This window comes from Billgrantia bachuensis, assembly GCF_011742165.1.
Taxonomy (GTDB): Bacteria; Pseudomonadota; Gammaproteobacteria; order Pseudomonadales; family Halomonadaceae; genus Halomonas; species Halomonas bachuensis.
Map to the genome: position 1 here is coordinate 1 of NZ_JAAQTO010000008.1, position 49,523 is coordinate 49,523.

Here is a 49,523-nt window from a genome sequence, read left to right on the forward strand (position 1 = left end):
GAGAACCTGTCGGTCAAGGACAGCCCGGTGTCGGCTCGCCAGCTCGGCGACTTGATCGCCCGCGTGATCGACGACACCATCAACGGCAAGGCCGCCAAGCAGGTGTTCCAGGCACTGTGGAACGGCCAGGGTACGAATGCGGACGACATCATCGAGGCCCAGGGCCTCAAACAGGTCACCGATAGCGGCGCCATCGAGGCGATGATCGACCAGGTGATCGGCGACAGCCCGGCCCAGGTAGCGCAGTACCGCGACGCCGAGCCGGACAAGCGCAGCAAGATGATCGGCTACTTCGTTGGCCAGGTGATGAAGGCCTCTCGGGGCACCGCCAACCCTCAGCAGGTCAATGCGCTACTCAAGCAGAAGCTCGACGCTCTCTGCTAGGTAACGAGGCGCTGTCGCTGCGGCGACAGCGCCAGCTCCCCATGACGAGGAAACCGGCATGTCGGACGACGTAGGCACACGTCTGCGCGCCCTGCGCACCCTGCGTGGCATTTCCCAGCGCGAGCTGGCCAAGCGCTGCGGCGTCACCCACTCCAGCCTGTCGCTGATCGAGCAGGGCAAGGTCAGCCCCTCGGTCAGCTCATTGAAGAAGATCCTCGACGCCATTCCCATCAGCGTCGGCGACTTCTTCACCATGGACCTGGAGAGCCGCAACCAGGTTTTCTACTCCGCCGAAGAGCTGGCCGACATGGGCAGCGGCGAAGTCGTCTACAAGCTGGTCGGTGCGAACCGGGCCAGCCGTGCACTGGCCTTCATGATCGAGACCTACCCCCCCGGGGCCGACACCGGTCGCGAGATGATCGCCCACCAGGGCGAAGAAGCCGGCGTGATACTCGAAGGCGAGATCGAGATCACCATCGGCGCCGAGTCCCGCCTGCTCGGCCCCGGCGAGGCCTACTACTTCGATACCAACGTACCCCACCGCTTCCGCAACCCCGGCAAAGAATCCTGCCGCCTGGTGAGCTGCTGCACGCCGGCACGAACGTTCTAGCCAAGCTTCCGAACCGGATCGACAACCGCGGCAGAGCCGCTAGTCACTTCCCGGCATCGGTCGCTCGGCCTCGAGCTCCAGCCCGGCCCGCTCGACCAGCTCGGCAGGCAGCTCCTTTTTCACCGCCACGCCCAGCTCCTGGAACTCGGCAGCCTGCTTGATCAGGTTGCCGCGGCCGTTGACCAACTGCCCCATGGCACGGTCGTAGCTGTCGCGCGCGCCGTCGAGGCGGGCCTGCACCTCCTGCATGCTCTCGAGAAATAGACGCAACTTGTTGTAGAACTTCTCGGCGCGGCTGGCCAGCTCGGCGCTGTGGCGGCTCTGGTCCTCGAAGCGCCACAGCTGGCGCACCACGTTGAGGCTGGTCAGCAGCGTGGTGGGAGTGGCCACCAGCACATTGTTTTCGATGGCACGCTGATAGAGCGTCTCGTCGTACTTCAGTGCCTCGACGTAGGCCGACTCCACCGGCACGAACATGATCACCACGTCCGGCGAGTTGAGTCCCGGCAGGTCGTAGTAGTGCTTGCCGGCAAGCTCGTCGATGCGCTCGCTCACCGCCGTGGCATGGGCCGCCAGGGCCAGCTCACGCTCACGCTCGTCCTCGGCATTGACGTAGCGCACGTAGGCGGCAAGCGAGGTCTTGGCATCGATCACCAGGTGGCGGCCCTGGGGCAGGTAGACCACCGCATCGGGCCGGCGCCGTCCGTCGGCCGTGGTGAAGCTGACCTCGCGCTGATAATCCTTGCCGGGGCGCAGCCCTGAGCCCTCCAGCACGTTCTCGAGCATCAGCTCGCCCCAGTTGCCCTGGACCTTCTTCTGCCCTTGCAGCGCTTGAGTCAGGCGCTCGGCCTGGTCGGTGATCTCGCGGTTGAGAGACTGCAGATTTCTGAGTTCGGCACGTAGACCGGCACGCTGCTCGGTATCGTGGCGATGAATCGTCTCGACCTTCTCGCGAAAACCCTTCATCTCCGCCTGGATCGGCTGCAACAGGCCGCTGATGCGCTGCTGAGAGAGTTCGCTGAAGGCGCGCCCCTTGCGCTCGAGTATCTCGTTGGCCAGGTTCTCGAACTCCTGGCGCAGCTGCTCGCGACTGTCGCGCAGCAGGGCCAACTGCGCGTCGAAGTGTTGCTGCTTCTGTTCCAGCGTAGTGGCCAGCCGCGCCTCGCCCACCTGTACCTCGCCGAGCGTGCGCTGCTGCTCGTCGAGGCGTCGCTCACGCTCGGCGAGACGCTCACGGAGATCCGCCAACACCGCCTCGTGACGCTGCGCATCGGCGCGCTGGCGGCGGGCGGCGAGCAGGCCGGCCAAGCCGAAGGCGAGCAGGAACGCCACGGACGCCGAGAGTCCCATGGCGTATCCCATGGGAAGAGAAGCCAGCAGCATCAAAAGATCGGTCAAGGGGCGGACTCCAACGACGGCATGAGAAGTTCGAGCCAGAGTCTCCTCAAAATGGGCCGGCTTGTCACGGCCTACCGATAAACGCCCTGCTTCCGGCTCGCCATGCCGGCGTCCAACGCATCCCGATGCAACGGCACACGGGCGCCAACGCTGGGACATGATAAGGTGAGGTCAACGTCTCCCGACCCGATGTCACCATGCTCGATTTCCTAGCACGCCCTGAAAGCCTCGCCTGGCACCAACAGTTGGCGCGCCTGCTGCGTGGCGCCGGTGCGGCCGATTTCCCCGGCCGGCTCGACCACTGCCTGCGCGAACTCGTGGGTCACGAAACCGTACTGATCAATGCCTACCGTGGGCGCCGTCGGCCGCTATTGATCCATGACGACTACCCCCCGCATCGCCGCGAGCAGGGCATCGAGCGCTACCTGAGTGAGGCGTATCTGCTCGACCCTTTCTTTGCCGCCGTGAGCGACGGCCTCGACCAAGGCGCCCATCGCCTGCGTGAGCTGGCCCCGGATCGCTTCGAGGCAAGCGATTATTATGCTCATTACTACCGTGCCTTGGGCCTGGAGGACGAGGTGGGCCTCTTCTGCCGAGTCGAAGAGGACGTCGTGATTGCCGTATCGCTCGGCTTCGGCGTCAAGTCGCCGCCGCTGACCCGTCGTGCCATTCAGGCCCTTCGCCACCTCTCGCCGATGGTAGAAACCCTACTCGTCGAGTACTGGAAATGGCAGGGGAGCCAGTTCCAGCAGCGCCTGGCCGAGCAGGAGCCGGTGGAAGCGGCTTTTGCCAGCTTCGGCACCGGCGTGCTGACCGCGCGCGAGCAGGAGATCGTGCGCCTGCTGCTGGCCGGCCACTCGACGAAATCGGCAGCCCGGGAGCTCGACATCAGCGACGGCACGGTCAAGGTGCATCGCAAGCACATCTACCAACGACTCGAGGTTTCCAGCCAATCACAGCTGTTCCGGCAGTTCCTCGATCACGTGGCGCTGGTGTCGCGGCAACGGGCAGGCTGAGCCTGACCATTGATTCGTCGTCAGGGCGCTAGCGCCATCCATACGGTCTTGAGTTCGGTGTACTCCGTCAGGGCATGCAGGGACTTGTCGCGACCGTTGCCGGACTGCTTGACGCCGCCAAAGGGCACCGTCATGTCGGGGCCCGCCCAGTTGTTGACGAATACCTGGCCGGAATGGAGCCTGCGGGAGAGGCGCATGATGCGGTCGATGTCCTGGCTCCATAGCCCCGCGGCCAGACCGTAATCGCTGTCGTTGGCCATGGCGATGGCTTCCTCTTCCGTGTCGAAGCCGAACACCGAGAGCACCGGGCCGAAGATTTCCTCGCGGCCGATGGTCATGGCCGGTGTCACGCCGTCGAATATCGTCGGCGGTATGAACAGACCCGGGCTTTCCAGCGCCTGGCCACCGGCGCGTAGCCGCGCGCCCTCCTCGCGCCCCTTGGCGATATAGTCGAGCACCCGGCGATACTGGGTCTTGTCCACCATGGCGCCCATGAAGCTCCCGGGATCGAGGGGGTCACCAGGCTGCATGGCCTTGGCGGCCTCCACCACCTTGTCGACGAACACCTCGCGAATCGCGTTCTCCACCAGCAGGCGGGAGCCGGCGATGCATACCTCGCCCTGGTTGTGGAAGATCGCCGCGGCGGCATGGCTCGCCACCCGGTCGAGATCCTTGCAGTCGGCGAAGACCAGGTTGGGGCTCTTGCCGCCGCACTCCAGGTAGACCCGCTTGAGGTTGGACTGGCCGGCGTACTGCATCAGCTGTTTGCCCACCTGGGTGGAGCCGGTGAAGGCCAGGCAGTCGACCTGCATGGAGAGCGCCAAGGCCTTGCCCACGGTATGGCCGAAGCCCGGCAGCACCTGGAACACGCCGCGGGGAAGGCCCGCCTCACGAGCCAGGCTTGCCAGGCGCAGCGCCGAGAGCGGCGACTTCTCCGAGGGCTTGAGGATCACGCTGTTGCCGGCGGCCAGCGCCGGGGCGATCTTCCAGGCGGTCATCATCAGCGGGAAGTTCCACGGCACGATGGCTGCCACCACGCCGATGGGCTCGCGTAGCACCAGCGCCAGGGAGTCCTCGCCGGTGGGCGCCACCTCGCCGTAGAGCTTGTCGATGCCCTCGGCGGTGTAGCGCAGGCAGCCGATGGCCCCATTGATATCGCCCAGCGAACTGGAGATCGGCTTGCCCATGTCGAGAGTGTCGAGCAGTGCCAGTTCGTGCTGATGCGCCTCCATCAGCTCGGCCAGCTTGAGCAGCACCTGCTTGCGCCGCCCCGGTGCCAGCCGGGACCACTCGCCCCGGACATGGGCGGCCCGGGCACAAGAAACGGCGAGTTCGGCATCGGCGGCGTCACAGCTGGCGACACGGGCCAGGGTCTCGCCGGTGGCCGGGTTGACGGTGGCGAACGTCTCGCCGCTGGCGGCAGCGACGAAGGCGTCGTCGATGAAGGCACGGCTCTCCAGGTGCGGGATCAACGTCTCGGCCATGGCCTGCCAGTCGGCTTTGGTGGCGGGGATCGTGACGTTCATTGGCTCGTCTCTAGGATATTGGCCCGTTCCAGCATGGCATCGCAGAGCACCTGAGCCCCCAGGGCGCAGTGTTCCGGGGAGGCGTACTCCGCCTCGTTGTGGCTGATCCCGTCGCGGCAGGGAATGAAGATCATCGCGGTCGGCGCGACCCGGGCCACATAGACGGCGTCGTGGCCGGCGCCGCTCATCATGCGCCGGTAAGGTACGCCGCGGGCCTTGGCGGTTCTCTCCACGGCGTCGATGCAGCCGCTATCGAAGCTCACCACCGACGAGGCCCAGATGCGTTCGCTGTGCGCCGTGACGCCAAAGGCCTCGCCGGCGGCGGCCAGTTCGCGCTCGAAGCGCGCTTCCAGAGCGTCCAGCTCGCCCTCATCGACATGGCGCAGGTCAATGGAGAGCCTCACTTCGCCGGGTACCACGTTGCGCGATGCCGCATCGATTTCCAGGGTACCGCAGGTAACCTTGGTGTCGCCGCTGGGGTCCGCCAGGGCATGGCCCTGCAGGCGATCGATCAGGCGCGCCGCGGCGGCCAACGCGTCGCGGCGATAGCGCATTGGGGTAGGGCCGGCATGCGAGGACTGCCCGCGCAGGGTGACGTCGAACCAGCGCATGCCCTGCACGCCGGTCACCACGCCGACCGCTTCGTGGTTCTCTTCCAGTATCGGCCCTTGCTCGATATGCAACTCGAGGAAGCCCGCCAAGCGCGGCTCACCTACCGCCATGTCACCAGCAAAACCGGTGGCCGCAAGCGCCTCGCCCAGCGTCACGCCATCACGGTCGCTGCGTGCCAGGGTCGACTCGACGCTGAATTCGCCGGCATAGGTGCCGGAAGCGACCATGGCCGGAGCAAAGCGGCTGCCCTCCTCGTTGGTCCACACCACCAGTTCCAGAGGACGCTCAGTGACGATGCCATGATCCTCGAGGGTGCGGAACGCCTCGAGACCGGCCAGCACACCAAGTACGCCGTCGAAACGTCCTCCCTTGGGCTGAGTATCCAGGTGGCTGCCAATACCAATCGGATCGAGATCGTCACGCTTGCCGGCGCGACGCAGGAACAGGTTGCCGACCCGATCGATGCGCAGCGTACAGCCCAGCGCCTGGCACCATTCGATCAGCAGACGACGCCCGGCGGCGTCCTCCTCGGTCAACGCCAAGCGGTGACTACCGCCGTTGGGGCTGGGGCCGATCTCGGCCATGGCCATCAGGCTCGACCAGAGCCGCTGGCCATCGATGGAAACCGTCATGGGAGCCTCCCTTGTGATTGTTCCCTGCCACCCTAGGCGGGAAGGTCGCAGCGGCGATATACCCCAATCAGGATATACCGGAGGCTCTCTCTCCCTGATTAGGCTGGTCCTGTCGGTCACCCCGAGACACCGAGAGAGGAGCCACCTGATGACAACGACAACGACCTCCGCGCACCCCGTCGAATCGATGCGGCGCTATGATGCCCAGGCACTGTGGCAGAAGGACAAGGACCACTTCATCCATCCCTTCACCGATTTCAGCCTGTTCCATGACAAGGGCTGCGACCTGATCACCGACAGCGACGGTATCTACGTGCAGGACGCCCACGGCAACCGCTTCATCGATGGCATCGCCGGCCTATGGTGCGTCAACGTGGGCCACGGCCGCGCCGAGATCGGCCAGGCCATGGCCAAGCAGGCCACCCGCATGGCCTACTTCTCCACCTTCAATAACCTCTCAAACGCCCCGGCGGCGGAGCTGGCCGCCAAGCTCGCCGAGCTGGCCCCGGCCCACCTCAATCATGTCTTCTACAGCTGCGGCGGCTCGGCGGCCAACGACGCCACCATCCGCCTGGTGCACTACTACTTCAACCGTCTGGGCAAGCCGAGCAAGAAGCGTATCCTGTCGCGTAACAACGCCTACCACGGCACCACCTACCTGGCCGCCACCCTGACCGGCATCGAGAGCAACAACTGGGATTTCGATACCTTGGATCACCTGGTCACGCACCTGAGCGAAGCCAACCTCTATCGCCGGCCCAAGGGCATGAGCGAGGCGGAGTACTGCGATCACCTGGTAGCAGAACTCGAGGAGACGATCGAGCGCCTCGGTGCGAATAACATCGCCGCCTTCATTGCCGAGCCGATCATGGGCGCGGGTGGCGTACTGATGGCACCGCACGGCTACCATGCCCGCATGCAGGCCGTGTGCCGCGCCAACGAGATCCTCTACATTGCCGACGAGGTGGTCACCGGCTTCGGCCGCCTGGGGCATTTCTTTGCCTCCGAGGCGGTGTTCGAGACGCAGCCGGATATCATCAACTGTGCCAAGGGACTCTCCTCCGGCTACGCCCCACTCGGCGCCACCCTGATCTCCGACGCCATCTACGAGGTGCTGGGCACGCCCCAGCGCAAGGGTGGCGTACTGAGCACCGGCTTCACTTACTCCGGCCATCCGGTCAGCTGTGCCGCGGCACTCAAGAATATCGAGATCATCGAGCGCGAAAGCCTGTGCGAGAACGTGCGTGAAGTTGGGCCCTACCTGGAGCGGCAGCTCAAGACGCTCTCGCATCATGAAACCGTCGGCGACGTGAGGGGCAGCCACTTCATGCTGGCCATCGAGAACGTCGCCGACAAGGCCACCAAGGAGCTGCTGCCGGTAGAGGCGCGGGTCGGCGACCGGGTCGCCGCCGAGGGCCAGAAGCGCGGCCTGATCATCCGCCCGGTGGGCCATCTCAATATCATCTCGCCGCCGCTGATCTGGGATCGTGGCGTGGTGGGTCGGGTAGTGGCGATTCTCGACGAGGCCTTCGCCGCGGCCACGACATCGCTACGCAAGGACGGTTATCTGTAACCCGCCGGCAGCCGCCGTATGTATGACCCGGCTTTCCCAACGGGACCAGCCATCGTGCAATGTACAACAACAAAGGTGAACGACCATGTCACACTCTCCTTCGGGCCCGACGGCCCACCTCCAACACTTCGGCAGCGCCACCAAGGGTGGCCTGCTGTTTCTCGGTGTCGTGCTGATTGCCAGCCTCGGCGGCTTCGCACTGTTCGACGGCGACGATTATGGCATCTACAGTCTGCTGCCCACCGCCGTGGTGCTGGGCATGGCCATCCTCACGCGACGCACCATCGAATCGCTGCTCGCGGGCGCCCTGGTCGGCCTGCTGATGGTCGACCCCACCAGGGTGGTCTCCCAGGGCTCCGACATCCTGCTCGGGGTACTGGGCAACGATACCGTCACCTGGATCATCCTGGTCTGCGGCCTGTTCGGCAGCCTGATCGCCCTGCTGGTCAAGACCGGCGGCGTGCTGACCTTCGGCGATGCCGTCACCAAGCATATCCATAGCCGCCGCCAGAGCCTGCTGGCCACCTGGCTGCTGGGCCTGGTGATCTTCGTCGACGACTATCTCAACGCTCTGGCGATCAGCGCCTCGATGAAGAAGATCACCGATCGTTTCAACATTTCGCGCGAGAAGCTCGCCTACGTGGTGGATTCCACCGCCGCGCCGATCTGCATCCTGGTGCCCTTCTCCACCTGGGCGGTGTTCTTCGCCGGCCTGCTGGAGGAGAACGACATCGCCGGCAACGGCATGAGCCTCTACATCGAGGCGATTCCCTTCATGTTCTACGCCTGGGTGGCTGCCGCCCTGGTCCCCCTGGTGGCCCTCGGCTGGATCCCCAATCTCGGCCCCATGAAGGCCGCCGAAGCCCGCGCCGCCGCCGGCCAGCCGATTCCGACCGGGATCGACGAAAGCGCCCTGGAAGTGGCGGACGACGGACGCAGGCGGCCGCACCTGCTCAACTTCCTGCTGCCTATCGTCACGCTGATCTTCTTTACCTGGTATTACGATATCGACATCCTGCGCGGCGTGATCGTGGCGCTCGCCGTGACCCTGGTACTGATCGCCAGCCAACGGCTGCTGAGCTTCCACGACACCTTCGACACCGCGCTCGACGGCTTCAAAGCGATGATCATGCCGCTGGGCACCCTGGTGGCCGGCTTCGCCCTCAAGGAGGTCAACGACGCCCTGGGGCTCACCGACTATGTGATCAGCACCGTGCAGCCGCTGATGACGCCGGGAATGCTGCCGGCCGTGGTCTTCGTCACCATGGCCTTCCTGGCTTTCGCCACCGCCTCCTTCTGGGGACTGTTCGCCGTGGCCATGCCCATCGTGCTGCCACTGGCGGCCAGCCTCGACGCTCATATGCCGCTGGTGGTCGGCGCCCTGATCTCGGCCAGCGCCTTCGGCAGTCACGCCTGCTTCTACGGCGACTCCACGGTGCTCTCCGCACAAGGGGCCGGCTGCACGCCCATGGCTCATGCCCTGACCCAGCTGCCCTATGTGCTGATCGCCGCTGCCATCGCCGCCGCCATCTTCCTGGTGACAGGCCACCTGTGAGAAATCATCATGAACCAACCACTCATTGATTCTCCTCCTGCTGGATCCTCCCCGCGGGCCCAGGGATTCGCCATGCCGGCGGAGTTCGCCCCCCACGACGCCTGCTGGATGCTGTGGCCCCAGCGGCCCGACACCTGGCGCTATGGCGCCAAGCCGGCCCAGCAGGCCTTTGTCGAGGTGGCCACCGCCATCGCCGAGAGCGAGCCGGTCTACGTCGGCGTCAACGACGATCAGTACGAGAATGCCCGCCACCAGCTGCCGCCGCAGGTGAGGGTGGTGGAGATTTCGAGTAATGACGCCTGGATGCGTGACGTGGGGCCCACCTTCCTGACTCACCCGGACGGACGCCTGGCCGTGGTGGACTGGCAGTTCAATGCCTGGGGCGGCTTGGACGGTGGGCTCTACTTTCCCTGGGACAAGGATCGGCGTATCCGCACCAAGATCGCCGAGATGCTCGGTATTCCGCGCTTCACCGTCCCGGTGGTACTCGAGGGAGGCGCCATTCACGTGGATGGCGAGGGCACGCTGCTGACCACCGAAGAGTGCCTGCTCAACCCCAACCGCAATCCCGGCATGAGCCGTGAGGCAATGGAGCGGGTGCTACGCGATACCCTGGGTATCGAGAGAGTGATCTGGCTGCCGCGGGGCTGCTACCTGGACGAGACCGATGGTCATGTGGACAACCTGTGCTGCTTCGTCGCGCCCGGCGAGGTCGTGCTGACCTGGTGCGATGACGAGGACGATCCCCAGCACGCCATCAGCCGGGAGGCACTGGCCGTGCTGGAATCCACAACCGACGCGAGGGGGCGCAAGCTGCGCGTGCACAAGCTGCCCCAACCCGGCCCACTGTTCATCGAGGAGGACGAAGCCAGCGGCCTGGATCGCCTCAACAGCTCCCATCCGCGTCGTCCCGGGGATCGCATGGCCGGTTCCTACGTCAATTTCTATGTCGGCAACTCGGTGGTGGTCATGCCGCTACTGGATCCGGCCCATGACGAGCAGGCCCACCACATTCTTCAGGGGCTGTTTCCAGGCAGGCGAGTGATGGGCGTGCCGGCCCGGGAGATCCTGCTCGGCGGCGGCAACATCCACTGCATCACTCAGCAGCAGCCCAAGCGCCAGCTGCCGTAAGCGACAGGCAAGCTGCAGCAACGACACGGGCCGACCGCACAGCGCGCGGTCGGCCCGTCGTTCGGATCGGCGCTGTTCATAGCGTCAGCGACATCCACACGCTCTTGAGTTCGGAGTACTCCTCCAGGCTGTGGTGCGACTTGTCGCGACCGTTGCCCGACTGCTTGACGCCGCCGAAGGGCATGGTCTGGTCGCCCCCGGCCCAGTTGTTGACGAACACCTGGCCCGACTGCAGCCGCCGAGTAACGCGCATGATGCGGTCGATGTCCTGGCTCCACAACCCCGCGGCGAGGCCATAGGGTGTGTCGTTGGCCATGGCGATGGCCTCCTCTTCCGTGTCGAAGCCGAACACCGAGAGCACCGGGCCGAAGATCTCCTCGCGGCCGATGGCCATGGCCGGTGTCACGCCGTCGAATATCGTCGGCGGTATGAACAGACCCGGGCTTTCCAGCGCCTGGCCACCGGCGCGTAGCCGCGCGCCCTCCTCGCGCCCTTTGGCGATATAGTCGAGCACCCGGCGATACTGGGTCTCGTCCACCATGGCGCCCATGAAGCTCCCGGGATCGAGGGGGTCACCAGGCTGCATGGCCTTGGCGGCCTCCACCACCTTGTCGACGAACTCCGCGCGAATCGCGTTCTCTACCAGCAACCGGGAGCCGGCGATGCATACCTCGCCCTGGTTGTGGAAGATCGCCGCGGCGGCATGGCTCGCCACCCGGTCGAGATCCTTGCAGTCGGCGAAGACCAGGTTGGGGCTCTTGCCGCCGCACTCCAGGTAGACCCGCTTGAGGTTGGACTGGCCGGCGTACTGCATCAGCTGTTTGCCCACCTGGGTGGAGCCGGTGAAGGCCAGGCAGTCGACCTGCATGGAGAGCGCCAAGGCCTTGCCCACGGTATGGCCGAAGCCCGGCAGCACCTGGAACACGCCGCGGGGAAGGCCCGCCTCACGAGCCAGGCTTGCCAGGCGCAGCGCCGAGAGCGGCGACTTCTCCGAGGGCTTGAGGATCACGCTGTTGCCGGCGGCCAGCGCCGGGGCGATCTTCCAGGCGGTCATCATCAGCGGGAAGTTCCACGGCACGATGGCTGCCACCACGCCGATGGGCTCGCGTAGCACCAGCGCCAGGGTCTCCTCGCCGGTGGGCGCCACCTCGCCGTAGAGCTTGTCGATGCACTCGGCCTGGTAGCGAATACAGCCAATGGCGCCGGCCATGTCGCCCAGCGAACTGGAAACCGGCTTGCCCATGTCGAGGGTGTCGATCAGCGCCAGTTCGTGCTTGTTGGCTTCCATCAGGTCGGCCAGGCGCAGCAGCACCTTCTTGCGCTTGCCTGGCGCCAGGCGAGACCACTCGCCGCCGGCAAAGGCTTCACGAGCCGCAGCCACGGCGCGTTCGGCGTCCGGCTCGTCGCAGCTCGCTACCCGAGCCAGGATCTCACCCGTGGCCGGGTTGCGCGATTCGAAGGTGTCACCGCTGGCGGCGTCGACGAAGACGTCACCGATGAAGGCACGGCCCTCCAGGGACAGGCCCTCGGCCAGGGCCTGCCAGTCGTCTCGGGTACGGGGGGATGGCGGACGGCTCATGATCGGGACTCCTGTATGAGAATGGGATCACCGCTATGGTTTTGCGTAGCCAGCGCCGAGGCCCGGCTCACGCCATGCTCTCGACAGGCCGTAGCGAAACCCTGGAAGATCGCGTGGTAAAGCGGATGCTCTTCAGGGTGCCATTCGGGGTGCCACTGCACTGCCAGGGCAAACCCCGGGACCTCGGCCACCGAGACTGCCTCGATCAGACCGTCCGGCGCCCGCGCCTCCACGGCCAGCCCACTGCCCAGTCGATCGATGCCCTGCTGATGCAGTGAATTGACCTTAGCATGCAGCTCGGGATGGAGCGTCGCCAGGCGACCACCGGGGTGCAGCTCGATGTCGTGCGCGGGCGCATAGCGGGTCGCATAGTCGGCTTCCGGCTCGCGATGATCGAAGAGGCCGGGTACGTTCTGTACCGCCTGATGCAATGTGCCACCGTAAGCCACGTTGAGCTCCTGAAAGCCCCGGCAAATGCCCAGCAATGGCAAGCCACGCGCGATGGCGGCGGGAATCCAGGCCAGCGCGGCGGCATCGCGGTGCAGATCGCCGCGGGTGTTCTCCGGCGCCTGCTCGGCGCCGTAGCGGGAAGGCTCGACGTTGGAATAGCTGCCGGTCAGCAGCAGGCCGTCCAGATGCGCGAGCAGGTCGCCATCGACGCTATCCCGCCACACCGGCAGCACCACCGGCGCCAGGCCGTAGGCGCGCAGTGCACTAAGGTACTTGTCGGTCACCATGTGGGCGGGGTGTCCCTCCACCTCTCGGCGGCAGGCGATGACACCCACCAGGGGTCGGCTCGGCATGGCAGCTCCTGAATCGTGAGCACAGGGTAAAAGTGTTGATTAAACTTTCCAACATGAACCAATAAAAATCCAGCCTAAGACATGCATGTCACCTAGCACCACCCAAATTATCTATGAAATTGAGCGACTCGCGCTTACAGCAGAAGAAGCCTCCCGTAAAGGATTTGACAACAAAGGCATGTCATCGAAAGATAGGAACCAATGTGAAACCCACTGACTACCTACAGGTGCCATCATGCCGTCGCTCAGCGCTGACCAGGCCCGGGAGTTTCTCGAGCGCTATCCCGACATCGACAGCATCGACCTGCTGATCAGCGATCTCAATGGCGTCATGCGTGGCAAACGCATTCCTCGCGATAACCTGGACAAGGCCTGCCGCCTGGGCATCAATCTGCCGGCCTCGGTCTTTGCCCTGGACATCAACGGTCATACCATCGAAGCCACCGGGCTGGGACTGGCCACCGGCGACAGCGACCGGGTCTGCCGCCCCATTGCGGGTTCACTGATGCCGACGCCGTGGCTACGCGACGGACGCCAGGCACAGCTGCTCATGACCATGTTCGAGTCCGACGATACGCCCTTCTTCGCCGACCCCCGCCAGGTATTGTCGCGCCAACTGGAGCGACTGCGTCACCATGGCCTGACCCCCGTCGCGGCCGTGGAAATGGAGTTCTATCTGCTGGACCGCGAACGCACCCCCGAGGGGCGGATCCAGCCGCCACGCTCTCCACGCAGCGGCGAGCGTGCGACCCAGAGCCAGCTCTACTCCATCGATGAACTCGACGAATATGCCGTTTTCATCGAGGACGTGCAGCGCTCGGCCCGTTGCCAGGACCTGCCGCTGGATACGACACTCAAGGAGTGCGCCCCAGGCCAGTTCGAGATCACCCTAGGCCACTGCGATGATGTCCTCAAGGCCTGCGACCATGCCGTCCTTCTGAAGCGCCTGGTCAAGGGCGTGGCCCTGAAACACGGCTTCGAAGCCACGTTCATGGCCAAGCCCTACGGTCTCGAGGCTGGCAACGGCACCCATGTGCATCTCAGTATGCTCGATGACAGCGGCCGCAACGTCTTCGCCGCCGAGAACGGCGATACGCTCGGCAGTGAAACCCTGCACCGGGCCGTCGCCGGGCTGCTCGACCTCATGCCGGCCTCGATGGCGATCTGCGCCCCCAACCTCAATTCCTTCCGGCGCTTCCAGCCGGGCCTCTACGTGCCCATGACACCCACCTGGGGCTTCGACAACCGCTCGGTGGCCGTGCGTATACCATCGGGCGGCAACGATGCACGGCGCATCGAGCACCGGGTCGCCGGTGCCGACGTCAATCCCTACCTGCTGATAGCCGTGCTGCTGGCGAGCATCGAACATGGCATGAGCCGGCAGTTGGTTCCGCCATCCCCCGTGGAGGGCAATGCCTACGCGCAATTCGAGCCCACACTGACCAACAGCTGGCACCAAGCCCTCGATTTGCTGGAAGCGAGCGAACCGCTGAACGACGCGCTGGGCAGTGACTTCGTTCATGTCTTCGTCGCCAACCGCCGGGCCGAACGTGAACAAGCCATGCAGGCGGTGAGCCAGTTGGAGTACGCCTGGTATCTGCGCCACGTCTGAATGGCAAGGTACGCGCACAGGATCGAAACGAACGGCAGCGCCCCGAGCGTAATCGGGGCGCTGCGCATGGCGAAACGGGAAGGCGTTACGCTTGGAAGGGCTCAGCCCTCGGTGCTGGCCAGCGGCAGGTCCCAGCGCGGCTGCCCTTCCTCGAGCAGCACGCGGTTGCCCTGGGGCTGATGGTCCAGCCGAGAAACCTGTGTCGTCTCGCCGTGACGCCAAGTCACGTCATAGCCGACGGTCTCCTCCGAGCTGTCCATGACCGTGTGGCACTGGCGCTGAGTGGTGGCGTAGGTCTGAGTCTGGTTGGCCTCGATGCGCCCTTGAATCTCGCGCCCGGCAAAGCCGCCGCCGACCGCGCCCGCCACGGTGGCCAGCGTCTTGCCACTGCCGCCCCCGACCTGATTGCCGAGCAGGCCACCCACCACGGCCCCCGCCGCAGTGCCGGCAATGCGATGCGGATCACGGCTGGGCGCCTGGGTCTGCTGCTGCACCACCACGTCTTCGCACACTTCACGCGGCGTCTCGACGCTACGGGTCACCGGCTGCACCGCAACGACCTCGGCGAATTGCGGCTCACTCTCGCTCGGCACCTGCTGCACTTGCCAGGCGCCGAAGCCCAGGCCGCCAAGACCCAGCACGCTCAACGTCGTTCCGATCACGATCGACTTGTTCATGACACTCCTCCTGCAGGGCGATATGCCGCCCCGGGCTTATAAGATTCGGCTCGATACGATGTGCAAGAGAAGAGACGTGATGAGCAGCGGTTCCGTGCCACCCGATAGATGACCTCAGTATACGCTGCGGCTGGCTGGCGTTAAGCGCAGCGCAGCGGTTTCCTCATTTTCTGACCCGGTGTCCGCCGCCGGCGACACCTCACAAACCGAGCCGATCCCGCGTCGCATAGTACCAGGCCCCCAATGCCGAGAACGGCACTCTCAGCAGCCTTCCGCCAGGGAACGGTAGGTGCGGCAGGCCGGCGAAGGCGTCGAAGCGCTCGCTCTCGCCGCGCATTACCTCGGCGATCAGTCGCCCTGCCAGGTGCGAGCAGGTCACGCCGTGGCCCGAATAACCCTGGGCGTAGTAGACGCTGTCGTTGAGGCGGCCGAACTGCGGCAGGCGGTTGAGTGTCATCAGGAAATTGCCGCTCCAGGCAAAGTCGATGCGCACCTTGGACAGTTGCGGAAAGGTCCTGAGCATCTTGGGGCGAATCACCGCGGCGATGTCCGAGGGATCCTGACCGCCGTAGTTGACCCCACCGCCGTAGAGCAGGCGTCCATCGGCAGTGAAGCGGTAGTAATCGAGCAGATAGTTGCAGTCCTCAACCGCCATGTCGTGGGGAATCAGCTTACGGCGCAGCTCCTCCGGCAATGGCTCGGTAGTAATGACCTGCGTGCCGCAAGGCATCGACTTGCTCTCCAGCTCCGGCAGCACTCCTTGCAGGTAGGCATTGCCGGCCATCACCACGCGTCGAGCGCGTACGCTGCCACGCGGCGTGCGCAGCGTAACGGTCTCGCCATGGCGCACCTCGAGCACGGGCGTGTGCTCATGAATGATGCCGCCCAGCGACTCGCAGGCTGCGGCTTCGCCGAGCACCAGGTTGAGCGGATGCAGATGGCCACCGGAGTGATCCACCAGCGCGCCGACGTAACGCTCGCTTCCGACTTCTCGCTTGTATGCCTCGCCCTCCAACAACTCGAGCTGACGATTGCCATAGCGCTCCCATAGCGCCTTGTGCTCGCGCAGCCCTTCGAGCTGCTTGCGGTTGCAGGCGGCAAAGAGGTTGCCCTCCTTCAGGTCGCAGACGATGCCGTGCTTCTCGATACGCTGGCGTATGATGCGGTTGCCCTCGAAGGCCATGTCACCAAGTGCCCGAGCGGTCTCGGCCCCATACCGGGCCTCGATCACGTCCATGTCGCGGCTGTAGCTGTTGACGATCTGGCCGCCGTTGCGCCCCGAGGCACCGAACCCCACCCGGGCGGCTTCCAGCACGACGACCTCGATCCCCTGCTCGGCGAGATGCAGCGCCGACGAGATGCCGGTGAAGCCCGCTCCGACCACGCAAACGTCGCACTCGACGTCGCCCTCGAGGGCGGGGCGCTCGGGTGCCGGGTTGGCCGTGGCCGCATAGTAGGACGCCACATGCTCCTGATTGGCGCTGGTCGACATTTCACTACCTCACACAGACAAAGAAATCGGCTTCGGGAAGTACTCTTATCTCCCCGCGGTCATGTCCTGCAGCATCGCCTGGCGTCGCCGCGCCTCGCTGCGCCGCATCAGATACCACGCAATGAAGGTGGCGAGCGATACAGCCAGGATGATCAGCGTGGCCAGGGCATTGATCTTGGGCGAAACGCCAAGGCGCACCGAGGAGAACACCACCATCGGCAGCGTGGTGGCGCCGGGGCCGGAGACGAAGCTGGCGATCACCAGGTCGTCCAGCGACAGGGTGAAGGCCAGCAGCCAGCCCGCTGCCAGCGCCGGCGCGATCACCGGAAGGGTGATCTGGAAGAAGGTGCGGACCGGCCTGGCGCCAAGGTCCATGGCGGCCTCCTCGATGGACATGTCCACTTCACGCAGGCGCGAGGCCACCACCACCGCCACGTAGGCACTACAGAAGGTGGTATGGGCGATCCAGATGGTCACCATGCCACGATCCGCCGGCCAACCGATCAGCTGCGCCATGTGCACGAACAGCAGGAGCAGCGACAGGCCGGTGATCACCTCGGGCATCACCAGCGGTGCGGTAATCATGCTGGAGAGAGCGGTCTTGCCGCGGAAGCGAGCGAAACGCACCATCACGAAGGCTGCCAGCGTGCCCAGGCACACCGCCATGGAGGCCGAGAAGAAGGCAATACGCAGGCTTGTCCAGATGGCCGAGAGAATCTGCTGGTCGCGGAACAGCTCGACGTACCAGTGCGCCGAGAAGCCCGCCCACACGGTGACCAGCCGCGACGAATTGAACGAGTAGGTCACCAGAATGAGCATCGGCAGATAGAGAAACACCAGCCCGACGATCAGCATCAGCGTGGTGAAGGATGGCTTGCGCATGGTCACTCCTCCAGCTCGCGCGACTGGTAGCGATGGAACAGGGCAATGGGAATGATCAGGATCGCCAGCATCACCATGGCCAGTGCCGAGGCCACCGGCCAGTCGCGGTTGTGGAAGAACTCCTCCCATAGCACCTTGCCGATCATCACCGTGTTGGGGCCGCCGAGCAGTTCGGGAATCACGTACTCCCCCACCGCCGGGATGAAGACCAGCATCGAGCCGGCGATGATACCGCCCTTCGAGAGCGGCAAGGTCACCTTGAGAAAGGTGTTGAGCTTGCGCGAGCCGAGATCCGAAGCCGCCTCCAGCAGCGAGCCGTCGAGTCGGGTCAGGTTGGCATAGAGCGGCAGCACCATGAACGGCAGGTAGGCATAGACGATGCCGAGGATGACGGCGAAGTTGGTGTTGAGCATGCGAATGGGTGAATCGATCAGCCCCGCCCAGAGCAACAGGTTGTTGACCAACCCATTGTTGCTGAGGATACCCATCCAGGCGTAGACGCGGATCAGGAACGAGGTCCATGACGGCAACATCACCAGCAGCAGCAGCACCAATTGCCAGTGAGCCGGGGCGCGGGCCATGGCGTAGGCCATGGGATAGCCGAGCGCGAGGCACAGCACGGTGGCCAGCAGCGCGATCTTTACCGACCCCCAGTAGGCCGAGACATAGAGCGTATCGGTGGCCAGGAACAGATAATTGCCGAAGGTGACGACGACGTTCAGCGTCTGGTTGGCGTAGTCGAAGATGGGACCGTAAGGCGGTATCGAGATCGCCGCCTCGGAAAGGCTGATCTTGAGCACGATGCCGAACGGCAGCAGAAAGAACAGGGTTAGCCACAGCAGCGGCGCGGCAATGACCCAGCCACGGCCAGGCTTGAACAGCCGCCGAAGGCGGATGGTGAGGTTAGCCATTGCAGATCTCCCGCTCAATCGTGCAGAACGACTGCGCTGTGCGCGTCCCAGTGGACGAAAACCGACTCGTCCCAGCGCGGCCGGTCACCGCGCCGCTCGGTATTGGCCATGCTGGCCTTGACCAGTTGGCCGCTCTCGATGCGCACGTAGTAGACCGAGAAGCCGCCGAGGTAGGCGATGTCCTCGACGGTGCCCGCTGCCCAGTTGTCTTCGCCCGTTGGGCGCTCGCGGGAGAGCCAGGTCTTTTCCGGGCGCACGGCGACCCATACGCGACGCTCGTCGGCCTGGGTACTGACGCCATGGTCGATGCGAATCGAGCGCCCCAGCGCCGGGCTATCGATCACGCAGTGATCGGCTTCGTCAACGACGATCTCGCCCTCGAACAGGTTCACGGTACCGACGAACTCCGCCACCATGCGATTGGCCGGGCTCTCGTAGACGTCCATCGGTGTACCCACCTGGGCAATCCAGCCGTCGGCCATGATCGCCACGCGGTCGGCCATGGTCATGGCCTCCTCCTGATCGTGGGTGACCATGATGCAGGTCACTCCCACGCGCTCGAGGATCTGCACCACCTCGAGCTGCATCTCGGTACGCAGCTTCTTGTCCAGCGCCCCCATCGGCTCGTCGAGCAGCAGTAGCTTGGGTCGCTTGGCCAACGAGCGTGCCAGGGCCACACGCTGGCGCTGGCCGCCTGAGAGTTGGTGCGGCTTGCGCCGGGCGAATGCCTCCATGTGTACCAGCTTGAGCATCTCGATCACGCGCTCGTCGATCTCGCGTCGCGGCAGCTTGTCCTGCTTGAGACCGAAAGCGATGTTCTGCGCCACCGTCATATGCGGGAACAGTGCATAGGACTGGAACATCATGTTGATCGGACGCTCATAGGGCGGCATGGCGGTGATATCCTCGCCGTCGAGCACGACCTGCCCTTCGCTGGGCTTCTCGAAGCCGGCCAACATGCGCAGCAGCGTCGATTTTCCCGAACCGGAGCCGCCCAGCAGGGCGAAGATCTCGCCGCGGCGAATCGACAGGCTGACGTCGTCCACCGCCAAGACGCCGTCGAAGCGCTTGCTGACGCGGCGAATCTCCATCAGTTCCTCACCGCGAGCCTGGCGTGGCTTGCCGGGCACTTCATCGGCATGCACCCCGCTCTCGACGGTTCGTCGCGATGGTTCCGAAGCTTGAATCGGGGTTTGCGGCATCACAGCGACTCCTGTGGCAAGCAAGCGTTGGTCGGCTTTTCTGCCGGCCCGGCAGGGCCGGCGCGGAGATCAAATGCCGGACTTCACCCGGTTCCACGTGCGCGTGCGCACGCGCTGTACTGCCAAAGGCTTCTCTTCCTGGACGTACAGGTTCTCCATCACCTCCTGATTGGGATAGACGGAAGTGTCGTTGAGGATCTCAGGGTCGAGAAACTCGTTGGCGGCGATGTTGGGGTTGGCGTAGACCACATATTCAGTGATGTCTGCGGCGATCTCGGGTTCGAGGATGAAGTTGATGAAGGCGTGGGCGTTATCGGGGTTGGGCGCGTCGGCCGGAATCGCCATCATGTCGAACCACAGCGCCGCGCCCTCCTTGGGAATGGTGTAGGCGATCTCGAAGTCACGCCCCGCCTCCTCGGCGCGGTCGGCGGCCTGGAAGATGTCGCCGGAGTAGCCCGCCGCCACGCAGATGTCGCCGTTGGCGAGGTCCGAGATGTAGCGCGACGAGTGAAAGTAGGTGATGTTGTCACGCACCGCGGCGATCAGGTCGCCGGCCGCCTCGATGTCTTCGGTCTTCTCCGAGATCGGCGACAGGCCCAGGTAGGCCATGCCGGCGGAGAGCATGTCATCACCGGTATCCAACATGGAAATGCCGCAGCCGCCCTCGTTCAACGCCGAAGTCACCTCAGGGTCGAAGATCAGCGCCCAGGAGTCGAGCGGCGCGTCCTCGCCGAGAATCTCGGTGACGCGTTCGACGTTGTAGCCGATGCCGTTGGTGCCCCACATGTACGGGATCGAATAGCGACTACCGGGGTCGATCGATTCAAGCTGCTCCATCAGTTCGGGATTGAGGTTCTCCATATTGGGAATCTTGTCGTGGTCCAGCTCCTGGTAGACCCCGGCGCTGACCTGGCGGGTCAGGTAGTAGTTGGAGGGCACCACCACGTCGTAGCCGGAGCGGCCCGCCAGCACGGCAGCGTCGAGTACCTCGTTGCTATCGTAGACGTCGTAGATCACCTCGATACCGGTGGCCTCGGTGAACTTCTCCAAGGTGTCCGGCGCGATGTAGTCCGACCAATTGTAGATGCGCACTTCGTTGGCCTGGGCGGCGGTAGCGACCATGGCCAGGGAACCCAGGGCGACGGCCAGAGTCAGCTTGCGTTGACATGACATGATGACACCTCTTGTTTGCATTGTTGTCGTAAGTCCGGCCATGACCCGGCCAGGCATTCTCTCCCCACTAGACGCTCAACAGCAGGAACTCCCTCTCCCACGAACTGATGACCTTCTTGAAGTTCTCGTTCTCCACCCGCTTGACCGCCACGTAGCCGGTCACGAAACGATGCCCCATGTAGCGCTCCAGCTCGGCACAGTGCTCCATGCGCTCCAGCGCCTGCTCCAGCGTGAACGGCAAGCGCAGGTTGCGACGCTCGAACGCCCTGCCCTGCACCGGGGCGGAGGGATTGAGCTGTTGCATCATGCCGAGGTAGCCGCACAGCAGGCTGGCAGCGATGGCGAGATAGGCATTGGCGTCGGCGCCGGGCAGGCGATTCTCGATACGTCGGTTCTGAGGCGTGGAGTCGGGTACGCGCAGGCCACAGGTACGGTTCTCCTCGCCCCACTCGACGTTGACCGGTGCCGAGGTATCGGGCAGGAAGCGGCGGAAGGAGTTGACGTTGGGCGCCATCAGCGGCAGCGCTTCGGGAATGAAGCGTTGCATGCCGCCGATATGATGGAGGAACAACTGGCTCATGGAGCCATCCTCGTTGGCGAATACGCTCCTCCCGGTGGCTGCATCCAGCACACTCTGGTGAATGTGCATGGCGCTGCCGGGCTCGTTGGTGATCGGCTTGGCCATGAAGGTGGCCACCACGTCGTGCTTCAGTGCCGCCTCGCGCAGGGTGCGCTTGAACAGGAACACCTGATCGGCCAGCATCAGCGGGTCGCCGTGACGGAAGTTGATCTCCATCTGGGCGGTACCCTCCTCGTGTATCAGCGTGTCGATATCCAGCCCCTGGATCTCGCACCAGTCGTACATGTCTTCGAAGAGGGGGTCGAACTCATTGGCCGCGTCGATAGAGAACGACTGACGTCCGGTTTCCTGGCGCCCGCTACGGCCGATGGGCGGCAGTAGTGGAAGATCGGGATCCTCGCAGCGCTTGGTCAGGTAGAACTCCATTTCCGGTGCCACCACGGGCTTCCAACCCTGCTCGGCATAGAGCGCCAGCACCCGCTTCAGCTGGTTGCGGCTCGAGAGTTCGATGGGATTGCCCATCTTGTCATAGCAGTCGTGGATGACCTGGGCGGTGGGCTCTAGCGCCCAAGGCACCGGATAGACGGCGGAGATATCGGGGCGGCAGAGCATGTCGATATCGGCAGGGTCGAGCAGCGAGTAATAGAGTTCGTCCTCGACGTAATCGCCGGTCACGGTCTGCAGCAGCACGCTTTCGGGAAGGCGCATGCCCTTCTCGGCCATGAACTTCGAAACAGGCGTGATCTTGCCACGGGCGATGCCGGTGATGTCGCTGACCAGGCACTCCACCTCGGTGATGCGTCGCTCCTTCAGCCAGCTTTCCAGGTCTTTCATGGGAACCTCATTGTGGCCCGTCCCGGGCGTCACGTTCGTTATAGTCGGTCGCGCAACTTGTAGAAGGTGGTGGCGAGAACCAGCAGCGGCGTGCGCAGGCGCTCGCCGCCCGGAAAACGGCGATGGGGCATGGCGGCAAAGACATCGAAACGCTCGCTCTGCCCGGCAATGGTCTCACCGACCAGCTTTCCGGCCAGCCCGGCCAGCGCCATGCCGTGCCCCGAGTAGCCTTGGGCGTAATAGATATTGCTGCCAAGGCGGCCGAAGTCCGGCGCGCGATTGAGCGTGATCGCCACGTCGCCGCCCCAGCGGTAGTCGATGCGCACGCCTTCGAGTGCCGGAAACAGACGCGCGATCTTGGCGTCCATGCGCTGCTGCAGGCCGCGCGGCTCGCGACCATCGTAGCTGACTTCACCGCCATAGATCAGCCGCCTGTCGGCCGAAAGGCGGTAGTAATCGAGGACGAAGTTGGCATCGGAAAGGGCATCGTTGCGAGGCAGCACCTTGGAGGCGCGCTCTTCACCCAGCGGCTCGGTGGCGACGATATAGTTGGCCGCGCGCATGACGCGACCTTCGAGTTCCGGCAACAGCCGCCCCAGATAGGCGTTGGCGCCCACCACCACGAAATCGGCCGTGATCTCGCCCTGCGCGGTAACCACGGTGGCGGGTTGGCCACGGCGAATGGTCAGGGCCGCGCTATGCTCGTGAATCGTCACGCCAGCCTGCTGGGCCGCCCGTGCCAGCCCCAGGGTATAGTTGAGCGGATGCAGGTGGCCGCCTTCGCTCTCGTGGAGCGCCCCCGGGTACGCCGAGGTCGCCACCCGCTCATGCAGCGCCTCGCCTTCGAGCCAGGTAAGCGCCTCGTAACCGTAGTCGCGGGCCAGACGCTCCTGCATCTGCTTGAGCTCGCGCACGTGGCGCGACTTCACTGCAGCATGCAGGTAACCCCAGGCGAGGTCGCAGGGAATCGCATGCTGCTCGATGAGTTCGGTAGTCAAGCGTACCGCCTCGCGGCTCAGCTCCCAGACTTCACGGGCGCGCTCGCGGCCGAGCGCCTGTTCCACGGTGGCGATGTCGGTCCCCAGACCGGGCAGGATCTGGCCACCGCTGCGTCCGGAGGCGCCAAACCCGATCTCGTGGGCTTCGAGCAGGGTCACCGAGTAGCCGCGCTCTGCCAGGTGCAGCGCCGCGGAACAGCCGGTGATCCCACCACCGATGACGCACACATCGACACGTCGGCGCCCGACAAGCGGAGGACATGCCTGCTCGAGATGCACCGTGATCGAATCGCGGTAGTAGGATGCGGGTTTGTCGATCTGGGCGGCAGTGGCCATGCTGCGTATTCCTGAAGCGGTAAACCAGCTCATTGAATTTGTTCAGTCTGGCATCATACCGGCAGGGAATGTCAAGTATCCAATAACGAGAACGATGAGCCGCCTCTTCGGACCATTCGCACAAACGGCAAAAAGATCCATAAGAAAAAGCAATTTACGAACGCCCACCGGGAAAGAAAGAAAGCTTCTCGGTTATCGTCCAACCTTTTCTTGTTAAATAATGACCATCACACAATTCTCTCAGCGCTCGGCACACACCGGGCAAGCGGGATCGCGCGGCACCTGAAAGTGACGCCACTGTCCGCTCAGCCCGTCGAAGGTGGAAAGTCCGTGGTGCGGCGTACCGGCTCCGCTGAGCAGCTTGACCGCTTCCAGCGCCTGGAAGCAGCCGATCAGCCCCACCAAGGGGGCTACCACGCCGCTCTCGGCGCAGCGCAGCTCCTCGTCTCCTCCCTCTTCGGGCGGATAGAGACAGGCATAACAGGGCGAGACGGGATCATGCGGATCGAACACTGCCAGCTGCCCCGAGAAGCGAATCGCCGCCCCCGAGACCAGCGGCACCCCGGCACGCTGGCAGGCAGCATTGATGGCGTAGCGGCTGGAGAAACGGTCGGTGCAATCGAGCACCAGATCGACGCCGGCGACTACCCGATTCAGCCTCTCGTCGTCCAGATGCTCTTGCATGACCTGGATGTCACAGCCCGGGTTCAGTGCCAGCGCCGCCCGGCGGGCGGACTCCGCCTTGTTGCGCCCCAGGTCGGCCATGCCATGAGCAATTTGGCGCTGAAGATTGGAGAGCTCCACCTCATCGGCGTCGGCCAGGATCAGGTGGCCCACCCCGGCGGCGGCCAGGTAGAGCGCCACCGGCGAGCCCAACCCGCCGGCGCCCACCACCAGCGCACGCGAGGCCAGCAGGCGCTCCTGGCCCTCGATATCGATCGCCTCGAGCATGATCTGCCGGCTGTAGCGCAACAGCGCCTCGTCGTTCATTGCCATTACTTGTCTTCGAGCTCCTCGATATCGGGTACGTAGAGCGAGAACTCCTCCTTGACCTCCTCCATCACCACGTAGCTCTTCGACTCCTTGACGCCTGGAAGGGTCAGTACCACGTCGCCGAGCAACTGACGGTAGGCGGACATCTCGGGAATCCGGCACTTGAGAATGTAGTCGAACTGCCCCGAGACCAGGTGGCACTCCTGAATCTGCGGCAGGCGAGACACGGCACGCCGGAATTCGTCGAACACTGCCGGCGACTGGGTCTCGAGACTGATCTCGACGAACACCAGCAGGTTGGCCTTGAGCGCGCGCGGGTTGAGTATCGCCTTGTAGCCGCGAATGACGCCGGACTTCTCGAGGCGCTTGACGCGCTCCAGGCATGGCGTAGTGGAGAGCCCGACCTGAGCGGCCAGATCGACGTAGGAGATACGGGCATTGTCCTGCAGGCAGCGCAGGATCTTGAGATCGATACGATCGAGCGAGCGGGTCTTGGTTTTCATTATCGTGTCGTGGGAAGCCGAGTCAGAGTGAGTGAAGCGTCGCCATGACAGCAGATCGACCTGAAAAAGCGCGGAAATCAGGCGCGGTGCTGGTGTTCGGTCGCACAAACATGCCGACATTTGGAATTATTTCCTGAACAGATGTACCACAGCGACCACTTCCACTCCAATAAGCCTGACTCAACGTTGCCGAGGCCGCCGGCCGTAGGTCACCCGCTCATGGCCTCCGAGGTCGCGCCGACTGGCCACTGCGGTATAACCGCTGTCCTCCAGCAGGTTGCGAACGGCAGCCGCCTGTTCGTGGCCGTGCTCCAGGGCAAGCCAGCCTCCCGGCAACAGATGGGCCATGCCCCGCTCGACGAGGTGGCGCAGATCGGCCAGCCCGGCATCCGCCGCGACCAACGCGCTGCTGGGCTCGAAACGCACGTCGCCCTGTGCCAGGTGCGGATCCTGCGCATCGATGTAGGGCGGATTGGCCGCGATCAGGGTAAAGCGCTCATCGGCCAAGGCCACAAACCAGTCGCTCAACGAAAAGCTCGCGTTGGCGATGCCCAGACGATGAGCATTGGACTCGGCCAGCGCCACCGCCTCCGGTACACGATCGACCCCGAGCGCTTCCCAGCCAGGCCGCTCGCTGGCGAAGGCCAGTGCGATGGCACCGGTCCCGGTGCCCAGATCGAGTAACCGACCCGACGGCTCAGGTGCCAGCTCGAGCAGCAGCTCGACCAGAGTTTCGGTATCGGGCCGGGGAATCAGGGTATGCCGCGAGGTGGCCAGGGCAAGCCCCCAGAACTCCCGCATGCCGGTCAGGTAGGCCACGGGATGTCCCGCTGCGCGTGCCGCCACCAGGGCCTCGAAGCGGGCCCGTGCGTAGGTCGTCGCGGGCCGGTCGCCCCAGGTATAGAGCCAGGTCCGATCGACGCCCAGCACATGGCAGAGCAGCACCTCGGCATCGAGCCGCGGACTGGCCGAGCCCGATCGCGCCAGACGCTCGGCCGCCCGCGCCAGCAACGCATCGAGACGCATCAGACTTCCTGCAGCGCCGCGAGCTGCTCGGCCTGGTGCTCGTGAATCAACGGATCGAGGACCTCGTCGAGCTCGCCGGCCATGACCTCACCGAGTTTGTAGAGGGTAAGATTGATGCGGTGATCGGTGAGCCGGCCCTGGGGGAAGTTATAGGTGCGGATACGCTCGCTGCGATCACCCGAGCCGACCAGGCTGCGCCGCGTGTCGGCCTGCTCGCGCTGACGACCCTCCACGGCGCTCTGCTTGAGCCGGGCAGCCAGCAGCGACATCGCCTTGGCCCGGTTCTTGTGCTGGCTGCGCTCCTCCTGGCACTCGACCACCACTCCGCTGGGCAGGTGAGTGATGCGGATCGCCGAATCGGTGGTGTTGACGTGCTGGCCGCCGGCGCCACTGGAGCGGAAGGTATCCACCCGAAGATCGGCGGGATTGATGTCGACGTCGCCCACCGCATCGGCTTCCGGCATGACCGCCACGGTACAGGCGGAAGTATGGATACGCCCCTGGGATTCGGTGGCGGGCACCCGCTGCACGCGGTGTGCGCCCGATTCGAATTTTAGCCGGGCATAGACCCCATCGCCCTTTACCCGCGAGATGAGTTCCTTATAGCCGCCTTGCTCGCCATGGCTGGCACTGATCACTTCGACCTTCCAGCCCTGCTTCTCGGCATAGCGGGAGTACATGCGGAACAGGTCGCCGGCGAACAGCGCCGCCTCATCGCCGCCGGTGCCGGCGCGAATCTCGAGGAAGACGTTGCGGCCGTCGTCGGGATCGCGCGGCACCAGCAACTGCTTGAGCCGCACCTCCAGCTCCGCCAGACGCTCCCGGCCCTCATCCAGCTCCATCTGAACCAACTCGCGCATCTCGGCGTCGCTGTCATCGGCCAGTTGAGCGGCATCCTCCAGGTCGTTTTCGATCGTCCGATAGTCACGCCAGGCCTCGACCAGGTGTTCGAGCTCGGCATACTCACGGGAATAGTCGCGGAAGCGAGGCTGATCGCTGATCACCTCGGGCTCCGCCAGCAGGGCGGCGAGCTCCTCGAAGCGTTCGACGAAGCCATCGAGACGCTGGCGCAGGGTCGCTTTCATGGAGTGTCCTGTCAGGGTTTCGTTGATGTGGAATCCAGCAGCAGCGCCTCGGCAGCGGTGAGCAGATCGCGCCGCTCGCCACCGGATGCCTCGCGCAAGGCCACCGTGGGCCGATGCAGCAGGCGATTGGTGAGCTGGTGTGCCAGCAGGCGAAGCACCTCCTCGGGATCCTCGCCTCGTGCCAGCCTTGCCAAGGCCTGACGCTCGGAATACTCACGCACTTCAGCCGCCTGGTCGCGGTAGCGACGAATCAGCTCGCCACTACTGCGAATGCGCCGCTCGTGCAGCCAGACATGCACGCCATGTTCGATCAGCGATTCTGCCTGGTCGGCGGCCGCCTGGCGGTGGCGTCGGTTCTCCTGGATCACCTCGTTGAGGTCATCGACGGTATAGAGAAAGATATCGTCCAGGTCGCCGACCTCGGGCTCGATGTCGCGCGGCACGGCAATGTCGACCATGAAGATCGGCCGATGGCGGCGCTTCTTCAGCGCCCGCTCCGCCATGCCCTTGCCCAGGATCGGTAGTGGTGCGGCGGTAGAAGAGATGACGATGTCCGCGCGGGCCAGGGCGTCGGGAATCTCGTTGAGCGAGATCGCCTCGGCATTGAATTCACCGGCCAGAACCTCGGCACGCTCACGCGTGCGGTTGGCCACGATCATGTTACGCACGCCGGCCTCGCGCAGGTGCCGCGCCACCAGCTCGATGGTTTCCCCAGCGCCGATCAACAGCGCCCGCGAGCGGCCGAAGTCATCGAAGATCCGACTGGCCAGGCTCACGGCGGCGTAGGCCACCGAAACCGGGTTCTGACCGATGCCGGTGCGCGTACGCACCTGTTTGGCCACCGCGAACGTATGCTGGAACAGCAGCTCCAGCTCACCGCCCAACCCGCTCGCCTGGCGCGCCGACTGGTAGGCCTCCTTGAGCTGACCGAGTATCTGCGGCTCGCCCAGCACCATCGAATCCAGCCCCACCGCAACGCGCATCAAATGACGCGCGGCATCGTTGTCCAGATAGTGATAGGCGCAGGGCGTCAGCTCTTCGAGCGCCAGCCCATGGAAGTGACCCAGCCAGTCGAGGATGGCGCGCTCACCGCTCGGCTCGGTCACGCAGTAGAGCTCAGTGCGATTGCAGGTCGAGAGCACTGCCGCTTCGTGTACCTCCGGCAGCCCGCGCAGCTCGACCAGCGCCGACTCCAGTTGCGCGGGTGTAAAGGCGACCCGCTCGCGCACCGCGACGGTGGCCGTCCTGTGGTTGATTCCAAGGGCAAGAAGCGTCATGCGTTAAGCGTCTTCGGTGATGTCGGCCGGCGGCACCGTAAATGAAAAAAATCGTCTCTGCGGCGCTGCATTCTATCACAGCCTTCCGAGCTCGGCGCCAGGCCCACGCCCCTGGCATTGACGCACGACAAGGCAGCGGCCATCTCACCAAGCCGCATCGCCGAAGCAGCGATCCCTTTGCCCATAGGCTGCTAGCCGGTATGCTGGCACCTCGGGACACCGGATGAGATACGCATGCCCTCGACGCTGATACGCTCCTCACGCCATGGACTGGCAGTGCTTGGCCTGACCGTTCTGCTGGGCGGTTGCCAGGGCCTGGCCCCCGCCCCTTCAGCCAAGTCTCAAGAAGACCCCATGGCCTCGGCACCTCCCATCGAGCACGGGCTTGACGCGGAGGGGCTGGCCACGCTGTTGACGGCCGAATTTGCGGGGCAGCGCGGCGACTATCGCCGCGCCACGCTGGGCTACCTGGCCATGGCAGAACGCTACAGCGCCGCACCACTGGCAGAGCGCGGCACCCTGGCAGCCCGCTTCAGCAACGACATCCTGCTGCTCGAGCAGGCCGTTGGCACCTGGCAAGAGCTCGACCCCGCAGCGGAAGCGCCGCTGCGCCTGCTCGCCGGCCTGGCCTTGCAACGCGGCGACTGGACCCAGGCGCTCGACTGGCGCCTGGCATTAGCCGAGCAGGGCCAGCATGCCGAACTGGCACTGTTCGCCGAGCTGGCGCTGGAATCCGGCACCGATCCGCTGCCTCTGCGCGAGCAGCTGCGGGAGTATCTCGATCGCACCGGGGCCAGCGCCCATCCGCACTATCACGATGCCGTGCTGGCCATGGCGATCCTCGAGGCTGCCACCGGCCAGCGCCAGCAGGCCGAGGCGCGCCTGAATCTGCTCGAGCGCAACCACTCCGAGCTGCCCGCCCTGTGGCTGACGCGAGCCCAACTGGCCCTGGAAGCCGACAGCCCGCGCCAGGCCCGTGAGTCCGCTCGTCGCGGCCTCGAGGTCTCACCCGGCGATCCGCGCTTCCTGCTGCTGCTGGCACAGGCCGAGCTGATGCTGGGCAACGTCGCCGCCGCCGAGCAGCACACCTCGGCCCTGATGGACGAGCACGTCGGCAACCACGAGCTGCACGTCTCGCTGGCCCGCCTCTATCTGGAGGGCGGCCATCTGGATGCGGCCCGGCGCCTGTTGTTGCCACTGGTCGGCAGCGACGAGCCTCCTCCCGAGGCCTTCTACCTGATGGGCACCATTGCCGAGGAAGAGGGCGAGATCGACAATGCCCTGCTCTACTACCGCCAGGTGGCACCCGGCAGTCATTTCCTGCGTGCCCGCCTGCGTGCCGCCCAGATGTTGATCGATGACGAGCGCTTGCTCGACGCACGCGCCTTCCTGCGCATCGAGCGCCTGCGCCATGAATCGCACTTCAGCGATCTGATCGCCCTCGAAGTGGAGCTGCTTGACGAAGCCGGACTGCACGCCGAAGCCGACAGCCTGCTCGACCGCGAACTCTCGCGCACTCCCAACGACGAGCCGCTGCTCTATCTGCGTGCCATGCGCGCCTGGGAGCATGGCGACCTCGAGGCCATGGAGCGAGACCTGGGTCGCATCATCGAAGCCAACCCGGAGAATGCCTCGGCCCTGAACGCGCTGGGCTATACGCTGGCGGACCTCAACGACCCCGAGCGCCTGGAGGAGGCCCGTGAGCTCATCGAGCGTGCCCATGAACTCGAGCCCGGCAGTCCGGCGATCATGGATAGCCTGGGCTGGGTCCACTATCGAATGGGCGACCCGGAGCGCGCTCTGGCCTGGCTGGAACGCGCCTATGCCAGCATGCCCGACCAGGAGATCGCCGCCCATCTGGCCGAGGTCCTCTGGTCGCTGGAGCGACATGACGAGGCCCGACGCGTCGTGGCACAAATCCTGCGCCAACACGACGAACATCCCATGATCGATGATCTCCTCGAGCGCATTCCCGAACTGGCACCCTGACCACCACCCCTGTCGACGAGACGATGCCATGAAACGCCCCATTTTCGCGATACGCTGGCTTGCCGCGAGCCTCGCACTGACCCTGCTGGCCGGCTGCGCCACCCCGGGCGCGGCACCGGACGGTGAGCGCGAGCCCGACCAGTGGGAGGCCCAGCAAGAGCGCCTGGAATCCCTGGACACCTGGACCCTGATCGGCAAGGCCGGGCTGCGCACCGCCCAGGAATCGACCAGCGCCAACCTCGACTGGAGCCAGCACCCCCACTATTACCGCATGCTGATCAGCGGCCCCTTCGGTAGCGGCCGCAACTTGCTGGAAGGCCGCGAAGGCCGCTTCTCGCTGACCAATGCCGAGGGACGCTTCGAAGCCGCGACGCCCGAAGCCTTGATGCAGCAGCAGTTGGGTTGGTCACTACCGGTCAGTTCGCTGGCCGACTGGATCCGCGGCCTGCCCGCCGATCACAGCTCCTATCGTCTCGACCATGACGAGCGCGGCTTTCCCCAGCAGCTCGAGCAGGATGGCTGGCAAATCGTCTATCGCGACTGGACCCAGGTCGAGTCGCTGTGGCTCCCGCGCCGCCTGGTCATGGAGTACGACGACCTGCGTGTGACACTGGTGGTCACCGAGTGGCGCCCCGTCGTCGATGACTGAGCCGACGAACGAACCGATGACGGACTCGACGAGCGAGCTCCTACTGCCGGCGCCGGCCAAGCTCAACCGCATGCTGCATATCACCGGCCGTCGGGCAGACGGCTATCATGAGCTGCAGACGCTGTTCCAGTTCCTCGACCATGGAGACGAGTTGCGCCTGCGCCTCAGGCCGGACGGCGAGATCCGCCTGACCCCGCCCATCGCGGGACTTCCCGACAGCAACAACCTGATCGTGCGCGCCGCCCGCCTGCTGCAAGCCGAGAGCGGCTGCCAGTTGGGCGCCGACATCCACCTGACCAAACGCCTGCCCATGGGCGGCGGACTGGGCGGTGGCAGCAGCGACGCCGCCACCACCCTGCTCGGCCTCGACCGACTCTGGCGGCTTGGCCTCTCGCTCGACCGGCTGGCCGGACTCGGCCTGAGCCTCGGCGCCGACGTGCCGGTATTCGTGCGCGGCCGCGCCGCCTGGGCCGAGGGCGTCGGCGAGAAGCTCACACCGGTGGAACTCGACACCCCCTGGTTCGTGGTCGTGCACCCCGGCATCGAAGTGGCTACCCACGCCGTGTTCGGGGCGGCGCAATTGACACGTAACACTCCCCCGATTACCATGGCGCGCGCACTGCAGGGGGGAGCACCCAGCTGGCACAACGACTGCGAGCCAACGGTCAGGTCACTCTATCCGCAAGTCGCCGAAGCGCTCGACTGGCTTGGCAGCCGGGCACCCGCCATGCTGACGGGAACCGGTGCCTGCCTCTTCGCTCGGCTGGGTTCGGAAGTCACGGCCAGGCGTCTATTGGCCGACCTACCGGGCCGCTATACTGCTTTCATTGCTCGCGGCCTGAATCTCTCCCCGCTACATGCTGCTCTAGGTCGATGAACATGATGTCAGCGAGCGTCCGACTAGAAGCGCTTGCAACCCCAAGCTCATCGCAAACAGAGCTCCCCAACACTGCATAGGTGGATGCGCGTGTCAAAATTGATGGTTTTTGCCGGGAATGCCAATCCGGAACTTGCCCAGAAAATTGCCGAGAGTCTCGATACTCGCATGGGTAATGCCACGGTCGGGCAGTTCAGCGATGGCGAGATCGCGGTCGAGATCAACGAGAACGTTCGCGGCAAGGATGTCTTCATTCTGCAGTCCACCTGCGCACCGACCAACGACAACCTGATGGAATTGATCCTGATGGTGGATGCCCTGCGCAGGGCCTCGGCCACTCGGATCACCGCCGTGGTGCCCTATTTCGGCTACGCGCGCCAGGATCGTCGGGTACGCTCCGCACGGGTCCCCATCTCGGCCAAGGTAGTGGCTGACATGATGGTCAAGGCCGGCGTAGACCGGGTGATGACCATGGACCTGCACGCCGACCAGATCCAGGGCTTCTTCGACGTGCCGGTGGACAACGTCTACGGCTCGCCGATTCTGCTCGACGACATCGAGCGTCAGAACTATGACGACCTGGTGGTGGTATCGCCCGATGTGGGCGGCGTGGTTCGCGCCCGCGCCATCGCCAAACAGCTCAATGCCGACCTCGCCATCATCGACAAGCGCCGCCCCCAGGCCAACCAGGCCCAGGTGATGCACATCATCGGCGAGATCGAGAACCGCACCTGCGTGGTGGTGGACGACATGATCGATACCGCCGGCACCCTGTGCAAGGCCGGCGACGCGCTCAAGGACCATGGCGCGCGCCGCGTGGTGGCCTATGCCACCCACCCGATCCTCTCCGGCCCGGCGGTGGAGAACATCACCGGCTCGGTGCTCGACGAGGTGGTGGTCACCGATACCATTCCGTTGTCCGACGTCGCCCGTCGCAGCGGCAAGATTCGTCAGCTCAGCGTGGCCGGACTGATCGCCGAGGCGATCCGCCGCGTCAGCAACGAGGAATCCGTCAGCGCCATGTTCCACTAATGGCGCCGGAGTAGCGCCCCCAAGGGGGCTTTCGGGAACGTCGCGATCAGGTCGCGGGTCGCACGTCTCCCTTACTTTCAGCAAGAGGCAACAACATGTCCGATTTCACACTCAATGCCAGCGTTCGTAACGACCTGGGGAAAGGTGCGAGCCGCCGCCTGCGTCGTGCGAACCTCGAAGTCCCGGCCATCGTCTACGGTGGAGAGAAGTCCCCTCAGCCGATCGCTCTCGAGAAGTCCGCCTTCTACAAGGCCATCGAGGACGAAGCCTTCTTCTCCTCAGTGCTCAATCTCGTCATCGACGGCCAGAAAGAGCAGGTCGTGGTGCGTGATCTGCAGCGTCACCCGTACAAGCCGCTGGTCACCCATGCCGACTTCATGCGCGTGGACGCCACCCACGAGATCACCATCAGCGTACCGCTTCACGTGGTGGGCGAAGAGAAGTCCAAGGGCATCAAGGACCATGGCGGCGAGCTGCACGTGCTCTCCAACGAAGTCCAGATCAGCTGCCTGCCGAAGGATCTGCCGGACTTCCTCGAGGTCGATATCAGCGAAGTCGAGCTGGGCACCACCCTGCACCTCTCCGACCTCAAGCTGCCGGCCGGCATCACCCTGGTCGAGCTGACTCACGGCGCCGACCACGACAACGCCGTGCTGAGCATTACCAAGCCGAAAGTCCGCAGCGAAGAGGCTGAAGGCGAAGAAGGCGAGGAAGGCGAAAACAGCGCCGAGTAAACCGCGCTGTCGGGGCTGCCCTGGGGCAGCCCCCAACCCAATCAAGCGCTGCGGCGCTTGTTTTCGTTTGGAGGCCCCGCATGCCCCAGGTCAAGGCGATCATCGGGCTGGGCAACCCCGGTGACAACTACGCCGCCACGCGCCACAACGCCGGCGCCTGGCTGGTCGAGATCCTGGCTCGCCAGGCCGGCACCGAGCTGCGCCCGGAGAAAAAGTTCCTTGGCCTGTATGCCAAGATCCTGCTCGACGGACACGAACTGCACCTGCTCGAGCCCACTACCTTCATGAACCGCAGTGGCGGTGCCGTGGCAGCGCTGTGCCAATTCTTCAAGATCGCTCCCGACGAGCTGCTGGTGGCCCATGACGAACTGGATATCGCCCCCGGCACTGCGCGTTACAAGCAGGGCGGCGGCCACGGCGGCCACAACGGCCTGCGTGATATCGTCAGCGCGCTGGGCGACAAGGGCTTCAATCGGCTGCGCATCGGCATCGGCCACCCCGGCGACTCGCGCCAGGTGACCAACTACGTGCTGGGGCGCCCCGGCAAGGCGGAGCTCGAGGCCATCGGGTCTGCGCTCGATGAGTGCCTGGCAACGCTGCCGCTCGCCGTGTCGGGCGACTGGGCCCGCGCCATGAGCCGGCTGCACAGCTTCCAAGGGTGAATTAGAATAGCGCTAGTTCGCGAGCGCTACCCGCCACCATACTCAGGACACCATCATGGGTTTCAACTGCGGTATCGTCGGCCTGCCCAACGTTGGCAAGTCGACCCTCTTCAACGCCCTGACCAAGTCCGGCATCGACGCCGAGAACTTCCCCTTCTGCACCATCGAGCCCAACGTCGGCATCGTGCCGATGCCCGACCCGCGTCTCGACAGGCTGGCCGAGATCGTGAAGCCGCAGAAGGTGCTCCCCACCACCATGGAATTCGTCGATATCGCCGGCCTGGTGGCGGGCGCCTCCAAGGGTGAGGGGCTCGGTAACAAGTTCCTGGCCAACATTCGCGAGACACAGGCCATCGCCCACGTGGTGCGCTGCTTCGACAACGACAACGTCATTCACGTGGCCAACCAGGTCGATCCGCGCGCGGACATCGAGATCATCAACATGGAGTTGGCGTTGGCCGATCTCGACACCGTCGAGCGCGCCATCCAGCGCCTGGTGCGCGTGGCCAAGGGCGGCGACAAGGAGGCCATCGCCACCAAGGCAATACTGGAGCGCATCCAGCCGCACCTGGCCGAGGGCCAGCCGCTGCGAAGCTTCGGCCTCGATGACGACGAGAAACGTCAGCTCAAGAGCTTCGGCTTCCTGACGCACAAGCCGACCATGTACATCGCCAACGTCAACGAGGACGGCTTCGACGCCAACCCCTACCTCGATATCGTCAATGAAATCGCCGCCGAGGAAGGCGCAGTAGTGGTCCCGGTGTGCAACCAGCTGGAGGCCGAGATCGCCGAGCTGGACGACGAGGAACGCACCATGTTCCTCAGCGAGATGGGCATGGAAGAACCGGGGCTCGACCGCGTGATCCGCGCCGGCTACAAGCTGCTCGGCCTGCAGACCTACTTCACCGCGGGGGTCAAGGAAGTGCGCGCCTGGACGGTCAGGGTCGGCGCCACCGCCCCCGAGGCCGCCGGCGTGATCCACACCGACTTCCAGAAGGGCTTCATCCGCGCCGAGGTCATCGCCTACGACGACTTCGTCACCCTGGGCGGCGAACAGGGCGCCAAGGATGCCGGCAAGTGGCGACTGGAGGGCAAGGATTACATCGTCCAGGATGGCGACGTGATCCACTTCCGCTTCAATGTGTAACCTCCAGGCTTGACCCGGCTGGGGCGAATCCGTAAACTTCGCCTCCGTTGATTGGCTACGTAGCTCAGCTGGTTAGAGCACATCACTCATAATGATGGGGTCCCCTGTTCGAATCAGGGCGTAGCCACCAAAGATCAAAAAAACCCGGCGCCTCCTGGCGCCGGGTTTTTCGTGGTGGCGGACTCAAGCCAGCCGCGGGCGGTTGGCGAAGGCCACCAGCGCCCGGGTCAGGTACTCCACGTCGCTGGCGCCTGCGGTTTCGCGGATCGAGTGCATGGCCCACTGCGGCACCCCTACGTCCAGCGTCGGTACGCCTAGCTCGGTGGCGGTGATCGGCCCGATGGTGCTGCCGCAGCCCATGTCGGCGCGGGTCACGAAGGTCTGCACCGGCACTCCCGCCTCGCGGCAGACGTCGCGGAACAGCGCCGAGGTAGCGCTGTTGGTGGCGTAGCGCTGGTTGGCGTTAACCTTGATCACCGGCCCGCCGTTGAGCGCCGGCCCGTGTGCGGCATCGTGCTTGTCGGTGAAGTTGGGATGCAAGGCATGTGCGTTGTCGCAGGAGATCATGCGCGAAGCTTGAATCAAGCGTATGAAGCCCTCATCGCCCGGCTCGCCGAGCTGGGCGTTGACGCGGCGCAGTACATCGCCGAGAAACGGCCCCTGGGCGCCGCATGCGCTGGCGCTGCCGACCTCCTCGTGGTCGTTGGCGACCAGCACCACGCCCTGGCTGCCGTCGCTCTCCAGCAGCGCTTCCAGCCCAATGAAGCAGGAGAGCAGGTTGTCCAGGCGTGCACTGGCGACCAGCTCACGCTCGACGCCTACCAGTGCCGGGGGCTGCACGTCGTGCAGCGCCAGCTCGAAGTCGAGGATCTCGGCCCCGCTGATCCCGTGCTGGGCCTCCAGCCACTCGAGCAGCAGCCGCTGTAGATCGGCCTTGTCGCCGCCCTGCAGGAACACGGGTGGCATCTGGGTTTGGGCGTTGATCGCTCGCCCGTTGTTGACCTCGCGATCGAGGTGAATGGCGAGACTGGGGATGATGGCAATCGGCCAGTCCACGTGCAGCAGCACGCCCTCGAGGCGACCGTCGGGATGGCGCACGTGCACACGCCCGGCCAACCCCAGGTCGCGATCGTACCAGGGGGCCAGCAGCACGCCGCCGTAGAGTTCGATGCCGAGCTGCAGCCAGCCGCCAGCCGTCTGGGCAGCATGCGGTTTCAAGCGCAGCCCGGGACTGTCGGTATGGGCGCCGACCATGCGCAGTGCCTCGAGCCCTTCATGAGGCAGTTGCAGGGCCACGATGGACGAGCCATTGCGCGTGACGTAGACCCGCTCCCCGGGCGCAAGCTGCCAGGCCTGGCTTTCGTCGAGCCGCCGGAAGCCGGCGGCATCGAGCCGCTCGGCCATGGTCGAGACGGCATGCCAGGGCGTGGGGGAACGGTGTAGAAAGTCGAGCAGACGCTCGAGACGAGCTTCCCGAGACATGAGGATCCTCATCAGGGGTCGTGGTTGAGGCAAGAGCTGCTACAATGCGTTGTCTGCCTTTGGCAACTCATAGGGCATACGCTTGTCTAGGGAAGGAAGTGTACACGAAACCAGGGGTGCTTCATTGATGAGCCAGTTTGTCGTTATTCGGCGCACAGCGGTCCTGACGCTGGCGCTGCTGTTGTCGTGCGCTCAACTGGCGCTTGCCCAAATCCAGCCCGGTGACGACCAGCGTCAAGCCGCCGTGGAGGTGGCCGAGTCTCTGCGCTATGGCCACTATGCCGACACCGCTCTGGATGATACCTGGTCGCAGTTGGCCTTCGAACGCTATCTCGACATTCTCGACGGCCAGCGCTCCTTCCTGCTCGAGAGTGACGTCGAGGAGTTTCGCCACCTCGAGGAGCGTATCGACGACATGCTCTTCGAGGGCGAACTGGCGCCCGCCTACCAGCTCTACCAGCGCTATCACGAGCGTGCGGAAAACCGCTTCGAATGGCTGCTCGATGCCCTGGACGAAGGCCTCGAATTCACCTACGAGACTGACAAGCGCCTCGACCTGGACCGCCGTGAGGCACCCTGGCCCAGCAGCGAAGCCGAACTCGATGAACTGTGGAGCAAGCGTCTGAAGAACGACGCCCTCACGCTCGACATCAGCGGCCAGGACGAGGAGCAGGTGGAGAGCAACCTGCGCCAGCGCTACGAAGGCCAGCTCTCGCGCCTGCGCCAGACCAACGCCGAGGATGTGTTCGGCCTGTTCATGGCCGCGGTGACCAGCAGCATCGACCCGCACACCGAATACCTTTCCCCGCGTCAGGGTGAGTCGTTCGACATCCAGATGCGGCTGTCGCTGGAAGGCATCGGCGCCATGCTGCAGTCCGATGGCGAGTACGTTAAGGTCACAAGCCTGGTGCCTGGCGGCCCCGCCGATCGCGCCGGCGTGCTGGAACCCGCCGATCGCATCGTCGGCGTGGGCCAGGAAGACGAGGGGGAGACCGTCAATGTCGTCGGCATGCGGCTGGACGAAGTGGTCGACCTGATCCGCGGCCCCAAGGGTACCGTGGTGCGTCTCGATGTCGTGCCGGCGGAAGCCGTGGACATGACACGCTCGCACGAGGTCAAGATCACCCGCGACACCGTCAACCTCGAGGACCAGGCGGCAAAGGGCGAGATCATCGAGGTGGAGCGCGACGAGGGCGTGCAGCGCATCGGCGTGATCACCATCCCCACCTTCTATGTCGACTTCGACGCCTGGCAGGCCGGCGAGGAGGAGTTCCGCAGCACCACTCGCGACGTGGCCCGTGAAGTCGAGCGGCTCAAGGCGGAGGGTATCGACGGCATCATGCTCGACCTGCGCAACAATGGCGGCGGCGCCCTGCAGGAAGCCAACTCTCTGCTCGGACTGTTCATCGATCGCGGCCCCACCGTCCAGGTGCGCGATGCGCGCGGCCGCATCAGCCTGTATGGCGATACCGAAACCGGCACCATTTACGATGGCCCGCTGGCCGTGCTGGTCAACCGCCTGTCGGCCTCGGCTTCGGAAATCTTCGCCGGCGCCATTCAGGACTATGGACGCGGCCTGGTGCTGGGCAGCGCCACCTTCGGCAAGGGCACCGTACAGACCCTGAACGATCTCAGCTACGGTCAGATCAAGCTCACTCGAGCCAAGTTCTACCGCATCTCCGGCGAGAGCACCCAGAATCGGGGCGTCGAGCCCGATATCTTGTTTCCCGACATGGTCGACCCGGAGCGGATCGGCGAGAGCAGCCTGGACAATGCGCTGGAATGGGATACCGTCCAGGCCGTTCAGTACCGCCATTACGGCGAGCCGTGGGAGTATCTCGAGACCCTGCGCTCCCGGCATCGTGAGCGAGCCGACTCCCACCCCAACTTCGTCTACCTGAAGGAGCGCGTGGAACTGGCGCGGCGCATGCGTGAGGAGCACACCAGTGTCAGCCTCGATCGGGAACTACGCCAGCGAGAGGTCGAGAGCCGCGATGCCCAGCAGCTGGAGCTGGAGAATCGCCGTCGCAAGGCCCTGGGCCTGGAGCCACTGGACGAACTGATCGATGCACGCAGCGAACCAGACGAAGGAGAAGCCGAGAGCGACGAGCCGGTGGAACGAGTGCAGGTGACCGAAGCTGCCGCCATCCTCGCCGACTATGCCGAGCTGACCGAACGGCGCCTGGCCGGCCGCTTCTGAGCAAGGTTCGTCGACCCAGGCATGACTCTCCCCTCCCCCGGGCACCCAGAGCGACAAGGCTTGGCTGGGTGCCCACCCCGCATACCGTGCCGCAACTCGACGGCACAGGCCCAGCCCAGCGGCTGCTTCCTTTAGCGATGCATTCTCTCCCAACGGCCTGTTCCGACGCTTCCAGCATGCGCTTGAGTTAACTGCTTCGTTAACCGCGCCGCTTGTTGACGTCTCGCCAATGCGAGACCATGAAGTTACCGGCATCGACCCGCCAGAGGCGCGTCACCGGCCCATAGCGCAAGCCATCATGCGCTCGCTTGAGTGGAGGGCGTACGAGTGAACAATCCCAGCGGGTTGAACCCATCCACCGATACCTTGCCCCACGCCGCCGCTCGCACTGCTGCGGTCGATCAGGATGGCGAGGCTGGCATGGTGGCCACTGTGCTGGTCATCGACGATGACCCGACCATTCGCCTCCTGATTGCCTCGGGCCTGCAGCGCAAGCACTATCAGGTCATCCTCGCGACCGATGGCCAGCAGGGGTTGGAAGCGTTCGAACGGCATGCGCCCGACCTGGTCCTGGTGGACGTCAGCATGCCCGGGCTCAACGGCTTCGATACGCTCCGCGCCATTCGCCATGGCCAGGCCGGCAGCAAGGGGCGGCATGCGCCGCTGCTGATGCTGACCGGCTACGACGATGTCGACTCCATCAAGGAAGCCTTCGAGGCGGGCGCGACCGACTTCCTGACCAAGCCGATCAACCTTGCGCTTCTCACCGAACGGGTACGCTACGCGCTGAGCGGTGCCGAGCGCGAAAAGGCCCTGCGTGAGGCGCAGCTTGAACAGGCTAGTGCCTGCAAGCTCGCACGCTTGGGTTTCTGGCACCTGGACGTACCGAGCGGCTCGCTATACTGGTCGGAAGGCGCCGCAGAAATGCTGGGCTGGCCGTCGCTGCCTGCATCGGTTGAGAGCTTTCTCGCACTGGTGAGTGAGGATGACAGGCCGCGCCTGGAAACGGCCCTCACCGTAGCCAGCCATAACCGCGAAGGCCTGGACCTGGAATTCAGTCTGGGGCTGGGAAGTCTCGAACGCACCGTGCGCCTGCAGAGCGCCGAACAGGCCAGCGAACAGCGACTGGTCGGCGCCTTTCAGGACGTAACCACCCTGCGCGCCTTCGAAGACAAGGCGCTGTATCTGGCAGCGCATGATGAATTGACCGGACTGCCCAAGCGCCACTGCTTCCTCAGCCTGCTTGCCGAGCAGTTGAGCCAGGCTAGCGAGACGCGCTGGCTGGTGGCGGCACTGGATATCAGCCGCCTGCATCGCATCAATGAAGCCTTGGGCATACGTGCCGGCGACCAGGCCTTGGTGCTCTTCTCGCGACGCCTGAAACAGCATGTGCCGAGCCATGCGCTGCTTGGACGTCTCGAGGCCGACACCTTCGGCGTGGCCCTCCCCCTCTCCGCCCAGGAGGATCCGCGCCTGGTATTCCAGCAATGGCTGGCACCACTGGCGCGGGCTCAGCGCATCGCCGGAGAAGATGTCTATATCGATTTCTCCGCCGGCGCCAGCGTCTTCCCGGACGACACACGGGATGCCGAAGCCCTGCTCGGCGCGGCACTACAGGCGCAGCGCCTATCACGCACCCAGTCGGGCAACCAGAAGCTCTATTTCCATAACGAATTCCCCGGTAGCTGCGATGCCAGCGCCTTGAGCCTGGAAGCGCACTTGCAGCAGGCGCTACAGAAAGACGAGTTTTTTCTCGTCTACCAGCCGCAGCAGCACTTGGCGGGAGGACACATCAGCGGCGTGGAGGCCCTGCTGCGCTGGCAACATGCCAGCCGTGGAGTGATCTCCCCCGTGGAATTCATTCCGCTGCTGGAGGAAACGGGGCTCATCGTCGAAGTTGGAGACTGGGTCATCCAGGATGCCTGTCGTCAGCTCGCCGAATGGAATCGCGCCGGCATGGACCTGCGCATGAGCATCAATCTTTCAGCCGTGCAGTTCACGCAACCGGGCTTCGCCAAGCACATCATGGCGCATGTGGTCTCCCATGGGCTGACCCCGAGTCAGCTCGAGCTGGAAATCACCGAAAGCGCCGCCATGCGACGCCCCGAACACACGCTGGAGATCCTGCTCGAATTGAAGGAGCTTGGCTTCTATCTTGCCATCGACGACTTCGGCACCGGGCACTCCTCCTACGACTACCTGCTGCGCTTCCCTATCGATACCCTGAAAATCGACCGCAGCTTTACCAAGGGCATTACGCAGGGACGGGCCAGCCGGGCGATCATACGTTCGCTCACCACCCTGAGTCAGGGGCTGGGATTCCGAACGGTCGCGGAAGGTGTGGAAACCCAGCGCCAGCGCGATTATCTCGAAGCCCTGGATGTCGATGAGATACAAGGCTTTCTACTGGCACGGCCCATGGCAGCAAGCCATTTCGCCTCCTTCATGCGCAACACCAGCATTCGGACTCGCCCCACTTTCCCAGGGGTTGCAGCACTTGTCAGCGGAGAGGGCACCGCCCCCGGCTCCTGAGCAAGCCTCACGTCCCGACCAGGTCCAATTGCCGCTTTGTCGGTCGCCGGCACGCTTTTCGGGAGAGCCTAGCCTTGCGGTACGTCCTCCATGCCCAGGTAGCCCAGCATGGCAAAGGCCGCTCTCGTGGCATGCCCAAGCTGGATCAGCCGAGCCACGGCCTCTTCGAGGACTCGCAGGTCTTCGAGGTCCGCCGCGCTTTCGAGTTCGGCGGCGGCCTGAGCCAGTTCGCGACAGCCCAAGGACGCAGCGGCTCCCTTCAGAGAATGCGCCGACTCCCTGAGTCCTTGTCGATCCTCCTGGCGCAGACAGTGCTGAAGTGTTTCCCGATCATCGACGAGTCGCAGGGTGAACCTCTGCACCAGAATACGTAACGCCTCCGCGTCCAGGACTTCGCGCAGCGCCGCCAGCGTGTCTCGGCTGAGCAGCCTGTCGGCCGTCGAGCCGTCATATGCATACCATGTTTCGTCCGGAGTATTGCCGTGAGCAGGACTCGCATCGCTTCCTGGCACGGCATCCTCGCTGGGCCTGGGCATGAGCCACTGACGGAGAATTCGTTGCAGGTCCTGGCGCGTATAGGGCTTGCAGAGCACATCATCCATGCCGGCCTCCAGGCAGCGCTGCCTGGCGGACGGCATGGCGTTGGCAGTCAGCGCCACGATGGGCAGCGCGCGCTGACCGGCGGGCTCCTGACGACGCCAGCGGCGAGTGGTTTCGAGGCCGTCCAGAGTGGGCATCTGCATGTCCATCAGCACCAGGTCGAACGCATGGCGGGACATTTCCTCGAGACCGGCCCTACCATCCGCGGCCACATGCACGGTCTGCCCCAGGTGCTCGAGCATGGCTCTGGCCAGCTCGCGGTTGGCTGGCTGGTCTTCAACCACCAGGATGCGTCCTCTGGGCTGCACGGTCGACGATGCCATTCCCACCCGGCCCGACTGTGCCGAAGACACCTCCTCTGGCGCCGGAACCGATAGGGGCAGATGGACCCGGAAGCGGCTCCCCACGCCCGAGGTACTCTCGAAGTCGATATGCCCCTGCATGGCTTTAACCAGCCGCTCACAGATGGCAAGCCCAAGCCCCGAGCCACCATAGCGACGCGCGATGGTACTGTCCGCCTGTGTGAACGGCTTGAAGATCTGCGCCTGGCTCTGCTCGGGAATGCCACACCCGGTGTCCTCCACACTCAGGCACAACGTATTGCCCCCGAACTCGCAAACCGTCAGTCGCACTTCTCCCGCGCTGGTGAACTTGAAGGCGTTGTTGAGCAAGTTCATCAGCACCTGGCCGATACGTGTGGTATCGCCCAGCAGCCAGGTTGGCAGGGTATCGTCCACGCTCACGACGAAACCGATCCCACGACCTTCGCTCACCAACCGATAGTGCCGGCTCAATTGAGCAACGAATCCTTCGAGGTGGAATGGCTGCGAATCGATATCCAGAGAGCCGGCATCGTACTTGGTATAATCGATGACATCGTTGATCACCGCCTGCAGGGTCACGAGACTGTCGTTCAAGGTTCCCAGAAGCTGGGTGCCCCGGGGGGTCAGCGGCTCAAAGGCAAGCAGTTCAGCAACCCCGACCACGCCGCTGAGCGGCGTGCGTATCTCGTGGCTCATCACCGCCATGAATTCGGATTTGGCCTGGCTGGCATGCTCCGCTTGTCGGACTGCCGCATCGAGATCATGCGCCTGAACCTCGAGCAGATCGCGCCGCTTGCGATTGGCTTTGCCCTCCTCGATCAGCGATACCACCAGGACCAAACCCGCCAGCACCAACAGCACGATCAGTACCAGCAGCACCTTGTAGAGGTACCAAAGGTTGTCACGCTCCTGTGTTCGCATCCTGGCGACATGGGCATTGATGTCGAGCAGCAGCCTGGACGTCAGCTCCTGCAGTCCGAGCAACTGCCGCGCCAGGCTCTGCTGAACATCACGGTCAAGCGCTCGCTGCCCGCTTTCCAGCGCCGACATGAGCGGATCGATCTGCCGAACCACTCTGATGGCCTCTTCAAGAGGCATTCCCAGGGGCTGCTGCATCAGCGTATGCTTGAGTTCCCCGCGGCTAAAGAGATCGGCGCGGCTGAACAGAATCTCGTAGCGCAACAGCACGGTATCGAGGCCAGCCTCCTGCCATCCCGACAGTGCCAGTCGCATCTCGCTGACTTCACGATCGAACTGGTAGGCCGACCAGGTGAGGTCTTCGAGCATCTTGTGCTCGATCTGCTGCTGGCGGTCGTAGATGATCTTCGCAGTCAACAGGGCCGAGCAGAACAGCAATACCGCTGCGAAGGCAGCGATTCGGTAACGCAGGGCAGGACTGCCCTTCATACCGAACACTGCAGACCGTCACTCTGGGAGCACATCGATATGGACCACCTGCCAGACCGAGCGCGTCATCACCTTTTCAGTGAGCAACTCGGGAAATTCATCGAAGGGATAGATAATGAACAGAGGCCCTTGGTCACGCACCCTCAAGGGAGCCCCATCGAGGGTCATCGCCAGTAGCACGTCATACTCCATGAAGTCGGCAACCGGCACGTTGGCGGCATAATCGTTGAGGGCAGTCACCCGCAGCATGGTGCCTTGCGCCCCTACCTTTTCCAGCACGTCGCGCCCAAGCGGTCCCGTAAAGGTGGCCAGACCATCGTGCCAAGGGGTATGGGTCCGCGTCGTGTGCTGCTCCAGAGCCTCAAGCATCCCACGGTCGAATAGAGCCTCGTTACCCGCATTGGTCGCGGTGATGTTGCCACTGACGGTCAGAATCACACGCCCTTCCGGCTCTTCAAGCGCATGCCCCGAACCGATCAGAAAAAAGAGCAGCAAGCCACCCATCAAAGCCCTGCGCATCACTCTCTCCCAGGTCGTCGTGCTTGACCGAGTATACGGCAAGACAATGCCTTGGCCGGCTCCACATGAGTCAACGCTCCGGCAGGGTTCGAACGAAGGCAAGGAAGAAAACGAACAGAAAAGAAACTGGCTCCCGGAGCAGGACTCGAACCTGCGACCCAGTGATTAACAGTCACTTGCTCTACCGACTGAGCTATCCGGGAACGATGCTTTCTAGGAAGTGAGGAACTTCCTTCTGGCAAGGCCGTGGACCTTGCGGAGAGCTGATGGCTCTACTTTTGCAAGCTGATGGCTCCTCGAGCAGGACTCGAACCTGCGACCCAGTGATTAACAGTCACTTGCTCTACCAACTGAGCTATCGAGGAATGACGAGCGTCAGGATCAGCGAATGTTCATTGGCTCCCGGAGCAGGACTCGAACCTGCGACCCAGTGATTAACAGTCACTTGCTCTACCGACTGAGCTATCCGGGAATGGCCCTGAACACGGTGCGTAGTATACGGATCGCTCACATAAGGTCAAGGCCGGATTCTTGCGAGCCGATGCCTCCCCAAACGCATGACGCCCGCGCAACAGAAGTCGCACGGGCGTCAGCGAGATAGTCTGGTGGCTACGCCCTGATTTGAACAGGGGACCCCATCAGGGAATGGTACCCCTGCAACGCGGCAGGATTATGCCCGAAGCGAGGCGAGCAGGCAAGCCCAAAGCGGCTCGTCTTTTTATTGATTGAACGTTCAATAAAAAAATGTCATGCTCTCCAAAGAATGCCAGAGGCGTCGCATCAGGAGGAGTCAGCGGATGCCCAAGACAGGTATGGAGCCGATCCGGCGCAGCCAGCTCATCAAGGCCACCATGGCCGCCATCGACGAAGTCGGCCTGGCCGATGCCACGGTGCTGCGTATCGCCCGTCATGCCGGCGTATCGGCCGGCATCATCAGCCACTATTTCGGCGGCAAGGATGGCCTGCTCGAAGCCACCATGCGCCAGGTCCTCTCCGATCTGGGACAGGCCGTGGCGGCACGACGGAGCAAGCTGGCCAACGGCTCCCCGCGCGACCACCTCGGCGCCATCATCGATGGCAACTTCGACCGTAGCCAGGTTTCCGGCCCGGCAGCCAAGACCTGGCTCGCGTTCTGGGCCAGCAGCATGCACAGGACCCAGTTGCAGCGCCTGCAGCAGGTCAACGACCAGCGACTCTACTCCAACCTGTGCTGCCAGTTCCGCCGCCTGATGCCACGCGACGCGGCGCGCGATGCCGCCCGCGGCCTTGCCGCCATGATCGACGGCCTGTGGCTGCGCGGCACCCTCAGTCCCGAAGGGCTGGATACCGAGCGCGCCCGTCGCATTGCCCATGGCTATCTCGACCAGTTGCTCGCCGGTTACGACACCTCCCCTGCGTCCTCAAAGGAGACAGCATGACAGCTTTCGACACCGAGCCCCTCTACATCGATGGCCGCCGGGAGCCGGCAACCTCCGGCGAATCGTTTGACGTCATCAACCCCTATGATGGCAGCCTGCTGGCCAAGGTCGACCAGGCCAGCCAGGCCGATGTCGACCGTGCCATTGCCTGTGCACGCGAGGGCCAGCGCCGCTGGGCCGACATGACCGGCATGCAGCGCGGGCGCATTCTCAATCGTGCCGTGGCACTGCTGAGAGAGCGCAACGACGACATCGCCCAACTCGAGACGCGCAATACCGGCAAGCCGATAAGCGAAACGGCCGCGGTGGACATCGCCACTGGTGCCGACGTGCTCGAATACTATGCGGGCCTGGCCCCGGCCATCGAGGGCGCCCAGATTCCCCTGCGCGAGTCGTCCTTCGTCTATACCCGCCGCGAGCCGCTGGGTGTGATCGGTGCCATCGGCGCCTGGAACTATCCCATCCAGATTGCCTGCTGGAAGGCCGCGCCTGCGCTGGCCGCGGGAAACGCCGTGGTATTCAAGCCCAGCGAGGTGACGCCGCTGACCGCCATGAAGCTGGCCGAGATCTTCACCGAGGCGGGACTGCCGGACGGTGTGTTCAACGTCGTCCACGGCGACGCCCGCGTCGGACAGATGCTGACCGGGCACCCGGATATTGCCAAGGTGTCGTTCACCGGGGAAGTGGGCACCGGCAAGAAGGTGATGGCGGCCGCCGGCGGTTCGACCCTCAAGGACGTGACCATGGAGCTGGGCGGCAAGTCGCCGCTGATCGTGTTTGCCGACGCCGACCTGGACCGCGCCGCCGACGCGGCGATGATGGCCAACTTCTACTCCAGCGGGCAGATCTGCACCAACGGCACGCGGGTCTTCGTCGAGCGTTCGGTGAAGCAGACCTTCGAGGAGAAGATCGCCGAGCGCGTGGCGCGCATTCGCGCCGGTAACCCGCTCGACCCCAGCGTAAACTTCGGCCCGCTGGTGAGCTTCGAGCACCAGGCCAAGGTGCTCGACTACATCGAATACGGCAAGCAGGACGGCGCGCGCGTGCTGGTCGGCGGCAAGGCTTTGGCCGAGAGCGATTTGGCCAATGGCGCCTGGGCCCCGGCCACGGTGTTCACCGATTGCACCGACGACATGCGCATCGTGCGCGAAGAAATCTTCGGCCCGGTCATGTCGATTCTCGTCTTCGACGACGAGGAGGAGCTGATCCGGCGTGCCAACGACACCCACTATGGGCTGGCGGCCGGCGTATTCACCGAGAGCCTTACCCGCGCGCACCGCACCATTCACCGCCTCGAGGCCGGCATCTGCTGGATCAACACCTGGGGCGAATCGCCCGCCGAGATGCCGGTGGGCGGCTACAAGCAATCCGGTGTGGGCCGCGAGAACGGCATCGAGACCTTGGCCCACTACACCCAGACCAAGTCGGTGCAGGTGGAGATGGGACCCTTCGAGTCAGTGTTCTAGGAGGCAGCGAAGGATACCCACTTTTCAGCCAACTGGATCGCTCGGGGCTGATCCGTCGACAAGCCTGCGAGGAGGCGCTATGAACCCCGCCCTGGGCGCTACCTACGCCATCCCTGGCGTAGGACCTCCTCTCCGGCTTGTCCCCGGCGCCCCTCGCTACAGCCAGCCGCGCCTGCCTTGGGCCGACACGTCTTGTGCAGGCGAGCAGGCCCGCTTCCGTCGCGTTATCAGTGAGAGATGTTATGTCCCAGATTCGTGAATTCGACTACGTCATCATCGGTGCCGGCTCGGCCGGCAACGTGCTGGCCACCCGCCTCACCGAGGATTCGTCGGTCAGTGTGCTGCTGCTCGAGGCCGGCGGCCCCGACTACCGCTTCGATTTCCGTACCCAGATGCCTGCCGCCCTGGCCTATCCGCTGCAGGGCAAGCGCTACAACTGGGCCTTCGAGACCGACCCGGAGCCACATATGAACGGCCGCCGCATGGAATGCGGCCGTGGCAAGGGGCTCGGTGGTTCGTCGCTGATCAATGGCATGTGCTACATCCGTGGCAATGCGCTGGACTACGACAACTGGGCCAGCATGGCCGGCCTCTCGGACTGGCGCTACGCCGATTGCCTGCCCTACTTCAAGAAGGCCGAATGCCGCGACATCGGCCCCAACGCCTACCACGGCGGTGACGGCCCGGTCAGCGTGGCCACGCCCAAGGAGGGCAACAACGAGCTCTATCGCGCCTTCGTCGATGCCGGCGTGCAGGCCGGCTATCCCGAAACCGAGGACGTCAACGGCTATCAGCAGGAGGGCTTCGGCCCCATGGACCGTTTCGTCACGCCCAAGGGGCGCCGCGCCTCCACCGCCCGCGGCTACCTCGACCAGGCCAAGCAGCGCGGCAACCTCACCATCGAGACTCACGCCACCACCGACGTGATCGAGTTCGAGGGCAAGCGCGCCGTGGGCGTACGCTACCTGCGCCGCGGCCAGCCGCATCAGGTTCGTGCTCGTCGCGAGGTCCTGCTGTGCGCCGGCGCCATCGCCTCGCCGCAGATCCTGCTGCGCTCGGGCGTAGGCAACCCCGAGCACCTTCGCGAACTCGACATCCCCGTGGTCCACGATCTGCCCGGCGTCGGCGAGAATCTGCAGGATCACCTGGAGATGTACATCCAGTACGAGTGCAAGCAGCCGATCACGCTCTATCCGGCGCTGAAGTGGTTCAACCAGCCGAAGATCGGGGCCGAGTGGCTGCTGCGTGGCACCGGCATCGGCGCCAGCAACCAGTTCGAATCGTGCGCGTTCATCCGCACCCACGACGAGGAGCCCTGGCCCAACCTGCAGTATCACTTCCTGCCCATCGCCATCAGCTACAACGGCAAGAGCGCCGTGCAGGCGCACGGTTTCCAGGCCCACGTGGGCTCGATGCGCTCCGAGAGCCGCGGGCGTATCCGCCTGACCTCGCGCGATCCGCAGGCGGCCCCCAGCATTCTGTTCAACTACATGTCCCAGGAGAAGGACTGGCAGGAGTTTCGCGATGGCATTCGCCTGACCCGCGAGATCATCGCCCAGCCCGCCATGGACCCCTACCGCGGCCGCGAGATCTCGCCGGGGCCGGACGTGCAGTCCGACGAGGAGCTGGACGCCTTCGTGCGCAAACATGCCGAGACCGCCTATCACCCTTGCGGCAGCTGTCGCATGGGGGAAGGCGACGATGCGGTGGTGGACGGCCAGGGCCGCGTGCATGGCCTCGAAGGGCTGCGCGTGGTCGATGCCTCGCTGTTTCCGGTGATTCCCACCGGCAACCTCAATGCACCGACCATCATGCTGGCCGAGAAGATCGCCGATCGCATCCGCGACCGCGAGCCGCTGCCACCTTCCGACGCACCCTACTACGTATCCGGTGACAGCCCTGCCCGCCGCGAGCCTCAGCGTCGCCTGACCTGAACTCATCGACTCACTTACTGCGCCCCGCCATCGTGAACTGACCCCCAATAGTTGGACGGTTCATTCAGCGGCCCCAAGGCCTGGGCTCTGTACTCTACAGGGCTCAGGCCTTTTAGCTTCACCTTGATGCGCTCATGGTTGTAGTAGTGGAT

General features: G+C 64.5%; 40 protein-coding genes, 4 tRNA genes and 1 pseudogene. 20 read left to right on the forward strand and 25 right to left on the reverse strand.

The window, feature by feature from the left end; translation table 11 throughout:
* Window positions 1-384, forward strand: a pseudogene (gene gatB / locus HBJ55_RS03750) (Asp-tRNA(Asn)/Glu-tRNA(Gln) amidotransferase subunit GatB); the annotation flags it as partial.
* A 58-nt stretch (window positions 385-442) separates the two neighbouring features.
* A complete protein-coding gene (locus tag HBJ55_RS03755; RefSeq protein ID WP_167111202.1) occupies window positions 443-994 on the forward strand; it encodes a cupin domain-containing protein in 552 nt (183 codons plus the stop codon).
* A 39-nt stretch (window positions 995-1,033) separates the two neighbouring features.
* Here the strand turns inward: HBJ55_RS03755 and HBJ55_RS03760 are convergent, their stop codons facing one another.
* On the reverse strand, window positions 1,034-2,392 hold the full coding sequence (locus HBJ55_RS03760; RefSeq protein ID WP_167111204.1) for a DNA recombination protein RmuC: 1,359 nt from the start codon (window positions 2,390-2,392) through the stop codon (window positions 1,034-1,036).
* Between the two features lie 197 nt (window positions 2,393-2,589).
* Between HBJ55_RS03760 and HBJ55_RS03765 the strand changes: the two genes are divergently transcribed.
* Window positions 2,590-3,408 (forward strand): helix-turn-helix transcriptional regulator, encoded by an 819-nt coding sequence (locus HBJ55_RS03765; RefSeq protein ID WP_167111206.1) that lies wholly within the window; start codon window positions 2,590-2,592, stop codon window positions 3,406-3,408.
* Window positions 3,409-3,428: 20 nt separating this feature from the next.
* On the opposite strand, the gene HBJ55_RS03770 is transcribed toward HBJ55_RS03765, so the two are convergent.
* Both HBJ55_RS03770 and HBJ55_RS03775 read right to left on the reverse strand, forming a co-directional pair.
* Window positions 3,429-4,934 (reverse strand): aldehyde dehydrogenase, encoded by a 1,506-nt coding sequence (locus HBJ55_RS03770; protein ID WP_167111209.1) that lies wholly within the window; start codon window positions 4,932-4,934, stop codon window positions 3,429-3,431.
* On the reverse strand, window positions 4,931-6,178 hold the full coding sequence (locus tag HBJ55_RS03775; RefSeq protein ID WP_167111211.1) for a Zn-dependent hydrolase: 1,248 nt from the start codon (window positions 6,176-6,178) through the stop codon (window positions 4,931-4,933). Before HBJ55_RS03775 ends, HBJ55_RS03770 begins: the two co-directional genes overlap by 4 nt.
* Before the next feature lie 148 nt (window positions 6,179-6,326).
* Between HBJ55_RS03775 and HBJ55_RS03780 the strand changes: the two genes are divergently transcribed.
* The 3 genes from HBJ55_RS03780 to aguA all read left to right on the forward strand — a co-directional run bounded on the left by HBJ55_RS03780 (window position 6,327) and on the right by aguA (window position 10,437).
* Entirely contained in the window at window positions 6,327-7,751 is a 1,425-nt protein-coding gene (locus HBJ55_RS03780; protein ID WP_240935967.1) for an aminotransferase, read from the forward strand.
* A gap of 85 nt (window positions 7,752-7,836) precedes the next feature.
* Window positions 7,837-9,306 carry a Na+/H+ antiporter NhaC family protein gene (locus HBJ55_RS03785; protein WP_167111213.1) on the forward strand — a complete coding sequence of 490 codons (1,470 nt, stop codon included), beginning with the start codon at window positions 7,837-7,839 and terminating at the stop codon, window positions 9,304-9,306.
* 9 nt (window positions 9,307-9,315) lie between these two features.
* On the forward strand, window positions 9,316-10,437 hold the full coding sequence (aguA, locus tag HBJ55_RS03790; protein ID WP_167111215.1) for an agmatine deiminase: 1,122 nt from the start codon (window positions 9,316-9,318) through the stop codon (window positions 10,435-10,437).
* A 76-nt stretch (window positions 10,438-10,513) separates the two neighbouring features.
* Here aguA and HBJ55_RS03795 read toward each other — a convergent pair whose 3' ends face one another.
* Window positions 10,514-12,016: an aldehyde dehydrogenase gene (locus HBJ55_RS03795; protein WP_167111217.1), complete on the reverse strand. Its 1,503-nt coding sequence runs from the start codon at window positions 12,014-12,016 to the stop codon at window positions 10,514-10,516.
* Window positions 12,013-12,819 carry a gamma-glutamyl-gamma-aminobutyrate hydrolase family protein gene (locus HBJ55_RS03800; protein WP_167111219.1) on the reverse strand — a complete coding sequence of 269 codons (807 nt, stop codon included), beginning with the start codon at window positions 12,817-12,819 and terminating at the stop codon, window positions 12,013-12,015. The genes HBJ55_RS03795 and HBJ55_RS03800 overlap by 4 nt, the downstream gene beginning before the upstream one ends.
* A gap of 235 nt (window positions 12,820-13,054) precedes the next feature.
* On the opposite strand from HBJ55_RS03800, the gene HBJ55_RS03805 reads away from it, so the two are divergent.
* On the forward strand, window positions 13,055-14,431 hold the full coding sequence (locus HBJ55_RS03805; RefSeq protein ID WP_167111221.1) for a glutamine synthetase family protein: 1,377 nt from the start codon (window positions 13,055-13,057) through the stop codon (window positions 14,429-14,431).
* Window positions 14,432-14,532: 101 nt separating this feature from the next.
* Here the strand turns inward: HBJ55_RS03805 and HBJ55_RS03810 are convergent, their stop codons facing one another.
* The 13 genes from HBJ55_RS03810 to hemA all read right to left on the reverse strand — a co-directional run bounded on the left by HBJ55_RS03810 (window position 14,533) and on the right by hemA (window position 28,400).
* On the reverse strand, window positions 14,533-15,108 hold the full coding sequence (locus HBJ55_RS03810) for a glycine zipper 2TM domain-containing protein (RefSeq protein WP_167111223.1): 576 nt from the start codon (window positions 15,106-15,108) through the stop codon (window positions 14,533-14,535).
* Window positions 15,109-15,307: 199 nt separating this feature from the next.
* Window positions 15,308-16,600 carry an NAD(P)/FAD-dependent oxidoreductase gene (locus tag HBJ55_RS03815; RefSeq protein ID WP_167111225.1) on the reverse strand — a complete coding sequence of 431 codons (1,293 nt, stop codon included), beginning with the start codon at window positions 16,598-16,600 and terminating at the stop codon, window positions 15,308-15,310.
* A gap of 45 nt (window positions 16,601-16,645) precedes the next feature.
* Window positions 16,646-17,482: an ABC transporter permease subunit gene (locus HBJ55_RS03820; RefSeq protein WP_167111227.1), complete on the reverse strand. Its 837-nt coding sequence runs from the start codon at window positions 17,480-17,482 to the stop codon at window positions 16,646-16,648.
* A gap of 2 nt (window positions 17,483-17,484) precedes the next feature.
* Window positions 17,485-18,393, reverse strand: coding sequence for an ABC transporter permease subunit (locus HBJ55_RS03825; RefSeq protein ID WP_167111229.1), 909 nt, complete (start codon window positions 18,391-18,393; stop codon window positions 17,485-17,487).
* Window positions 18,394-18,407: 14 nt separating this feature from the next.
* Window positions 18,408-19,484: a polyamine ABC transporter ATP-binding protein gene (potA, locus tag HBJ55_RS03830; RefSeq protein ID WP_422674166.1), complete on the reverse strand. Its 1,077-nt coding sequence runs from the start codon at window positions 19,482-19,484 to the stop codon at window positions 18,408-18,410.
* 180 nt (window positions 19,485-19,664) lie between these two features.
* Window positions 19,665-20,768 (reverse strand): polyamine ABC transporter substrate-binding protein, encoded by a 1,104-nt coding sequence (locus tag HBJ55_RS03835; protein ID WP_167111233.1) that lies wholly within the window; start codon window positions 20,766-20,768, stop codon window positions 19,665-19,667.
* A 67-nt stretch (window positions 20,769-20,835) separates the two neighbouring features.
* Complete coding sequence (locus HBJ55_RS03840; protein WP_167111235.1) at window positions 20,836-22,182, reverse strand: glutamine synthetase family protein; 1,347 nt, start codon at window positions 22,180-22,182, stop codon at window positions 20,836-20,838.
* 38 nt (window positions 22,183-22,220) lie between these two features.
* Window positions 22,221-23,516 carry an NAD(P)/FAD-dependent oxidoreductase gene (locus tag HBJ55_RS03845; RefSeq protein ID WP_167111237.1) on the reverse strand — a complete coding sequence of 432 codons (1,296 nt, stop codon included), beginning with the start codon at window positions 23,514-23,516 and terminating at the stop codon, window positions 22,221-22,223.
* Window positions 23,517-23,756: 240 nt separating this feature from the next.
* Window positions 23,757-24,506, reverse strand: a complete 750-nt coding sequence (locus tag HBJ55_RS03850) for a HesA/MoeB/ThiF family protein (RefSeq protein WP_167111277.1) — start codon at window positions 24,504-24,506, stop codon at window positions 23,757-23,759.
* 5 nt (window positions 24,507-24,511) lie between these two features.
* Window positions 24,512-25,012 (reverse strand): Lrp/AsnC ligand binding domain-containing protein, encoded by a 501-nt coding sequence (locus tag HBJ55_RS03855; protein ID WP_167111239.1) that lies wholly within the window; start codon window positions 25,010-25,012, stop codon window positions 24,512-24,514.
* Window positions 25,013-25,192: 180 nt separating this feature from the next.
* Window positions 25,193-26,038, reverse strand: coding sequence for a peptide chain release factor N(5)-glutamine methyltransferase (gene prmC, locus HBJ55_RS03860; RefSeq protein ID WP_167111241.1), 846 nt, complete (start codon window positions 26,036-26,038; stop codon window positions 25,193-25,195).
* A complete protein-coding gene (prfA, locus tag HBJ55_RS03865) occupies window positions 26,038-27,123 on the reverse strand; it encodes a peptide chain release factor 1 (protein ID WP_167111243.1) in 1,086 nt (361 codons plus the stop codon). The genes prmC and prfA overlap by 1 nt, the downstream gene beginning before the upstream one ends.
* A gap of 11 nt (window positions 27,124-27,134) precedes the next feature.
* Window positions 27,135-28,400 carry a glutamyl-tRNA reductase gene (gene hemA / locus HBJ55_RS03870; protein ID WP_167111246.1) on the reverse strand — a complete coding sequence of 422 codons (1,266 nt, stop codon included), beginning with the start codon at window positions 28,398-28,400 and terminating at the stop codon, window positions 27,135-27,137.
* A gap of 234 nt (window positions 28,401-28,634) precedes the next feature.
* Between hemA and HBJ55_RS03875 the strand changes: the two genes are divergently transcribed.
* The 8 genes from HBJ55_RS03875 to HBJ55_RS03910 all read left to right on the forward strand — a co-directional run bounded on the left by HBJ55_RS03875 (window position 28,635) and on the right by HBJ55_RS03910 (window position 35,620).
* Window positions 28,635-30,389, forward strand: coding sequence for a tetratricopeptide repeat protein (locus tag HBJ55_RS03875; protein WP_167111248.1), 1,755 nt, complete (start codon window positions 28,635-28,637; stop codon window positions 30,387-30,389).
* 28 nt (window positions 30,390-30,417) lie between these two features.
* Window positions 30,418-31,038: a lipoprotein insertase outer membrane protein LolB gene (lolB, locus tag HBJ55_RS03880; RefSeq protein WP_167111250.1), complete on the forward strand. Its 621-nt coding sequence runs from the start codon at window positions 30,418-30,420 to the stop codon at window positions 31,036-31,038.
* 16 nt (window positions 31,039-31,054) lie between these two features.
* Window positions 31,055-31,915 (forward strand): 4-(cytidine 5'-diphospho)-2-C-methyl-D-erythritol kinase, encoded by an 861-nt coding sequence (gene ispE / locus HBJ55_RS03885; RefSeq protein ID WP_167111252.1) that lies wholly within the window; start codon window positions 31,055-31,057, stop codon window positions 31,913-31,915.
* Between the two features lie 90 nt (window positions 31,916-32,005).
* Window positions 32,006-32,947: a ribose-phosphate pyrophosphokinase gene (locus HBJ55_RS03890; RefSeq protein WP_010629229.1), complete on the forward strand. Its 942-nt coding sequence runs from the start codon at window positions 32,006-32,008 to the stop codon at window positions 32,945-32,947.
* A gap of 95 nt (window positions 32,948-33,042) precedes the next feature.
* Entirely contained in the window at window positions 33,043-33,681 is a 639-nt protein-coding gene (locus HBJ55_RS03895; protein WP_167111254.1) for a 50S ribosomal protein L25/general stress protein Ctc, read from the forward strand.
* A gap of 80 nt (window positions 33,682-33,761) precedes the next feature.
* Complete coding sequence (gene pth, locus HBJ55_RS03900; protein WP_167111256.1) at window positions 33,762-34,343, forward strand: aminoacyl-tRNA hydrolase; 582 nt, start codon at window positions 33,762-33,764, stop codon at window positions 34,341-34,343.
* Between the two features lie 55 nt (window positions 34,344-34,398).
* Window positions 34,399-35,490, forward strand: a complete 1,092-nt coding sequence (gene ychF, locus HBJ55_RS03905; RefSeq protein WP_167111258.1) for a redox-regulated ATPase YchF — start codon at window positions 34,399-34,401, stop codon at window positions 35,488-35,490.
* Window positions 35,491-35,543: 53 nt separating this feature from the next.
* Window positions 35,544-35,620: transfer RNA gene (locus HBJ55_RS03910), tRNA-Met, on the forward strand.
* A 53-nt stretch (window positions 35,621-35,673) separates the two neighbouring features.
* Here the strand turns inward: HBJ55_RS03910 and HBJ55_RS03915 are convergent.
* Window positions 35,674-36,972 carry a M18 family aminopeptidase gene (locus tag HBJ55_RS03915; RefSeq protein WP_167111260.1) on the reverse strand — a complete coding sequence of 433 codons (1,299 nt, stop codon included), beginning with the start codon at window positions 36,970-36,972 and terminating at the stop codon, window positions 35,674-35,676.
* A 127-nt stretch (window positions 36,973-37,099) separates the two neighbouring features.
* On the opposite strand from HBJ55_RS03915, the gene HBJ55_RS03920 reads away from it, so the two are divergent.
* Together HBJ55_RS03920 and HBJ55_RS03925 are read left to right on the forward strand one after the other, a co-directional pair.
* The gene (locus HBJ55_RS03920) at window positions 37,100-39,172 is read left to right on the forward strand and encodes a carboxy terminal-processing peptidase (protein ID WP_167111262.1); all 2,073 of its coding nucleotides are present in this window, start codon (window positions 37,100-37,102) and stop codon (window positions 39,170-39,172) included.
* A 327-nt stretch (window positions 39,173-39,499) separates the two neighbouring features.
* A complete protein-coding gene (locus HBJ55_RS03925; protein ID WP_338071963.1) occupies window positions 39,500-41,704 on the forward strand; it encodes a putative bifunctional diguanylate cyclase/phosphodiesterase in 2,205 nt (734 codons plus the stop codon).
* Window positions 41,705-41,772: 68 nt separating this feature from the next.
* On the opposite strand, the gene HBJ55_RS03930 is transcribed toward HBJ55_RS03925, so the two are convergent.
* From HBJ55_RS03930 to HBJ55_RS03950, 5 genes are all read right to left on the reverse strand, one after another.
* Window positions 41,773-44,034: an ATP-binding protein gene (locus HBJ55_RS03930; protein WP_167111264.1), complete on the reverse strand. Its 2,262-nt coding sequence runs from the start codon at window positions 44,032-44,034 to the stop codon at window positions 41,773-41,775.
* An 18-nt stretch (window positions 44,035-44,052) separates the two neighbouring features.
* The gene (locus HBJ55_RS03935) at window positions 44,053-44,553 is read right to left on the reverse strand and encodes a putative pterin-binding protein (RefSeq protein WP_167111266.1); all 501 of its coding nucleotides are present in this window, start codon (window positions 44,551-44,553) and stop codon (window positions 44,053-44,055) included.
* Between the two features lie 127 nt (window positions 44,554-44,680).
* Window positions 44,681-44,756: transfer RNA gene (locus HBJ55_RS03940), tRNA-Asn, on the reverse strand.
* An 86-nt stretch (window positions 44,757-44,842) separates the two neighbouring features.
* Window positions 44,843-44,918: transfer RNA gene (locus tag HBJ55_RS03945), tRNA-Asn, on the reverse strand.
* 31 nt (window positions 44,919-44,949) lie between these two features.
* Window positions 44,950-45,025, reverse strand: a tRNA-Asn gene (locus tag HBJ55_RS03950).
* 325 nt (window positions 45,026-45,350) lie between these two features.
* On the opposite strand from HBJ55_RS03950, the gene betI reads away from it, so the two are divergent.
* From betI to betA, 3 genes are all read left to right on the forward strand, one after another.
* The gene (gene betI, locus HBJ55_RS03955; protein WP_206022186.1) at window positions 45,351-45,971 is read left to right on the forward strand and encodes a transcriptional regulator BetI; all 621 of its coding nucleotides are present in this window, start codon (window positions 45,351-45,353) and stop codon (window positions 45,969-45,971) included.
* On the forward strand, window positions 45,968-47,437 hold the full coding sequence (betB, locus tag HBJ55_RS03960) for a betaine-aldehyde dehydrogenase (protein ID WP_167111268.1): 1,470 nt from the start codon (window positions 45,968-45,970) through the stop codon (window positions 47,435-47,437). The genes betI and betB overlap by 4 nt, the downstream gene beginning before the upstream one ends.
* A gap of 242 nt (window positions 47,438-47,679) precedes the next feature.
* Complete coding sequence (gene betA / locus HBJ55_RS03965; RefSeq protein ID WP_167111270.1) at window positions 47,680-49,371, forward strand: choline dehydrogenase; 1,692 nt, start codon at window positions 47,680-47,682, stop codon at window positions 49,369-49,371.
* A gap of 14 nt (window positions 49,372-49,385) precedes the next feature.
* On the opposite strand, the gene HBJ55_RS03970 is transcribed toward betA, so the two are convergent.
* Window positions 49,386-49,523 (reverse strand): IS3 family transposase (locus tag HBJ55_RS03970; protein ID WP_167111272.1); only part of this gene is annotated, 138 nt, incomplete at its 5' end.

What these genes read in the sequence shown, in the direction of transcription:
- ispE (WP_167111252.1), top strand. Translation starts at nt 31,055, where the DNA reads ATGACGGACTCGACGAGCGAGCTCCTACTGCCGGCGCCGGCCAAGCTC.
- HBJ55_RS03855 (WP_167111239.1), bottom strand. Translation starts at nt 25,012, where the DNA reads ATGAAAACCAAGACCCGCTCGCTCGATCGTATCGATCTCAAGATCCTG.
- HBJ55_RS03770 (WP_167111209.1), bottom strand. Translation starts at nt 4,934, where the DNA reads ATGAACGTCACGATCCCCGCCACCAAAGCCGACTGGCAGGCCATGGCC.
- HBJ55_RS03785 (WP_167111213.1), top strand. Translation starts at nt 7,837, where the DNA reads ATGTCACACTCTCCTTCGGGCCCGACGGCCCACCTCCAACACTTCGGC.
- potA (WP_422674166.1), bottom strand. Translation starts at nt 19,484, where the DNA reads ATGGAGATTCGCCGCGTCAGCAAGCGCTTCGACGGCGTCTTGGCGGTG.
- prmC (WP_167111241.1), bottom strand. Translation starts at nt 26,038, where the DNA reads ATGCGTCTCGATGCGTTGCTGGCGCGGGCGGCCGAGCGTCTGGCGCGA.
- hemA (WP_167111246.1), bottom strand. Translation starts at nt 28,400, where the DNA reads ATGACGCTTCTTGCCCTTGGAATCAACCACAGGACGGCCACCGTCGCG.
- HBJ55_RS03810 (WP_167111223.1), bottom strand. Translation starts at nt 15,108, where the DNA reads ATGAACAAGTCGATCGTGATCGGAACGACGTTGAGCGTGCTGGGTCTT.
- HBJ55_RS03820 (WP_167111227.1), bottom strand. Translation starts at nt 17,482, where the DNA reads ATGCGCAAGCCATCCTTCACCACGCTGATGCTGATCGTCGGGCTGGTG.
- betB (WP_167111268.1), top strand. Translation starts at nt 45,968, where the DNA reads ATGACAGCTTTCGACACCGAGCCCCTCTACATCGATGGCCGCCGGGAG.
- HBJ55_RS03780 (WP_240935967.1), top strand. Translation starts at nt 6,327, where the DNA reads ATGACAACGACAACGACCTCCGCGCACCCCGTCGAATCGATGCGGCGC.
- pth (WP_167111256.1), top strand. Translation starts at nt 33,762, where the DNA reads ATGCCCCAGGTCAAGGCGATCATCGGGCTGGGCAACCCCGGTGACAAC.
- HBJ55_RS03845 (WP_167111237.1), bottom strand. Translation starts at nt 23,516, where the DNA reads ATGGCCACTGCCGCCCAGATCGACAAACCCGCATCCTACTACCGCGAT.
- HBJ55_RS03805 (WP_167111221.1), top strand. Translation starts at nt 13,055, where the DNA reads ATGCCGTCGCTCAGCGCTGACCAGGCCCGGGAGTTTCTCGAGCGCTAT.
- HBJ55_RS03920 (WP_167111262.1), top strand. Translation starts at nt 37,100, where the DNA reads ATGAGCCAGTTTGTCGTTATTCGGCGCACAGCGGTCCTGACGCTGGCG.
- HBJ55_RS03930 (WP_167111264.1), bottom strand. Translation starts at nt 44,034, where the DNA reads ATGAAGGGCAGTCCTGCCCTGCGTTACCGAATCGCTGCCTTCGCAGCG.
- HBJ55_RS03800 (WP_167111219.1), bottom strand. Translation starts at nt 12,819, where the DNA reads ATGCCGAGCCGACCCCTGGTGGGTGTCATCGCCTGCCGCCGAGAGGTG.
- betA (WP_167111270.1), top strand. Translation starts at nt 47,680, where the DNA reads ATGTCCCAGATTCGTGAATTCGACTACGTCATCATCGGTGCCGGCTCG.
- prfA (WP_167111243.1), bottom strand. Translation starts at nt 27,123, where the DNA reads ATGAAAGCGACCCTGCGCCAGCGTCTCGATGGCTTCGTCGAACGCTTC.
- ychF (WP_167111258.1), top strand. Translation starts at nt 34,399, where the DNA reads ATGGGTTTCAACTGCGGTATCGTCGGCCTGCCCAACGTTGGCAAGTCG.
- HBJ55_RS03840 (WP_167111235.1), bottom strand. Translation starts at nt 22,182, where the DNA reads ATGAAAGACCTGGAAAGCTGGCTGAAGGAGCGACGCATCACCGAGGTG.
- HBJ55_RS03825 (WP_167111229.1), bottom strand. Translation starts at nt 18,393, where the DNA reads ATGGCTAACCTCACCATCCGCCTTCGGCGGCTGTTCAAGCCTGGCCGT.
- HBJ55_RS03815 (WP_167111225.1), bottom strand. Translation starts at nt 16,600, where the DNA reads ATGTCGACCAGCGCCAATCAGGAGCATGTGGCGTCCTACTATGCGGCC.
- HBJ55_RS03875 (WP_167111248.1), top strand. Translation starts at nt 28,635, where the DNA reads ATGCCCTCGACGCTGATACGCTCCTCACGCCATGGACTGGCAGTGCTT.
- HBJ55_RS03835 (WP_167111233.1), bottom strand. Translation starts at nt 20,768, where the DNA reads ATGTCATGTCAACGCAAGCTGACTCTGGCCGTCGCCCTGGGTTCCCTG.
- HBJ55_RS03850 (WP_167111277.1), bottom strand. Translation starts at nt 24,506, where the DNA reads ATGAACGACGAGGCGCTGTTGCGCTACAGCCGGCAGATCATGCTCGAG.
- lolB (WP_167111250.1), top strand. Translation starts at nt 30,418, where the DNA reads ATGAAACGCCCCATTTTCGCGATACGCTGGCTTGCCGCGAGCCTCGCA.
- HBJ55_RS03795 (WP_167111217.1), bottom strand. Translation starts at nt 12,016, where the DNA reads ATGAGCCGTCCGCCATCCCCCCGTACCCGAGACGACTGGCAGGCCCTG.
- aguA (WP_167111215.1), top strand. Translation starts at nt 9,316, where the DNA reads ATGAACCAACCACTCATTGATTCTCCTCCTGCTGGATCCTCCCCGCGG.
- HBJ55_RS03765 (WP_167111206.1), top strand. Translation starts at nt 2,590, where the DNA reads ATGCTCGATTTCCTAGCACGCCCTGAAAGCCTCGCCTGGCACCAACAG.
- betI (WP_206022186.1), top strand. Translation starts at nt 45,351, where the DNA reads ATGCCCAAGACAGGTATGGAGCCGATCCGGCGCAGCCAGCTCATCAAG.
- HBJ55_RS03755 (WP_167111202.1), top strand. Translation starts at nt 443, where the DNA reads ATGTCGGACGACGTAGGCACACGTCTGCGCGCCCTGCGCACCCTGCGT.
- HBJ55_RS03895 (WP_167111254.1), top strand. Translation starts at nt 33,043, where the DNA reads ATGTCCGATTTCACACTCAATGCCAGCGTTCGTAACGACCTGGGGAAA.
- HBJ55_RS03935 (WP_167111266.1), bottom strand. Translation starts at nt 44,553, where the DNA reads ATGCGCAGGGCTTTGATGGGTGGCTTGCTGCTCTTTTTTCTGATCGGT.
- HBJ55_RS03775 (WP_167111211.1), bottom strand. Translation starts at nt 6,178, where the DNA reads ATGACGGTTTCCATCGATGGCCAGCGGCTCTGGTCGAGCCTGATGGCC.
- HBJ55_RS03915 (WP_167111260.1), bottom strand. Translation starts at nt 36,972, where the DNA reads ATGTCTCGGGAAGCTCGTCTCGAGCGTCTGCTCGACTTTCTACACCGT.